Origin of the sequence: Chryseobacterium geocarposphaerae (assembly GCF_002797535.1) — a bacterium.
Taxonomy (GTDB): Bacteria; Bacteroidota; Bacteroidia; order Flavobacteriales; family Weeksellaceae; genus Chryseobacterium; species Chryseobacterium geocarposphaerae.
Map to the genome: position 1 here is coordinate 863373 of NZ_PGFD01000002.1, position 57671 is coordinate 921043.

Annotated in this window: 54 protein-coding genes and 1 pseudogene (2 of these 55 cut by a window edge); 22 read left to right on the forward strand and 33 right to left on the reverse strand. The window is 34.8% G+C overall.

Features of this window, described 5'->3' with window-relative positions:
• Both CLV73_RS15640 and CLV73_RS15645 read left to right on the forward strand, forming a co-directional pair.
• On the forward strand, window positions 1-318 hold the 3' portion of the coding sequence (locus CLV73_RS15640) for an RNA polymerase sigma factor (protein ID WP_100377788.1). 273 nt of this gene lie to the left of the window's left edge; the window shows 318 of its 591 coding nt (coding positions 274-591); its start codon lies beyond the left edge, outside the window; its stop codon occupies window positions 316-318.
• A gap of 198 nt (window positions 319-516) precedes the next feature.
• Entirely contained in the window at window positions 517-1212 is a 696-nt protein-coding gene (locus tag CLV73_RS15645; protein ID WP_100377789.1) for a YjjG family noncanonical pyrimidine nucleotidase, read from the forward strand.
• A gap of 56 nt (window positions 1213-1268) precedes the next feature.
• On the opposite strand, the gene trpS is transcribed toward CLV73_RS15645, so the two are convergent.
• From trpS to ileS, 8 genes and pseudogenes are all read right to left on the reverse strand, one after another.
• Window positions 1269-2237, reverse strand: coding sequence for a tryptophan--tRNA ligase (gene trpS, locus CLV73_RS15650; RefSeq protein WP_100377790.1), 969 nt, complete (start codon window positions 2235-2237; stop codon window positions 1269-1271).
• A 49-nt stretch (window positions 2238-2286) separates the two neighbouring features.
• Window positions 2287-3282, reverse strand: coding sequence for a hypothetical protein (locus CLV73_RS15655; RefSeq protein WP_100377791.1), 996 nt, complete (start codon window positions 3280-3282; stop codon window positions 2287-2289).
• A 6-nt stretch (window positions 3283-3288) separates the two neighbouring features.
• Window positions 3289-3932 (reverse strand): annotated as a pseudogene (locus CLV73_RS15660) (SanA/YdcF family protein).
• Window positions 3933-3946: 14 nt separating this feature from the next.
• Window positions 3947-4585, reverse strand: a complete 639-nt coding sequence (locus CLV73_RS15665) for a lipoprotein signal peptidase (RefSeq protein WP_100377793.1) — start codon at window positions 4583-4585, stop codon at window positions 3947-3949.
• On the reverse strand, window positions 4585-4776 hold the full coding sequence (locus CLV73_RS15670) for a DUF2683 family protein (protein ID WP_100377794.1): 192 nt from the start codon (window positions 4774-4776) through the stop codon (window positions 4585-4587). Before CLV73_RS15670 ends, CLV73_RS15665 begins: the two co-directional genes overlap by 1 nt.
• Window positions 4777-4795: 19 nt before the next feature.
• The gene (locus tag CLV73_RS15675) at window positions 4796-5041 is read right to left on the reverse strand and encodes a DUF6576 domain-containing protein (protein ID WP_100377795.1); all 246 of its coding nucleotides are present in this window, start codon (window positions 5039-5041) and stop codon (window positions 4796-4798) included.
• 80 nt (window positions 5042-5121) lie between these two features.
• Window positions 5122-5502, reverse strand: a complete 381-nt coding sequence (locus CLV73_RS15680) for a TraR/DksA family transcriptional regulator (RefSeq protein ID WP_039369928.1) — start codon at window positions 5500-5502, stop codon at window positions 5122-5124.
• A gap of 59 nt (window positions 5503-5561) precedes the next feature.
• Window positions 5562-9017: an isoleucine--tRNA ligase gene (ileS, locus tag CLV73_RS15685; RefSeq protein ID WP_100377796.1), complete on the reverse strand. Its 3456-nt coding sequence runs from the start codon at window positions 9015-9017 to the stop codon at window positions 5562-5564.
• 258 nt (window positions 9018-9275) lie between these two features.
• Here ileS and CLV73_RS15690 point away from each other — a divergent pair, with 258 nt between their 5' ends.
• Complete coding sequence (locus tag CLV73_RS15690; RefSeq protein ID WP_100377797.1) at window positions 9276-10568, forward strand: phenylacetate--CoA ligase family protein; 1293 nt, start codon at window positions 9276-9278, stop codon at window positions 10566-10568.
• 95 nt (window positions 10569-10663) lie between these two features.
• On the forward strand, window positions 10664-11269 hold the full coding sequence (locus CLV73_RS15695) for a hypothetical protein (RefSeq protein ID WP_100377798.1): 606 nt from the start codon (window positions 10664-10666) through the stop codon (window positions 11267-11269).
• A gap of 32 nt (window positions 11270-11301) precedes the next feature.
• Here CLV73_RS15695 and CLV73_RS15700 read toward each other — a convergent pair whose 3' ends face one another.
• Window positions 11302-12555 (reverse strand): NAD(P)/FAD-dependent oxidoreductase, encoded by a 1254-nt coding sequence (locus CLV73_RS15700; protein WP_100377799.1) that lies wholly within the window; start codon window positions 12553-12555, stop codon window positions 11302-11304.
• A 97-nt stretch (window positions 12556-12652) separates the two neighbouring features.
• Between CLV73_RS15700 and CLV73_RS15705 the strand changes: the two genes are divergently transcribed.
• From CLV73_RS15705 to CLV73_RS15735, 7 genes are all read left to right on the forward strand, one after another.
• Entirely contained in the window at window positions 12653-14173 is a 1521-nt protein-coding gene (locus CLV73_RS15705) for an HAL/PAL/TAL family ammonia-lyase (protein ID WP_100377800.1), read from the forward strand.
• A 52-nt stretch (window positions 14174-14225) separates the two neighbouring features.
• Window positions 14226-14957: a 3-oxoacyl-ACP reductase FabG gene (gene fabG, locus CLV73_RS15710; RefSeq protein ID WP_100377801.1), complete on the forward strand. Its 732-nt coding sequence runs from the start codon at window positions 14226-14228 to the stop codon at window positions 14955-14957.
• A 10-nt stretch (window positions 14958-14967) separates the two neighbouring features.
• A complete protein-coding gene (locus CLV73_RS15715; RefSeq protein ID WP_100377802.1) occupies window positions 14968-16188 on the forward strand; it encodes a beta-ketoacyl-[acyl-carrier-protein] synthase family protein in 1221 nt (406 codons plus the stop codon).
• Between the two features lie 4 nt (window positions 16189-16192).
• Complete coding sequence (locus CLV73_RS15720; protein WP_100377894.1) at window positions 16193-16447, forward strand: phosphopantetheine-binding protein; 255 nt, start codon at window positions 16193-16195, stop codon at window positions 16445-16447.
• Between the two features lie 109 nt (window positions 16448-16556).
• A complete protein-coding gene (locus tag CLV73_RS15725) occupies window positions 16557-17441 on the forward strand; it encodes an LpxL/LpxP family acyltransferase (RefSeq protein WP_100377803.1) in 885 nt (294 codons plus the stop codon).
• A 218-nt stretch (window positions 17442-17659) separates the two neighbouring features.
• Window positions 17660-19186, forward strand: a complete 1527-nt coding sequence (locus tag CLV73_RS15730) for a phytoene desaturase family protein (protein WP_100377804.1) — start codon at window positions 17660-17662, stop codon at window positions 19184-19186.
• Window positions 19187-19293: 107 nt separating this feature from the next.
• A complete protein-coding gene (locus CLV73_RS15735; RefSeq protein WP_169925775.1) occupies window positions 19294-20946 on the forward strand; it encodes a C45 family autoproteolytic acyltransferase/hydolase in 1653 nt (550 codons plus the stop codon).
• Window positions 20947-21007: 61 nt separating this feature from the next.
• Here the strand turns inward: CLV73_RS15735 and CLV73_RS15740 are convergent, their stop codons facing one another.
• The 23 genes from CLV73_RS15740 to CLV73_RS15850 all read right to left on the reverse strand — a co-directional run bounded on the left by CLV73_RS15740 (window position 21008) and on the right by CLV73_RS15850 (window position 41422).
• Entirely contained in the window at window positions 21008-22180 is a 1173-nt protein-coding gene (locus CLV73_RS15740; protein ID WP_100377805.1) for a DUF2062 domain-containing protein, read from the reverse strand.
• Between the two features lie 4 nt (window positions 22181-22184).
• Window positions 22185-22661 (reverse strand): hypothetical protein, encoded by a 477-nt coding sequence (locus CLV73_RS15745; RefSeq protein ID WP_100377806.1) that lies wholly within the window; start codon window positions 22659-22661, stop codon window positions 22185-22187.
• Window positions 22658-23038, reverse strand: coding sequence for a 3-hydroxyacyl-ACP dehydratase (locus CLV73_RS15750; RefSeq protein ID WP_100377807.1), 381 nt, complete (start codon window positions 23036-23038; stop codon window positions 22658-22660). The genes CLV73_RS15745 and CLV73_RS15750 overlap by 4 nt, the downstream gene beginning before the upstream one ends.
• 2 nt (window positions 23039-23040) lie before the next feature.
• On the reverse strand, window positions 23041-23649 hold the full coding sequence (locus CLV73_RS15755; RefSeq protein ID WP_100377808.1) for an outer membrane beta-barrel protein: 609 nt from the start codon (window positions 23647-23649) through the stop codon (window positions 23041-23043).
• A gap of 4 nt (window positions 23650-23653) precedes the next feature.
• A complete protein-coding gene (locus CLV73_RS15760; RefSeq protein ID WP_100377809.1) occupies window positions 23654-24289 on the reverse strand; it encodes a hypothetical protein in 636 nt (211 codons plus the stop codon).
• Window positions 24255-24881: a LolA family protein gene (locus tag CLV73_RS15765; protein WP_100377810.1), complete on the reverse strand. Its 627-nt coding sequence runs from the start codon at window positions 24879-24881 to the stop codon at window positions 24255-24257. Before CLV73_RS15765 ends, CLV73_RS15760 begins: the two co-directional genes overlap by 35 nt.
• Window positions 24874-25629 carry a polysaccharide deacetylase family protein gene (locus CLV73_RS15770; protein ID WP_100377811.1) on the reverse strand — a complete coding sequence of 252 codons (756 nt, stop codon included), beginning with the start codon at window positions 25627-25629 and terminating at the stop codon, window positions 24874-24876. Before CLV73_RS15770 ends, CLV73_RS15765 begins: the two co-directional genes overlap by 8 nt.
• Before the next feature lie 64 nt (window positions 25630-25693).
• Window positions 25694-26755, reverse strand: coding sequence for a beta-ketoacyl synthase N-terminal-like domain-containing protein (locus CLV73_RS15775; RefSeq protein WP_100377812.1), 1062 nt, complete (start codon window positions 26753-26755; stop codon window positions 25694-25696).
• Complete coding sequence (locus CLV73_RS15780; RefSeq protein WP_100377813.1) at window positions 26752-27951, reverse strand: beta-ketoacyl-[acyl-carrier-protein] synthase family protein; 1200 nt, start codon at window positions 27949-27951, stop codon at window positions 26752-26754. Before CLV73_RS15780 ends, CLV73_RS15775 begins: the two co-directional genes overlap by 4 nt.
• Before the next feature lie 83 nt (window positions 27952-28034).
• A complete protein-coding gene (locus CLV73_RS15785; protein ID WP_034672593.1) occupies window positions 28035-28292 on the reverse strand; it encodes a phosphopantetheine-binding protein in 258 nt (85 codons plus the stop codon).
• A gap of 150 nt (window positions 28293-28442) precedes the next feature.
• A complete protein-coding gene (locus CLV73_RS15790; RefSeq protein ID WP_100377896.1) occupies window positions 28443-28982 on the reverse strand; it encodes a 3-oxoacyl-ACP synthase in 540 nt (179 codons plus the stop codon).
• Window positions 28983-28991: 9 nt separating this feature from the next.
• Window positions 28992-30161, reverse strand: coding sequence for a beta-ketoacyl synthase N-terminal-like domain-containing protein (locus tag CLV73_RS15795; RefSeq protein WP_100377814.1), 1170 nt, complete (start codon window positions 30159-30161; stop codon window positions 28992-28994).
• Window positions 30158-30583, reverse strand: a complete 426-nt coding sequence (locus CLV73_RS15800; protein WP_100377815.1) for an acyl-CoA thioesterase — start codon at window positions 30581-30583, stop codon at window positions 30158-30160. Before CLV73_RS15800 ends, CLV73_RS15795 begins: the two co-directional genes overlap by 4 nt.
• 173 nt (window positions 30584-30756) lie before the next feature.
• A complete protein-coding gene (locus CLV73_RS15805; protein ID WP_100377816.1) occupies window positions 30757-31137 on the reverse strand; it encodes a GxxExxY protein in 381 nt (126 codons plus the stop codon).
• 116 nt (window positions 31138-31253) lie between these two features.
• Window positions 31254-32522 (reverse strand): ABC transporter permease, encoded by a 1269-nt coding sequence (locus tag CLV73_RS15810; protein ID WP_100377817.1) that lies wholly within the window; start codon window positions 32520-32522, stop codon window positions 31254-31256.
• Window positions 32509-33264, reverse strand: coding sequence for an ABC transporter ATP-binding protein (locus tag CLV73_RS15815; protein WP_100377818.1), 756 nt, complete (start codon window positions 33262-33264; stop codon window positions 32509-32511). The genes CLV73_RS15810 and CLV73_RS15815 overlap by 14 nt, the downstream gene beginning before the upstream one ends.
• Window positions 33265-34260, reverse strand: coding sequence for a BtrH N-terminal domain-containing protein (locus tag CLV73_RS15820; RefSeq protein ID WP_100377819.1), 996 nt, complete (start codon window positions 34258-34260; stop codon window positions 33265-33267).
• A gap of 56 nt (window positions 34261-34316) precedes the next feature.
• On the reverse strand, window positions 34317-34721 hold the full coding sequence (locus tag CLV73_RS15825) for a hypothetical protein (RefSeq protein ID WP_100377820.1): 405 nt from the start codon (window positions 34719-34721) through the stop codon (window positions 34317-34319).
• A gap of 4 nt (window positions 34722-34725) precedes the next feature.
• A complete protein-coding gene (locus CLV73_RS15830) occupies window positions 34726-35169 on the reverse strand; it encodes an ABC transporter permease (protein WP_100377821.1) in 444 nt (147 codons plus the stop codon).
• Between the two features lie 69 nt (window positions 35170-35238).
• Window positions 35239-35670 carry a hypothetical protein gene (locus CLV73_RS15835; protein ID WP_100377822.1) on the reverse strand — a complete coding sequence of 144 codons (432 nt, stop codon included), beginning with the start codon at window positions 35668-35670 and terminating at the stop codon, window positions 35239-35241.
• Entirely contained in the window at window positions 35670-36809 is a 1140-nt protein-coding gene (locus CLV73_RS15840) for a beta-ketoacyl-ACP synthase III (RefSeq protein WP_100377823.1), read from the reverse strand. Before CLV73_RS15840 ends, CLV73_RS15835 begins: the two co-directional genes overlap by 1 nt.
• A gap of 1 nt (window position 36810) precedes the next feature.
• Window positions 36811-37725 (reverse strand): hypothetical protein, encoded by a 915-nt coding sequence (locus CLV73_RS15845; RefSeq protein WP_100377824.1) that lies wholly within the window; start codon window positions 37723-37725, stop codon window positions 36811-36813.
• Window positions 37726-37768: 43 nt separating this feature from the next.
• Window positions 37769-41422: an MMPL family transporter gene (locus CLV73_RS15850; protein WP_100377825.1), complete on the reverse strand. Its 3654-nt coding sequence runs from the start codon at window positions 41420-41422 to the stop codon at window positions 37769-37771.
• A 188-nt stretch (window positions 41423-41610) separates the two neighbouring features.
• Here CLV73_RS15850 and CLV73_RS15855 point away from each other — a divergent pair, with 188 nt between their 5' ends.
• The 5 genes from CLV73_RS15855 to topA all read left to right on the forward strand — a co-directional run bounded on the left by CLV73_RS15855 (window position 41611) and on the right by topA (window position 51345).
• Window positions 41611-42603, forward strand: coding sequence for a hypothetical protein (locus CLV73_RS15855; RefSeq protein WP_100377826.1), 993 nt, complete (start codon window positions 41611-41613; stop codon window positions 42601-42603).
• Entirely contained in the window at window positions 42600-43739 is a 1140-nt protein-coding gene (locus tag CLV73_RS15860) for an EpsG family protein (RefSeq protein WP_100377827.1), read from the forward strand. The genes CLV73_RS15855 and CLV73_RS15860 overlap by 4 nt, the downstream gene beginning before the upstream one ends.
• A 365-nt stretch (window positions 43740-44104) precedes the next feature.
• The gene (locus CLV73_RS15865) at window positions 44105-47431 is read left to right on the forward strand and encodes a T9SS type A sorting domain-containing protein (protein ID WP_157798811.1); all 3327 of its coding nucleotides are present in this window, start codon (window positions 44105-44107) and stop codon (window positions 47429-47431) included.
• Window positions 47432-47565: 134 nt separating this feature from the next.
• Window positions 47566-48720, forward strand: coding sequence for a hypothetical protein (locus CLV73_RS15870; RefSeq protein WP_100377829.1), 1155 nt, complete (start codon window positions 47566-47568; stop codon window positions 48718-48720).
• A 48-nt stretch (window positions 48721-48768) separates the two neighbouring features.
• The gene (gene topA / locus CLV73_RS15875; protein WP_100377830.1) at window positions 48769-51345 is read left to right on the forward strand and encodes a type I DNA topoisomerase; all 2577 of its coding nucleotides are present in this window, start codon (window positions 48769-48771) and stop codon (window positions 51343-51345) included.
• Window positions 51346-51400: 55 nt separating this feature from the next.
• On the opposite strand, the gene CLV73_RS15880 is transcribed toward topA, so the two are convergent.
• The gene (locus CLV73_RS15880; protein WP_100377831.1) at window positions 51401-51868 is read right to left on the reverse strand and encodes an SH2 domain-containing protein; all 468 of its coding nucleotides are present in this window, start codon (window positions 51866-51868) and stop codon (window positions 51401-51403) included.
• Between the two features lie 114 nt (window positions 51869-51982).
• Between CLV73_RS15880 and CLV73_RS15885 the strand changes: the two genes are divergently transcribed.
• The 6 genes from CLV73_RS15885 to CLV73_RS15910 form a co-directional block, all read left to right on the forward strand.
• Window positions 51983-53071, forward strand: a complete 1089-nt coding sequence (locus CLV73_RS15885; protein WP_100377832.1) for a glycoside hydrolase family protein — start codon at window positions 51983-51985, stop codon at window positions 53069-53071.
• 113 nt (window positions 53072-53184) lie between these two features.
• Window positions 53185-54255 (forward strand): formimidoylglutamase, encoded by a 1071-nt coding sequence (locus CLV73_RS15890; protein ID WP_100377833.1) that lies wholly within the window; start codon window positions 53185-53187, stop codon window positions 54253-54255.
• A gap of 3 nt (window positions 54256-54258) precedes the next feature.
• Window positions 54259-55260: a glycosyltransferase family 2 protein gene (locus tag CLV73_RS15895; protein WP_100377834.1), complete on the forward strand. Its 1002-nt coding sequence runs from the start codon at window positions 54259-54261 to the stop codon at window positions 55258-55260.
• Between the two features lie 91 nt (window positions 55261-55351).
• Complete coding sequence (locus CLV73_RS15900; protein ID WP_100377835.1) at window positions 55352-56473, forward strand: glycosyltransferase family 4 protein; 1122 nt, start codon at window positions 55352-55354, stop codon at window positions 56471-56473.
• A 35-nt stretch (window positions 56474-56508) separates the two neighbouring features.
• Complete coding sequence (locus tag CLV73_RS15905; protein ID WP_100377836.1) at window positions 56509-57369, forward strand: polysaccharide biosynthesis/export family protein; 861 nt, start codon at window positions 56509-56511, stop codon at window positions 57367-57369.
• 2 nt (window positions 57370-57371) lie between these two features.
• Window positions 57372-57671, forward strand: the start of a protein-coding gene (locus CLV73_RS15910) for an exopolysaccharide transport family protein (RefSeq protein WP_100377837.1). Its footprint extends 2196 nt past the window's final position; the window shows 300 of its 2496 coding nt (coding positions 1-300); it begins with the start codon at window positions 57372-57374; its stop codon lies off the right edge, out of view.

Consider the following 57671-nt stretch of genomic DNA (forward strand, 5'->3'; position numbering starts at 1 on the left):
TCTAAAAATATTAAAGTTTCTGAAACTACTTTTGAAACTGATGAATATTCTATTTTTGACTTATTAAGAGAACCTTCGGAAAATATTGAAGATCAGTTGGTAACCAATCAGATTCAGGAAGATCTTCTGAAAATGCTTCAGTTCTTACCTCAAAATCAGCAGGAAGTCATTAAATTAAGATTTTTTGACGGATTAAGCTTCAAAGAGATTGCAGATCATACAGATATGAGCATCAATACAACGTTGGGAAGAGTAAGATATGCGCTGATTAATCTTAGAAAAATAATGGAAGAAAATAATATTATTCTTACAAGATAATAAATTTAACTATTTCACGTTTTAAAGAAAACATTTTTCGCCTATGAAAAAAAATGATTCTTTAAAAGTGAAAGCTTTGAAGCCAAAAAAAGAAACAATTGAGTTTTTGCTTAGCTATTCGAAAAGTCTTGAAATTGTTAAGACAAAGGCTAAGAATTATCCGATTTCCAAAAATTAAAATTATTATTTTTGTGCTGTATGAAAATTCAGCACATTTTTTTTGATCTTGATAATACACTTTGGGATCATCGCAAGAACGCCTATCTAACAATCAAAGATCTTTTTGCAAAAGAGGAAATAGATTTAAAATACAATATTGATTTTGAAGAATTCCATTCTGTTTATCATGAAATTAATGAAAAACTTTGGGAAGATATCCGAGATGGAATCATCGATAAAGAATACCTGAGAAAGCATCGTTTTTATGATACATTCAGCCATTTCAATGTAGAAGATGAAGAATTGTCGATGTATTTCGAGGAACACTTCTTAGATAAAATCTTAAATCATAATGAGCTGGTAGAAGGGGCGGAGTATATTTTAAATTATCTTAAGGCCAAAAATTACATGCTTCACATCATTTCCAACGGATTTAAGGAGGTAACAGAAAGAAAGTGCATTTTATCCGGAATCGATAAATATTTTCAGACGATTACCAGTGCAGATACAGTAGGAGTAAGAAAACCCCGTCCGGAAATTTTTGAATATTCCTTAAATCTTTCGGGAGCTACAAAAGAAAACAGTATTCTGATCGGCGATGACTGGATTGCAGATGTTGTAGGGGCGCAAAACTTCGGAATGGATGTTATTTTCTTTGATGTTTTGAATGAAAATAAAGAAGAGGAGGGATTGAAGGTAATTAAACATCTTTTACAGATTAAAGACTATTTATAATAAGTATCGGCGGCACCTTTGGTGCCGCCGATACTTATTGTTTATGAATAATAAAATTAAAGTCCTAAGCTTTCTCTTACTCTTTTAATTGTATTGGTGGCGATCACTCTTGTTTTTTCTGCTCCTTCCTGAAGTTTGGCTTCCAGCTCATCAAGATTGTTCATATAATAAGAGAAAAGTTCTCTTTCTTTTTCAAATCTTGTCAAAATTAAATCCAATAGTTCTTTTTTAGCGTGTCCATACCCGAAGTTTCCTGCTAAATACTTAGCTCTTAATTCTTCAGTCTGTTCTGGGGTTGCAATCAGCTGATAAATGGCAAAAACCTTATCTGTTTCAGGATCTTTAGGTTCTTCCAAAGATTTTGAATCGGTTTCAATACTCATTACCTGTTTCTTCAATTCCTTTTCAGGTAAGAAAATATTGATGATGTTTCCTCTTGATTTTGACATTTTGTGTCCGTCGATTCCGGGAACATATTTAGTGTTTTCCTGAAGTTCAGACTGTGGTAAAACAAAAACTTCACCCATCTGATTGTTGAATCTTGAAGCTACATCTCGGGCAATTTCCAAATGCTGAAGCTGATCTTTTCCTACAGGTACAATTTCTGCATCATACAGCAGAATATCTGCAGCCATTAGAATCGGATAGGTAAATAATCCTGCATTTACATCCTGTAGTCTGTCCGCTTTATCTTTGAATGAATGTGCTAACGTTAATCTCTGATAAGGAAAAAAACATGATAAATGCCAAGAAAGTTCACAGGTTTCAGGAATGTCACTCTGTCTGTAAAAAAATGTTTTTTCGGTATCTAATCCACAAGCAAGCCAAGCCGCAGCAATCTCGTAGGTATTTTGTTTAAGTTCTTTCGCGTCTTTAATCTGCGTTAAGGAATGCAGGTTGGCGATAAATAAAAATGATTCATTTCCTTCCTGTTTTGAGAGTTCAATTGCAGGAATAATAGCACCGAGTAAATTACCAAGGTGCGGTGTTCCGGTGGCTTGAATGCCGGTAAGAATTCTTGACATTGTTTAAAAATTTATTTTAAAAATTAATGAATTGCAAATTTAAGTAAAATTACTTTCTAATTGCTTTATAGTATTTGATTTCAACTTGCCTAAATATGTTTGGAAGAATTGATCTGGACTCTTTTTTCTCAAGATTTGTAATAACGGCTCCAAAAATATAGATTAAATAAGTGTATTTTCCATCATTGATCATCATGTAATGGTCTTGATTTGATCCAAAGTATATAAGATTTTCTACGTTTTCAATTTGATTTTTAGACGCCTCAGAAGAATTTTTTCTGGAATATGACAGAAGATTTTTAATTTTTTCTAATGAATTATTAGTGAAAATTTTATTGGATTGATCTTTATGGGCATAAATTATTTCATCTCCATCTAAAATCTTTTCTACAATAAAAGGTTTTCTGATTAAACCATTATTATATGATTGAAATAATTTAATTGCATCTAAGTAAGAAATATAATTATAAAAATAACTTTCCATATTAAAATTATTAATGCTGAATTTTGATAAGAAATGAATTTCTTCTTTAGTTATTTTTAATTCTTTTACAGGTATTATCAGAGAAGGATAGTTAAACAGATAATTTTCTGGGATTTCAAAACTAGGATTTTGATGAAGTATATTTCCTAATCTGATTATTTTTCTTAATCCCAAAAGAGGAACATCTTTCCTGTCATATTTTTTATTTCTGAAAGAACTATAAAAATTGACAATCTTTCCGCTTTTATTGTCTACGACAATTATTTTTTCTCTGAACCAATTATTAAATGCCTGTCTATCCTTCGGCTTAAGATTGTATTCTAAAGACTTGAGAAAGATTGTATTTCTGATAGAATCTAGATTGTTTTTATAGGAAGTTGAATCTAAGGTAGTGTAAATCTTTAAATTCTTTTCTTTTGTATTGATTTTCTCAAGCTCTTCATCAATAAATCGAATTACGGTGCTATCTTTGATCTGTTTATTATCAGAATAATAGTAAATATTCTCCTTTTTACAGGAAACGAGGATGATTAATAATATGACTAACTGTAAAAATTTCATCAGGATTTATGGAATCAAAATTTTATCCCCACCGAATTTAGGTTCAACTCCAAAGATCGATCCCAATAGGCTTTAGCTTTAGCAAAATACTCTCTTACATTGGTTTTTAAACCTGTATACTTATTAACATCTGCAGCGTTATATCCAAAAGCGTCCATTCCGTTTTGTTTGGCTAAAAATACGGCTCTTTCATTATGGAATTTCTGTGAAATAATAACCAGCTTGGTCTGGCTGAATATCTCTTTAGCTCTTACAACAGAATCTAAGGTTCTGAAGCCGGCATGATCCAGAAAAATTCTGTTTTGCGGAACTCCGTTTTTAATCAATTCCGTTTGCATATCTTCCGGTTCGTTGTAGTCTTTTCTGCTGTTGTCGCCACTTACGATGGTGTACCGTATTTTCCCGCTTTTGTATAAATCAACAGCAGCTTTAATTCTGTTGTAGAAATAGGCATTCGGCATTCCGTTGCTTAAAGTTTTTCCTGTGCCTAAGAGAAGGGCTGTTTTTGTTTGCGGGACGTCTGCAATAGAGTAGGAAACAAAAGCACTACTGTTTTTCTTAATGCTGTAATTCGCCCATGTTATAAAAATAATTCCTGCAACAATAAGAAGCAGGAAAAATTTAAATATTGTTTTAATATTTTTTTTCATTCAGTGTATTGGGCTTAAAATTCTAAACCATTCGGGAATGCTTTTTTTCTGAAAATTAATAGCAAAATTGCTCCCACTGTAATCGCCGAATCTGCAACATTGAAAATATATTTAAAAAACTCAATATGTTTTCCTCCAATCAAAGGCCAGCTTTCAGGTACATTCCAGTCCACTAATGGGAAATGCAGCATGTCCACTACACACCCGCGCATAAAAGTTGAATAACCGTGGCCAAAAGACGTTATTTTTGAAATGCCTCCATAACCAATCCATCGGTCTATACTTGGGTCGTATACGGTTCCGCTGTCGAAAATGAGTCCATAAAACATTCCATCTATTAAATTTCCGATGGCGCCTGCAAAGATCATGGCCATTGGGATCAGAAGATAATTTGATTCCCCTTTTTGTAGCCATTTCTTAAATAGATAGATCATTCCACCGATTAAACAAACTCTTACAATCACAAGGAAATATTTACCGATTACTCCACCAAAATGAAGACCATAAGCCATCCCTGGATTTTCAACAAATGTTAATTTGAATCCCGGAAGAACAGAAACGCTGTCATCCAGATTGAAATGAGTTTTAATATAAATTTTTGAAGCCTGATCAATTAATAAAATAAGAAAGGTTACAAATAATATCTTTTTCATTACAATCCTTTTGGTTTATAAGGTTTTCCTATTTTTTCGTTTTTCCTATCAACGATATTTTTGATCGTCTTGTTATTGTGATGGGTGTTTTTGGTATGGAATTTTTCGAATTTTATATTCATTTCTTTTAAGACACTTTTCAGCGCACTCAGTTCCATTGCATTCTTGGTGTGTACAATAATTGATTCCACGTTGTATTAATTTAAAATTTTATTTTTTGGATAATTCATCAAGTCGTTTTCTGTCTTTTTCAGATAAATCGTTGATTCCATTTTTACCCATTTTACTCAAAAGCCTGTCAATTTCTTTCTCACGATCACGTTTGTCGGAGTTGAATTGATCATCAATCGTATAATTCCGTTTTTCATCAGGAAAAAATTTGTTTTTAATCCATTCCCTATTGAAAAAGGCAAGAATGGCAATGATAATAATTCCTAAAATTAATAATTGGCTCATGAGGACATATTAAAAATTAGGTTTATAAAGTATCCGATGAATACGATATAAACCCAAATTTATTTTACAAACCGATATGGTTATTTCTGCATATTTTTCGCTTCAATGCTCAAGGTAGCGTGAGGAACAGCCAAAAGTCTTTCTTTAGGAATTAACTTCCCTGTTACCCTGCAGATACCATACGTCTTATTTTCAATTCTTATTAAAGCATTTTTAAGATCACGCACGAATTTTTCCTGTCTTCCTGCTAAAATAGAATTCTGTTCTTTACTCAGTGTTTCAGCTCCTTCTTCAAAGGCTTTGAATGTAGGAGAGGTGTCATCTGTCCCGTTATTCTGGTCGTTGATGAAACTTTCTCTGATGAGCTTCAAATCGTTTTCTGCTTTTTCTATTTTTTCTTTAATGACCGCTTTAAATTCTTGTAAATCAGCATCACTGTATCTTACTCTTTCGTCTGACATATTCGTTTCTCTTTTTTAATAAAATTATGAAATGGAATTTGAAAAACAATAACTATATGTTAAATTTTTTCAACATTTACTTTAAAATTAACTTCATCTATTTCGATTTCGTTAAAATTTGAAAGTGAAGATACAATTTCTATTTTATTTGACAAGACTTCTGCAGAAATATATTCTTCATTTTTCTTAATATCCTCCAGGAATGGTGAATTTTCTTCCAATGAAATATGTATTCTGTCAGTAAGATCAAAGTCTTTATCTTTTCTCAAGTTCTGAACCCTGTTAATGAATTCCCTTGCGATACCTTCAGATTTTAACTCGTCTGTTAACGTCAAATCTAATGCCACAGTTGTTTTTCCATCAGAAGTTACGGTCCATCCCGGGATGTCTTTTGTAGAAATCTCTACATCATCAAGTGTGATTTCGTAACCCTGGATGTCTAATTTCCCTTCTTTTTCCAATTTTGAGATGTGTTCCGCATCAAGATTTGCAATTTCTCCTCCAACCGTTTTCATGTCTTTTCCTAATTTAGGACCAAGAGCTTTGAAATTTGGTTTTATCTGTTTTACAATTAAATGTGCTGCTTCTTCAGTATTAATTAATTGAATTTCTTTAACGTTTACTTCCTGTTTGATCAATTCCGAAACCGCAGAAATCTGCTCTTCCGTTTTTGAGTCTAAAACAGGAATCAATACTTTCTGTAGTGGCTGACGTACTTTTACATTTTCCTTCTTTCTCAAAGAGAAAACCATACTTGTAATGTTCTGTGCTAAATGCGTTTTTTCAACCAAATCTGCATCGATCAAGCTTTCATCAGGAACAGGGAAATCCGTTAAGTGAATAGATTCCGCAGTTTCTTTTCCTGTTACCTTATTTAAATCCTGGTATAACTGATCCATAAAGAACGGTGCAATTGGGGCAGATAATTTAGCCACCACTTCAAGACAGGTATATAAAGTCTGGTAAGCCGAAATCTTATCTTCCGAATAATCTCCTTTCCAGAAACGTCTTCTGCACAATCTTACGTACCAGTTCGATAAATTATCATTCACAAAAGTGTTGATTGCTCTTGCTACTTTTGTTGGTTCGTAATCTTCGTAGAATGACTTAACTTCTTTGATCAATAAGTTTAATTCAGACAAGATCCATCGGTCGATTTCCGGTCTGTTTTGAACTTCTTTTTCAGAATAATTGAAACCGTCAACATTTGCATATAAAGCAAAGAATGAATAGGTATTGTAAAGCGTTCCAAAGAATTTTCTTCTTATTTCATCGATTCCTGCAATATCAAATTTCAGGTTTTCCCAAGGATTTGCATTCGAAATCATATACCAACGCGTTGCATCCGGCCCGTAAATAGAAAGCGTTTCAAACGGATCAACTGCATTTCCTAAACGTTTTGACATTTTTTGGCCTTCCTTATCCAAAACAAGCCCGTTACTCATTACATTTTTATATGCAACGGAGTCAAAAACTGCCGTTCCGATCGCATGAAGAGTGTAGAACCACCCACGGGTCTGGTCAACTCCTTCCGCTATGAAATCTGCAGGAAAAGCTTTGTTATTGTCAATTAATTCTTTATTCTCGAAAGGATAGTGCAGCTGCGCATAAGGCATTGCACCCGAATCGAACCAAACATCGATCAGGTCGCTTTCACGCTTCATGGCTCTTCCTGAATCCGAAACTAAAATTACTTTATCAACTACATTTTTGTGCAGATCAACCAAAGCATAATTCTGTTCAGACATATTTCCGATGATAAAACCTTTGAAAGGATTTTCTTTCATAAATCCTGCTGCAATAGATTTTTCAATCTCGTTGTATAATTCTTCAACAGAACCGATAATTTTTTCTTCCTTCAAATCATCTGTTCTCCAGATTGGCAATGGAATTCCCCAATATCTTGAACGGGAAAGGTTCCAGTCGTTTACGTTTTCAAGCCAGTTCGCGAAACGTCCTTCTCCGGTTGCTTTTGGCTTCCAGTTGATTTCTTTGTTTAAATTAACCAAACTGTCTTTTACAGCTGTCATTTTCACAAACCAGGAATCCAATGGATAGTATAATAAAGGCTCATCTGTTCTCCAGCTGTGTGGATAAGAGTGAACGTATTTTTCTACTTTGAAAGCTTTGTTTTCTTTTCTTAATTTTAAGGCAATTCTTTCGTCTACAGAGAGATAAGCCTTCAAGTCTGAAATAATAGCTTTTAATTTATCCTTCTGAATATTGAATTCTATATTTTTTTCTTCTTCGCTAAGGTATTCTCCTTTTACATATTCATTGGCAAAACCATAGATTTCATCGCTTACGACAGATAGAAATCTTCCCTGTAAATCCACTAAAGGCACAGGATTTCCGTTTTCATCCAAAACAAGCATTGGCGGAACTTCAGGAGTTGCTTCTTTAGCTACTTTCGCATCATCAGCACCGAAAGTCGGAGCCGTGTGAACGATACCTGTTCCGTCTTCCGTCGTTACGAAGTTTCCTGAAATTACTCTGAATGCATTTTCCGGATTTTGATGAGGTTTAGCGTAATCTAAAAGTTGCTCATATTTAATTCCAACCAAATCAGCCCCTTTGAATTCTGCCAAAATCTGATAAGGAATTACTTTACTTTCTGAAGTGTAATTGGCAAAGTCTTCTTCTGTACCTTCAGCATATTTTTTTGCAAACTGTTTTCCAACCAAAGCTTTAGCCAAAACAACATTAACAGGCTCAAAAGTATATTGATTGAAGGTTTTAATTAAAACATAATCGATTTTCGGACCTACTGTTAAAGCTGTGTTTGAAGGCAACGTCCAGGGAGTTGTCGTCCAGGCTAAGAAATGTACGTCTCCAAAACCTTGTAAAAATGAAGGTAATGTTTCTGGTAATGTCTTGAATTGCGCAACAACTGTTGTGTCAGAAACATCACGGTAAGCCCCCGGCTGGTTTACTTCGTGGGAAGAAAGCCCGGTTCCTGCTTTCGGAGAATAAGGCTGAATGGTGTATCCTTTGTACAATAATCCTTTATCATACAATTGTTTCAAAAGCCACCAAACCGTCTCCATGTATTTCGATTTATACGTGATGTAAGGATCTTCAAGGTCTACCCAATATCCGATTTTTTCGGTAAGGTTGTTCCAAACATCTGTATAACGCATTACCGCTTCACGACACGCTTTATTATAATCTTCAATTGAAATTTTTTTGCCAATATCTTCTTTAGTGATTCCTAATTCTTTTTCCACACCAAGCTCTACTGGAAGTCCATGTGTATCCCAACCCGCTTTACGGAAAACCTGCTTTCCGTTCTGGGTCTGATAACGACAGAAAATATCCTTCAACGCTCTGGCCATTACGTGGTGAATTCCGGGCATACCGTTTGCTGAAGGCGGACCTTCATAAAAAACAAACTCAGGCTGCCCCTCACGAATCTCAACACTTTTATTGAAAGTTTTGTTCTGTTTCCAGAATTCCGCTACATTCTCTGCTACGTCAATAAGGTTGAGGTTTTTGTATTCTTTAAATTGGCTCATTGTAATATCTCAATATCGTTGATTAATTAAGTTGGCAAATTTACTAAAATTTACCGGTTTATAATATATGTTTCATTTTGATATTTCCTATTAAAAAGTTCTGTTTCAGAAATATAAATGCAAAGATTGTTTTTTAGTGAATTGTGAATTTCGAATTGTCTGTTTTTTGAAGCTTTTTACTCGGTTAAAGTTTACATTTTTTAATGCTTTACTCTTTTAATTTAATTAAATACATTTGTTGTTTAAAAAATAAAACAATTGGAATTCAACCCACCAATCGAAAGATCGACGAGTAAGGAAATTAAAGCGTTTCAGGAGCAAAAACTTCAGGAGCTGTTAAATTATCTGGAAACTCATTCTCCTTTTTATCAGAAGCTTTTTAAGGAAAATAATATCAATATTGCTGACATTCAAACCTTAGAAGATCTGCAGAAAATTCCGACAACGGTTAAGAATGATATTCAGCAGAATAATGATGATTTTTTCTGTGTTACTCCTGATAAGATTGTTGATTATAGTACAACTTCAGGTACATTAGGTGATCCTGTGACTTTCGGTTTGTCGGATAATGATCTTGAAAGACTGGCGTACAATGAAGCTGTTTCTTTTGCCTGTGCTGGTATTCAGAAGGGGGATGTCGTACAGATGATTACGACTATCGACAAGAGGTTTATGGCCGGACTTGCTTATTTTCTTGGCTTAAGAAAAATGGGAGCCAGTGTTGTTAGAATGGGACCGGGAATTCCTGAACTGCAATGGGATTCTATTTTCAGATATAAACCGAAATATTTAATTACTGTTCCGTCATTTTTGTTAAAAATGATTGATTATGCTGAAAAGCATGGGATTGACTATAAAAATTCCAGTGTTTATGGAGCGGTTTGTATTGGAGAAAGTATCAAAAATCAGGATTTTACAGATAATATTCTTTCACAGAAAATTAAAGAAAAGTGGGATATTAAATTATTTTCAACTTATGCTTCCACGGAAATGAGTACTGCTTTTACAGAATGTGAGTTCCAGAATGGAGGACATCACCATCCTGAGCTGATTATTACCGAGATTCTTGATGATGAAGGAAAGCCTGTTAAGGAAGGAGAAAGTGGTGAATTGACTATTACAACATTAGGAGTCGAGGCAATTCCTTTGTTGAGATTTAAAACAGGGGATATTGTTAAAGCACATTATGAACCTTGTCAGTGCGGAAGAAACACAATGCGTTTAGGACCTGTAATCGGAAGAAAACAACAGATGATAAAATATAAAGGAACAACTTTATATCCACCTGCAATGAATGATATTTTGAATGATTTTAATGGGATTTCATGTTATCAGATTGTTATTCAAACCAATGAAATTGGGCTGGATGAGATCATCATCAGACTGAGTACGGGAAATACCGATGAAAATTTTGTAAATGAAGTGAGGGATCATTTTCGTGCAAAACTCAGAGTGAGTCCGAAAATTGAAATAATTGACTTTGATATCTTATCTAAAACTGTTTTTCATCCTAACAGTCGTAAGCCGATTACTTTTGTTGACTTGAGGTAAATTAAAATTATTCAATCAGATAGGAAATATTGTTGTTGAATTAATTCTTTATTGATAAGGGAATATTATATTTGCGCAAAATTTTAAAATAAATCATGAAAAAATTATTTGTGTTAATTTTGATGGCGATTACAACAGTAGTTTTTGCCCAAAATGAAATTAATTTGCAGCAAGGGAATTTTGATTTTCTAAAAGATCAAACAGAAGTAAATGTTCAACTGAAATTTGAAAATGCTGTTTATCAGGAGAAAAATCTTACTGAAGCCCAATATATCGAAAACAGGAAGTTGGATATTACCAATAAAAAGAGTGAAGCGGTTTGGAAAAACTGGATATATCAGTGGGATAGATTCAAAGAAACCGAATATTTACAGTACTTTTTTAAGGGCATAAACGCAAAGTCAAAAAAAGTAACTTTTAGAAATGATGTTAAAGCAAAATATACTTTAATTATTGATGCTAAATGGATTTACGCAGGATGGTACGGTGGAATGATCGGTTCTCAAGAGGGAAAATTAACTGCTGATCTTACATTCGTAGAAACAGATAACCCGTCAAATGTGATAATGAAATTGCACGCAGAAAAAATTCAAGGCAAACAAATGAATAAGGATTTTAGCTGGGAATACGGTCGAATTGCTGCAACATATGAAGTTTTGGGAAAGAAATTAGGAAAAGAAATCAAAAATACTTTGAAATAAAAAAACGGTCTGAAATTTCAGACCGTTTTTTATTATTGATTTTGCTGTTCAAGTTTTTCCAGCTTAATAAGATTCGCTAAATTTTTGATAACGGTATCGTGTTTTTTCACGAAAGGATTGTCTTTATTCCAGACATATCCCGCTAAAACAGCACATATTTTTTTCTTTACATCCGGATTTTCGGGTTGGTGGAAGAATAACTCCTGAAGATTTCCGGTGTACCATTCCTTCACATAGGTAGTGAAAACATCTACACCATATAAAATGTAGTCCGTATATTCTTTCTGCCAGTCGATTTTTTCTCCATTAAGTTGTCTCAAAGCCAGTTTTGCAGCCAGCATTCCCGATTCTGTTGCAAAAGCCATTCCTGAAGAGAAAACAGGATCTAAAAATTCTGAAGCATTTCCCGTTAAAGCAAATCCTTCTCCGAAAAGGCTTTTTACCGAACATGAATAGTCTTTTAAATGTCTCGGCTCAAAAAGGAAGTCTACATTTCCAAAACGCTTTACATAATAATCGGAAAGCGAAATCGCTTTTCTTAGAGCTTCTGTTGTATCTCCGTTTTCAATGAGTTTTTCAATATATTCTGTAGGTCCTACAATTCCTAAACTGGTATTTCCATTTGAAAAAGGGATAACCCAAAGCCAGACTTCGGTTTCAATAATATCAAAAGAAATCAATGTTCCTTCTACCCCATCTTCTCTGTTAATGTCTTCTACATGAGTAAAAATAGCAGAGTGCGGAGATAATTTTGAAGGTTTTTCCAAATCTAACAATCTGGGAAGAACTCTTCCGTAGCCACTGGAATCAATCACGAATTTTGCATGGATTTCTTTTGTTTCTCCGTCTTTATTTCTCACAGTTGTTACAGAATCTGTTCCGTTAAACTGGATATCGATTACTTCCGCTTCAAATTCCAGGTCAATTCCTTTATTGATGACTTCTTGAGCTAATGTATTATCAAAATCAGCTCTCGGAACCTGCCAAGTCCAGTCCCATCCTTCACCGAACTTATCACTAAAATCAAAAATACAGACTTCGTCTCCTCTCAAGAATCTTGCTCCAAGCTTTTTTTCAAAACCCATTTTATCTAAAGCGGGGAAAAGCCCGGCTTCATCAAAATGATCCATTACTCTCGGAATTAAACTTTCGCCTACAACCAGTCTTGGAAATTTTGTTTTTTCAACAACTTTCACGCTGACATTGTTCTTCTTTAAGTATGAAGAAGATACGCATCCGGAAGGTCCAGCTCCGATTACGAGAACGTCAACAAATTCTTTGTTCATCTTTGATTTTTTATTTTGATAATTACTTCTATCTTTGCCGCAAAATTAGTGACAATTAATTACATATTACAAAATTATATATTATTACTTTTAATTGATGAAAATAAATAACTTTTTAGAACTGAGGGATTTTCAGAAGATTATTATCGAAAGTGAGGCGATAGAGCTAAATGAGACTGTTTTGCAAAGGGTTGAAGCAAGCTTTCAGTTTCTGAAAGATTTTTCTAAAAATAAAGTAATATATGGTGTGAATACCGGATTCGGGCCGATGGCTCAATTCAAGATTAATGATGATGATACGCACCAGTTACAGTATAATTTGATTAGAAGTCACTCTTCAGGAATTGGGAACTCTTTGCCGGAAGATGAGGTGAAAGCTGCCATGTTGGCAAGATTGAACACCTTATCACTGGGTAATTCAGGAGTGCATGTTTCTGTTGTTAATTTGCTTAAAGAACTTATTAATAGAAATATTACCCCACTTATTTTCGAGCACGGAGGAGTAGGAGCGAGTGGAGATTTAGTTCAACTAGCTCACTTAGCTTTAGTGCTGATAGGTGAAGGTGAAGTTTTTTATAAAGGAGAAAGAAAATTAACAAAAGAAGTCTTTGCTGTTGAAGGATTAGAGCCTATTCATGTAGAAATCCGTGAAGGGCTGGCTTTAATGAACGGAACTTCTGTAATGTCCGGGATTGGTGCAGTGAATGCTTATAAAGCGAATCAATTGACTGAAATTTCCATTAAACTTTCTTGTGCTATTAATGAAATTGTTCTGGCTTATGATGATCACTTATCAGAAGCGCTAAACGGAACAAAAAGGCATGCCGGTCAGCAAAAAATTGCTGAGAAAATGAGAAATCATTTGGCAGACAGTAAATTGGTAAGAAAAAGAGAAGAACATCTTTATACTCACTTTGAAGAGCAGGATAAAGTGTTTAAAGATAAGGTTCAGGAATATTATTCAATCCGATGTGTTCCACAGATCTTAGGACCAGTTTTGGATACGCTGGAATTTACGGAGAAAGTTCTTGAAGACGAGATCAATTCAGCCAATGATAATCCGATTATTAATGTTGAAGATCAGCATGTCTATCACGGCGGGAATTTCCATGGAGACTATATATCCTTGGAAATGGATAAGCTGAAGATTGTGGTTACGAAGCTGACTATGTTAGCCGAAAGACAGCTTAACTATCTTTTGAATGCTAAGATCAATGAAATTTTGCCGCCTTTTGTAAATTTAGGTAAATTAGGTTTTAATTTCGGGATGCAGGGAGTTCAGTTTACGGCAACTTCTACTACGGCAGAAAGCCAGATGCTGTCAAATTCAATGTATGTGCATAGTATTCCTAATAATAATGACAATCAGGATATTGTGAGTATGGGAACGAATGCGGCGGTAATTTGCAGAAAAGTAATTGAAAATGCATTTGAAGTTCTTGCAATTGAAGCCATCACAATTGTTCAGGCAATAGAATATTTGGGATATCAGGATCAGGTTTCTTCGGCAACGAAAGCGTTGTATGATGATATCAGAAAGATCATTCCTGCTTTTTCAGAAGATATGATCATGTATCCGTATCTTGAAGAAGTAAAAAAATATTTTAAGAACATGTAATTATTGACGGAGTTTACTTGTCAATACTATAGAAATAAAGAAATAAAACACCATGAAATGTGCTATTGTAACAGGTGGTTCCAGAGGAATCGGGAGAGCGATCTGTTTGAAACTCGCAGAAGAAAAAAATTATCACATCCTTATCAACTACACTTCCAATGAAGCTGCAGCAAAAGAAACTTTGGCTGCCATTGAGGGATTGGGAGCTGCCGGAGAAATTCTGAGATTTGATGTCGGAAACGCTGAAGAAACTCAAAAAGTTTTAACAGCATGGCAGGAAAACAATCCAAACGCTGTAGTTGAGGTTATTGTAAATAATGCAGGAATCACAAGAGACGGGTTATTTATGTGGATGCCGAGTGAAGACTGGAATTCTGTGATCAATACAAGTTTAAATGGGTTTTATAATGTGACCAATTTCTTTATTCAGAAATTGTTGCGTAACAAATATGGCAGAATTATCAATATGGTTTCAGTTTCCGGAGTGAAAGGAACAGCAGGACAAACCAATTATTCTGCAGCTAAAGGAGCTTTGGTAGGCGCTACAAAAGCGTTGGCCCAGGAAGTGGCAAAGAGAAATATTACGGTAAATGCAGTGGCACCTGGATTTATCAGAACAGATATGACGCAGGATTTTAATGAAGATGAATTGAAAGCTATGATTCCTGCAAACAGATTTGGGGAAGCTGAAGAAGTAGCAGATTTAGTAGCATTTCTGGCGTCAAGAAAAGCTTCTTACATTACAGGAGAAGTAATTAATATTAATGGTGGAATTTATTCATAATCATCAGTAAATGGAAAATAGGGTTGTAATTACCGGAATGGGAATTTATTCTTGCATCGGAACCTCTCTGGAAGAAGTAAGAGAATCCCTATATCAAGGTAAATCCGGAATTGTTTTAGATGAAGGAAGAAAAGAATTCGGGTTCAGATCAGGGCTTACAGGAGTTGTTCCGAAACCGGATCTGAAAAATCTTTTGAGCCGTAGACAGCGTGTAAGTATGGGCGAGGAAAGCGAATATGCTTATCTTGCGACCATTGATGCACTTAAACAGGCAAATTTGGATCAGGATTTTCTGGATGCCTATGAAGTTGGGATCTTATACGGAAACGACAGTGTTTCTCAGGCTGTTGTAGAATCTATTGACATTGCAAGAGAAAAAAAAGATACAACCTTGATGGGTTCAGGTGCGATTTTCAAATCGATGAATTCAACAGTAACGATGAATCTTTCCACGATTTTTAAACTAAGAGGAATCAATTTAACCATCAGTGCAGCTTGTGCAAGCGGTTCCCATTCTTTGGGATTGGCTTATATGATGATCAAAAATGGTTTCCAGGACATGATAGTTTGCGGAGGAGCGCAGGAAACCAATAAATATTCAATGGCAAGCTTTGACGGATTGGGTGTTTTTTCTGTAAGAGAAAATGAACCTTCAAAAGCATCAAGGCCTTTTGATAAAGACAGAGACGGCTTAATTCCGAGTGGTGGAGCGGCTTCTTTAATTGTTGAAAGTTTAGAATTGGCACAGAAAAGAGGTGCCAATATCATCGCTGAAATCGTTGGATACGGTTTTTCTTCAAACGGAGGTCATATCTCAACACCAAATGTTGACGGACCGGCTTTAGCAATGAATAGAGCCCTTAAACAATCAGGATTAAACGCAAAAGATATTGATTATATTAATGCTCATGCGACTTCTACGCCTATTGGAGACGCTAATGAAGCACGGGCTATTCACGAAATTTTCGGAAATGAAGTTCCTGTGAGTTCTACCAAATCAATGACGGGGCATGAATGCTGGATGGCGGGTGCAAGTGAAGTGATTTACTCTATTCTGATGATGCAGAATGATTTCATCGCTCCTAACATCAATCTGGAAACGCCTGATGAAGACGCTCAAAAGATAAATCTGATCTCCAAAACAAAAAGTCAAAAAATTGATGTATTTTTGTCGAATTCTTTCGGATTTGGGGGAACCAATTCCGCATTAATAGTTAAAAAATTTGATTAAAAACATGGAAAGAGAAAAAATTATTGCTATAGCAAATGATTTTTTGATTAATGAATTTGAAGTCGACGGAGATGAGATCAGCAACGAGGCTAATCTTAAGAAAACTCTTGGTTTAGACAGTTTGGATTATATAGATCTTGTAGTGGTTATAGAATCTAATTTCGGGGTGAAATTAGGCGAGGCAGACTTTAAGCAAATGGTAACATTTGATGATTTCTACACAACCATCGAAAATAAAATCGCTGAAAAAAACGCATAATTATCGATTAAAAATCTACACTAACAATGTAACAATATAGCAATCGGACAGTTTTCAATGTTTAAAATATTGTTACATGGTTAGACTGTTATATTGCTAAATTTGAACTATGAACAAATGGAAAGGTAAATCTAAAGGCACTATTTTAGGATATAAAATATTCGTCTGGTGCATTAGAAATATCGGGATCCGGAATTCATATGTTGTTTTATATTTTGTTGCTGCCTATTATTTTTTATTTCTTAAAAAAAGCAATAGATATATTTCTTACTATTTTCATAAAAGATTACATTATAGTTCTTTAAAAACGAAACTGTCTGTTTTCAGGAGTTACTTCACATTCGGTCAGGTTCTGATTGATAAAACGGCAATTTCTGCTGGTCTTAGAGAAAAATATACATACGAATTTGATGGCGTTGAAAATCTTAAAAATCTCTTAGCAGAAAAAAAAGGAGGAGTTCTTATCAGTGCTCACATTGGGAATTTTGAAATTGCTGAACATTTTTTTGCAGATATTGATTTTGATTGTCAGATCAATTTGGTGACTACAGATCAGGAAGTTACGGTGATCAAAGAATACCTTGAAAGTGTAGCCGTTAATAAAAGTTCCATTAAGTTCATTTATGTGAAAGAAGATATGTCTCATATTTTCGATATTAATGAAGCTTTGTCTAAGAATGAACTGATTTGCTTCACCGGGGATCGTTACTTTGAAGGCTCAAAATATCTGGAGGGAGAGTTGCTTGGTAAAACAGCTAAATTTCCGGCAGGTCCGTTCCTTATTGCTTCCAGACTGGGAGTTCCGGTTGTTTATGTCTATGTAATGAAAGAAAAGAATCTTCATTATCATTTATATGCAAGAGTAGCTCAGAATATCAGAAAGCGCGATGCACAGGGACTTTTAAATTCCTATACCCAAAATCTTGAATCGATGTTGAAAAAATATCCTTTACAATGGTTCAATTACTTTGATTTTTGGGATGATATTGATTAATTCCATACTTTTACCGTAGAAAAAGCTAATATTTAAACTCAAAACATTAAGGTTCTTTTAGGAATTATTCCATTTTTGCTTTGGTTTTCTTAGACTAAGTTTTACTTTGCTGAGTGTTAACACCTTTGCGTTTTTAAAAACAGTCGGTTGGTAAAAAAACTTTGCAGACTTTGCGTTAAATAGAATTATTTCTAAATTTCTTAACAATTAATTTTCTCTTGAAAAAAGAATTTGACATACTTGTGATCGGAAGCGGATTGGGAGGTCTTGTTTCGGCTCTTATTCTGGCTAAAGAAGGGCAGAAAGTGTGTGTGTTGGAAAAAAATAATCAGTTTGGAGGAAATTTGCAAACCTTTTCGAGGGACAAACTAATCTTTGATACCGGTGTTCATTATATCGGTGGACTTTCAGAAGGTCAGAATCTTAACCGCTTTTTCTCGTATCTGGAAATTATGGATGAACTCCAGCTTCATAAAATGAATGAAGATGGATATGATAAAATTACCTTTGGAGAAGATGGAACGGAATATCCTCATGCACAGGGCTACGAAAATTTTGTCAACCAATTGGCTCATTTTTTTCCTGAAGAAAGACAGAATTTGGAGACGTATTGTCAGGAAATCCAGGAAATCTGTAATTATTTTCCAAGATATAATGTCGTAGGAAAAGACAATTACAACGAGGAAATTCTCCACTTAAATACAAGAAGGTTTATAGAATCTATAACTTCGAATAAAAAGTTGCAGTCGGTATTCCTCGGATCTAATTTTCTTTATGCCGGAGATTCCGAAAATACTCCTTTTTATGTACATGCATTGACGGTGAATTCCTATATCCAAAGCGCTTATAAATGTATTAAAGGAGGCAGCCAGATTTCAAAGCTTTTGGTGAAAAAACTCCGTGAATACGGTGCCGAAATTCATCGGCATTCTGAAGTTTCTGAAATGATTTTTAATGAAGGCAATATTTTAACTTCAGTGAAGATAAAATCAGGAAAAGAATATTTTGCTAAAAAATTTATTTCGAATATTGAAATCCGGTCACTGATTGCATTAATTGGAAAAGAACGGCTGAAAAAATCTTTTTTAAACCGTGTTCTGAGTTGGGAACCGGTTTCTTCTTGTTTCAGCGTGTATTTGGTACTTAAGCCTAATTCAGTTCCAAACTATGATTATAATATTTACCACTATTCATCAGAAGAACTGGTTTGGAATGCCCATCGATATGAGAAAAATTCATGGCCGGAAACCTATATGCTTTCCACAACACCATCTAAACATCATCCTGAATTTGCAGAAAGTTTAACTGCAATTTCCTATATGGATTTTGATGAGGTAAAAGATTGGGAAAAAACTTTCAATACAGTTGCGGACGAACATGAAAGAGGACAATTGTATGAACAATTTAAGTTTGAAAAGGCAGAAAAGATGATTGCAGCTCTCGAAAAAAAGATCCCTGACTTAAAGCAATCCATAAAAAAAGTGTATACTTCTTCTCCTTTATCTTATCGGGATTACATCGGAAGTTTTAACGGTAATATGTACGGATATGCAAAGACCTCAGAAAATCCTTTAAAGACAATGGTGTCTCCAAGGACGAAGATCAACAACCTCTTTCTTACTGGACAATCTGTCAATATGCACGGAATTTTGGGCTGTACAATCGGTGCTTTCAATACCTGCGCTGAGATTTTAGGGAAAGAGGTAGTTGATGAAAGATTAACACAAATGACTAATAAAAAGTGAAAAAGAAAAATAATATGCAGCCTCCTGTCATTCTGAATGAAGCGAAGCGAAATGAAGAATCTAAAATGTTAAGATCAGATTTCCTTCGTCGAAATGACAGAGTTTTGATGTTAATTTTTCTAGCCCTAAACTTTAGCCTTATCCTCACATCTTGTGGAATAAGAAAATCCATCAAACATGTTCCCGATGTAAAACAATATTCGATTGAAATTCCGAAAGTCAACAGAATCAATGATTCTACTTTTAGTTTTAATCAGAATTATTTAACTAAAAATAAACAGCAGCTTTGGGAATTGTATATTAAAGGAAATCCGTTACAACTGGGTTATAATAACGGAGCTTTGACACAGAGTCTGATGCAGAAGCAGGAAGAAATTTTCTTTTCAAAAGTGGAAGGTTTTGTACCGTCAAAGTTTAAGCAAAATTTATTGCGCGGTTTTCTAAAATGGTATAACCGGAAAATGTATTTGAATGTCCGTGAAGATTATCAGGCAGAATTGTACGGTCTATCTCAGTATTCGTCGGATAAATATGATTTTATTGCTCCGAAATTTTTGAGAAGTATGTATTTGCACGGAGCTCATGATATTGGTCACGCGATGCAAGATCTGATGGTAGTTGGCTGTACTTCTCTCGCGGTTTGGAATGAAAATACAGAGGATGGAGATCTGCTGATCGGTAGAAATTTTGACTTTTACGTAGGCGATGATTTTGCTAAAAATAAATTGATTGAATTTGTAGAGCCGGAAGAAGGATTTCCTTTTATGTCCGTAAGCTGGCCGGGAATGATCGGTGTTGTTTCGGGAATGAATAAGGAAGGAATTACGGTGACGATCAATGCCGGAAAATCTAAAATTCCGTTGACGGCAAAAACGCCGATTTCTCTGGTAACAAGAGAGATTTTACAATACGCCAAAAACATTGATGAAGCGATTGCCATTGCCAAAAAGCGGAAAGTTTTCGTTTCAGAATCGATTTTGGTGGGAAGCGCGAATGATAAGAATGCGGTAATTATTGAAGTCTCTCCGGATAATTTTGGAGTGTACAAAGTGGAAAATACAAGCCGTGTTTTTTGTACGAATCATTTCCAGTCGGATGCTTACAAAAATGACAAGAGAAATCAGAAGCATATTACAGAAAGCCATTCTAAATATCGTTATGAAAAATTACAGGAGCTTTTGCAGGAGAATAAACTTAATCCTGAGAAAATGGCTGCGATTTTAAGAAATAAATCAGGCTTGAAAGGAGAAAAGATCGGTTATGGAAACGAAAAGGCGATCAACCAACTTTTAGCGCATCACGCGGTGATTTTTTCGCCTCAGAAAAAGCTGGTTTGGGTGTCTTCAAATCCGTATCAGTTGGGAGAGTTTGTCTGTTATGACCTTAATGAGATTTTTTCCGACAAAAGATTGAAGAGCGGAGAGTTTGCAAATTCAAACTTAAACATAGCAAAAGATCCTTTCGTAGATTCTAAGGAATTTGAAAACTATGAAGAGTATAAATTTGCCAGCTCTGAAGTGAATCATGCAACTGATGATAAAGATGTAATGCTTACGGATGATTTTCTGCCTTATTACCAGTCTTTAAATCCTGATTTTTGGCTGGTGTATTATCAATCCGGAAAATATTATTTTAATAAAAAAGAATATTCCAAAGCAAAAACAGAATTTGAAAAAGCTTTGAATAAAGAGATTACAACCATTCCAGATAAAGAAAATGTGGAAAGATATTTGAAGAAAACGTTAAGGAAATTGAGGTAGTTTTTTTGTTTCGGCGGCGGCAAAGCCGCCGCCGAAACCTTGAATCCAATAACGAGAAAAATCAGCTAATCTCCGGACTTACCCGGTTCAAAAACAAAAACGTTGCAATACCAGAAATAACCGAAGCTGTACTTGCTAAGATCATACTTCCGATCACATATTGAAGAAGATTGTTTTTCACCAGATCGAAATTCAGTTCCTGACTAAAAATATCGCTGTTTCCACTCACAAACGGAGCTCCTAAAAACAATGAAGCCGCAATAATAAAAGGAATAAACGGAGGTAAGCTCACATTGGAAGCCACAAAAGCCAATACTTTATTCAGTTTAAAAAGAACGGCTAAAGAAATTACCAGTAAGGTCTGAAATCCCCAGAAAGGAGATAGTCCTATAAAAACACCCAGAGCAATTGAAAAAGCCTTTGTACGGTTGCTTCCGTCGCTTTCTAAAACATCTTCTTTGATGAATCTTTTAAAGCTTTTTTTTTTGAAATTATTCACGAAATTTCGCGGAATAATGTAAAGCAAAGTGATCGTTACCAAGATGGTATTAAGAATGCTGATCCTCGTAAAATCTTTAAAAGGCCTGAAATGAGAAACCCTTTCCGCAGGATCGTACAGAACTTTTACGGGAACATTTTTCACTTGAACGTGTCGCCACGCTGTCCGTACAATAATTTCAATCTCGAATTCGAATTTCGGGGTAAAATATTTTTTAGGAATTCTGTGTAAAGGATACAGTCGGTAACCGGATTGCGTATCTTCAAGCTTAATTCCTGTCTCAAACCAGAACCAAAAGTTAGAAAAACGGTTTCCAAAGTTGCTTTTCTTTGGAATTCCGTCCTGAGACATGTTTCGGTTTCCAATTAATAAAACATCTTCCCTTTCATTATGCAAAGCTTCTACAAAAACAGGAATATCATCGGGATAATGCTGTCCGTCGGAATCAATCGTTATCGCATAGTTATAACCTGATTTCTTAGCCTTTCTGAAGCCGGTTTTCAAGCCGTTTCCTTTTCCTCTGTTCTCAGGCAAGTTGATGACGTCAATTTGAGGATATTGGCTTAAAATCTCCTTTGTGGAATCGGTAGAGCCGTCGTTGACAATAATGATATTTTCTGTGTATTCTAAAACACCGTCGATCACTCTTTTCAGAGTTTTTTCATTATTGTAAGTAGGAATTAAAACGCAGATCTTTTTTTCAGCGATTGCATTTTGTACTTCAGGCAGGGTCATTCGATTATTTTAATGAATTTTTTTCTGCTGCGGTCATCGTTTTAGACTGCATAGCAAATTTTCTGATGTATGTTTTCAGTGCAGAATTTTGCTTTGAATAATTATTTAGAATAAAAGTTTTATCTTCTTTCAGATTTTTATTATATCCTACGATTTTGGGAATATTTTCCTGGACACTCATTCGGATCACTCTCAGTTCGGCGTTGTTCGGATTACTTTTAATAATGGCTTCAAGACTTGTTGCTCCGGATTTTACCAAAGCTTTTCTGTTGTTCTTGGTAATTTTGGCTTCCATAATCTGGGCTGCAGCTTTATAGCCCTGAATTATAACGTCTGATCCGGATGCTTTTTCCGCAATATTGATAAATGCCTCCGTATTTGCATTGGACGAATTTGCCTTTGCATAGCTTTCTCTCAAAGATTCAAGATCCGATTGGAAAAAAAGAATAAAAGTCGTTAAGAATGAAAAAATTAGCTTCATTTTGCTGTTTTTTGGTAGTTTACTGACATTTTTAATGCAATAGTCTCGCCAAAAGATGTCGTATTTTTCACTTTCACTTCTTCTTCGGTCTGAGTGATATCGAGTTGCAGTTTCAGGTCCGGTGTTTCAAACGGGTTAATGATCGCCATAAATTTCACGTTGGATGCTGTTTTTAAAAATAAAGGCGACCCGGTGAATTCTTCAGAAAGTTCTTTTACGATCTGCATCATGCAAACTCCCGGTGTCACAGGATTTCCCGGGAAATGTCCCTTGAAAATATCATGATCTTTATTAAGGGAAATGTTGGCAATATAACTTCCGTTTTCCGCCTGTTCGTATGATTGTAAAGTATAAAAGTCTGCGAGGATAGTCTGCATAATTATTTTTTCGTGTTAAAAGTATAGTAAATTCCTGTCTGGAAAAGTAAATTGGTATGATCTTCACTCGTTGTTTTTATCTGGGAAATCAGTCCTTTTTTAAATCTGGCTTCAATACCAAAATTTTTGGTAATATCGTATCCCAGACCTACCAGAACTCCAAGATCTGTATTCTTTTTATTGTAAGGATCAAAATTTTTATCACTGATCAAAATATCTATACTGAGACCAGCATGCAAGTTAAAATTATGAAAATAAAATTTGTTAACTGCCTGAAGTGAAAGATAGGAAAGCTCAGACTTCACTTCCTGAGTACTCGTTTTCATAATGCTTCCTTGTCTGGAGTAATTGATTTCCGGCTGCAAAGCATACAGTTTAGAAATGCGAATGTTGCCGAATACTCCCACATAAAAATCTGCAATATAGCTTGTTTTTACTTTTTCTTCATTGGCCCAATACTCATCACTTGCTTCAAACCAGTTGTAAAGTCCACCATCATTTTCTGTAAACTTAGCGAAATTAGCTCCTCCTCTTATTCCCGGAGTGAAAGTAACCTGCGCAAATGATAAACTTGAAATCAGTATAATGAATAAAAATATTATTTTTTTCATGAAATTATTCTGTTTCGGTTATTTGGAATAGTTTTATATTGATCTTGAAATCTTTGTGTTGAAGATCGATACTATCCGCGAAGATATGTTTTTTTGCATCAAAAGTAAAGTCGATTTTTTCCTTATTATTTTTCGTGTAAATGATTTGTTTCAATAAACCATTTTCTTTGTTAAAGAATAAATAATAGATTTTTTTATCAACTTTAGAAAGATAAATTTTCGAATTCTCATTTTCAAAGCTTTCAGTCACAGGATATTCTTTTTTTAAAAGCTGTTGAAAGTCGTTCTTTAAAAAGTTGATGACGATTTTTTTGTCTAAATCAGGAAGAACATAATTCAGCTTAAAATCATCATCCGAAATTTCAAAATCGATTAATTTATTTCCGAAATCTGAAGTGAGGACAACACGATGCGTCGTTTCGTTAATTTTCTTTAATATTAAAATTCCGCTGACATGATTTTTATAAATATCCATCTGACATTTATAAACATAATCTTCGTTGGAAGAAAAATATAAATTTTCAACCGTTTTTTCAGAATTGGAAACAGGTTTTACATCCGTTAATTTGTATGTCTTACACGAAACGAACAGTAAGAAAATCAGGCTATAAACTGAATTCTGAAGCAGCAATCGGCGCATTGATCTTGGTGTTTTTGAAAACAATATTCGTTGTATCTCCCGAAGCTTCCGTCATGTTAACCTGCGAAACCGTTGATTGTCCTTTCGGAAAACTCAATTCGATCTGCTTAATATATTTCAGCAATTGAGATGATTTCGGAGTAAATTTTGCAATATTAAAATTGGCATTTTTCAGATACGTTACAGAAAATTCAGGATCATTAAACATTTGTCCGTTTGAACTTCCAACAATCAGTTTATTGATTTTCTCAAATGTTTTACTTTTCGCATCAACGGAAGATTTTTTCCCCTGATCATTGATGAAAATTTTATTGTCCTTGAAAACAATGCTATACTGATAAGGCTTTGTATACTTCCAGCTCAATATATTAGGTGATTTTAAAGACATTTTTCCGTAGGTTACGATGTTTTTATCCAAAAAGTCCATTTTTTTGGTTTGGGTAAAATCGCTTTGTAGTGTTTTGATCTGTTTGGTTTCCGACGAAATTTTAGTGACAAATGTCTTTGCTTCTGCTCCCGACATTGCTGTATTTTGTGCAAAAAAGAAGCTGGAAACTAATAAATAGGCGAGGAAAGCAATATTTTTAATCATTTTTTTGATTTTTTATCATTGAATCAACCGTAAAAGTTGAATAATTTTTATCTTTCAAAAATACTAATAAATCCACCAAAACATTATACGTTTTTTTTGAAGTATCATGAAGAAGAATAATGCTTCCTTTTTTTAACCCCTTAGTAACTTTTCGGTAAATTTTTTTCTCATCTTCTGTAATTGTGTCTAAGGAACGAACATTCCATCCGATACTTTTTTTGTGAGTTTTTTTGATGGCTTTTGCAATATTCGGATTGGTAACTCCGAAAGGCGGACGATATAAACTGGTTTTTAAATTTCCAATTTTCAACATGATGTCATCACATTTTTCAATCTCTTCAACCATTTTTGAAGTCGATAAAAAACCTGTCGCGTTCGAATGTGAAAAAGTGTGATTTCCGATCGTATGACCTTCTGCAACAATTCTTTGAAAGATTTCCGGATATTTTTCAATCTGTTTTCCGATGCAGAAAAATGTTGCTTTTACATTATTTTCTTTTAGAATATCCAAAAACTTTGGGGTAAATTCAGTAGGACCATCATCAAAAGTTAATGCTATTTCCTTGATTTTCGTTCTTTTATGCGTAATGCTGTTGACAAAATATCCTAATTCAATATCAAAAGAACCCCAAACAACAACTGCGGAAAACATCAAAAAACAAAATAAATACACCCAAAAACCTCCGTGAAACGCATAAATAAAAACGTTGCAGAAAAGATAAAATAGAATAAATGGATAATGTTTCATCTTTTTATTATTTTGGATTTACGTATTTGCGTCCAAGCCTGTTAGGTTTTATCTCAGTTCATTATTATACTCTCCCCAACAAAACCAAACTATGATCATTTCCGCCAAGATGATTATAAAGCAAAATATTTTTCACTTTCTCCTTCTTCACTGAATTAATCATCATCACTTCCGGAATCTCCTGATTTTTCAAAATATGACAAGCCATAAACGTTGAAAAACCACTTGCTGTATTGAATTCTCCACTCAAATGTTTGTAATACAACAACGCTGAGTTTTCAAATAAATTCATTGATTTTGTATAATAAACATCAGATTTTGCATCTCCGCTGAAACCTAAAATTACAGCATCAATATCATTTGAAGTTAATCTGTTTTTAACTAAAAAATCTTCAATAAATTGCTGAGTTTCATCTAAATCTAATCTGCTGCTTATTTGAATATCTTTCAACTGAGCATAAGAACTTTCTGTTTTATCTTTTCCTAAAACAAAAAAACTTGCGCCTTCTCCCCAAATGACACCATCTGTTGTTGAGTTCAGATAATCAACAGGAAGATTTTCTTCTTTTTTAATGGTTTTGTTTAATTTGTACAATTCCATTGTTCGGTCGGTTTGTTCATCTGTAGAACCTGCCAAAATGTTTTCTGCTTCACCGTCATTAATCTGTAATTTTGCATCTAAAAATGAAAATTCAAGTGATGAGGAAGTATTCACATACGTGAAATTATACGCATGGCATTGCAAGCCTAAAGCAATTTGCCCCGCAACCGTATTGTGTGTAGATTGAATAAAATAGGTCGGAGTCAGAAACTCTTCATGATTATCAATTACATTTTTTAAAAATTTTTCAGAATCCTGAGAACAGCCCATTCCGGTTCCGACGATAATCGCATCGGGATTTTCAATTCCGGCTTCCTTTAAAGCATATTGTGAAGCTACAGAACTCATTTTTACGGTTTTAGACATTCTTCTGCTTGCTGCAGGCGGAATGAACTCTTTGTAATTAGGTTCAATAGTTTTTAGAACCTGAGATGAATTTTCAGGCTTAAGATTATGGAAAAAATTTTCATTTAAAGTGTCCTGAACCGAGATGCAGGCTGCACTGTTGATGTAAACTGCACTCATGATTTTGAGAAAATTAAAGTTGAACAATTTCCTCCAAAACCAAACGAATTGGAAAGAACATGGTTAATATTTTTCTCTTTGAGTTCCGTCACAGGCGTTAAATCAAATTCTTCCATTTTAGTTTTAAAATTCAGATTTGGAAAAATCAAATTATTTTGAATGGCCAATAAAGAATACACCGCTTCAATCCCCGCCGCTGCGGCCAAAGTATGGCCTGTAAAAGCTTTCGTAGAACTAAATTCAGGAACATTGTTTTCTCCAAAAATTCTGATCATCGCAATTCCTTCGGACAAATCATTATTCGGAGTTGCCGTTCCGTGAACATTGATATAATCAATATTTTCTTTATCTAAACCGGAAACTTTCAAGGCTTTTTCCATTGCTAAATAAGCTCCCTGCCCGTTTTCCGAAGATGCAGTCTGGTGATGTGCATCGTTCGCGTTTCCATATCCGGAAAGATAACCGATGACTTTTTTATTTTCTTTTTTCACGATTTCATCAGATTCTAAAACGATGAAAGCGGCAGCTTCACCAAGATTTAGCCCTTTTCTATTGTTGTCGAAAGGGGTATTGTAAGAATCCGTTAAAATCATTAACGTATTAAAACCATTTAACGTAAATTTTGAAAGGGAATCGGTTCCACCAACAATCACTCGGTCTAAAACACCGTTTTTAATGAGTTTTGCACCCATCATAATGGCATTGGCTGCAGACGAACAAGCCGTACTGATTGTTGAAACCATGCCTTTTAGGCCTAAATAATCTGCAATCAGTAATGATGAGTTTCCTGCATCGTGAGCATCAATATATTTTTGCTTTTCAGGGAAGTCTTCGTAGGTGTAGAAATATTTTTCGGTGATGTCCATTCCGCCAACGCTTGTTGAAGAAATCAGGCCGGTTTTATATTCATTAATGTCGGAAATCCCAGCACTTTCTACGGCTTCTTTTGCGGCAACCATTCCTAATAAAGCAGTTCTTGTAGCGTTATTATCTTCTTTTAGCTGAAGTTTTTTCACAAGTTCTTCATTAGACAATTTGATTTCGCCCGTTTTAATATTTCCAACATGACGAGTCTCAAACAAGCTAATGTCTGAAATCCCATGTTTTCCGGATTTTAACGAATTCAAATTTTCCTCCACATTGTTTCCAATAGCGGAAATGATGCCCATTCCTGTTATGGCAATTTTTTGACCCATCTTATTTTATAATGTAACAATGTAACAATTTACCGATGTACAAATATTGTTACACTGGTAAATTGTTACATTGCCAGATTGAATTATTTCGTTCTGTTTTCTTCAATGAATTTCGCCATGGTGTCGATCGAAGAGAAAATTTCTTTCCCTTTTTTCGGATCGGCTAATTTGATTCCGTATTCTTTATCCAAAAGCACGATCAATTCCAGCGCATCGATAGAATCCAATCCAAGACCTCCTCCAAATAACGGATCCGTATCTTTGATTTCTTCTACTGCAACGTCTTCTAAATTAAGAACTTCGATGATTTTGTGCTTTAATTCTTCTCTTAAGTTTTCCATAAAATTAATTTGAAAATATGTTAATGAGACAATTTGAAAATATATTAATCAGATATTGAATTTAAACTAAAAATATTCTGATAAATAATTGTTGTGCTTTATTGACATGATTTTACATTCTCAAATCAGCACATTTTCAAATTCTCAAATTTATAATGTCAGCAAATATACGAAAGCATTATAACTTTCTTGATAGAGTTCTACCCAGCCACACAATACTTTATCAGCCTTGCCTGACTGTAAAATCTGTTCTGAGTAATCGTTTAAAAATTGTTCATCAAATTCATCCAAAACAAAAAAAGCATTCTCTGTCTGCATTTTATGTTTAATACTGATTTCCCCAACGCAAATATTAGGTAACGTATACACAAAAACGGCAGGGCTCGGGAAATAATTTTCCTGAGAATTGATGCTTTCCTGATATTTAAAATCGGTATCTAAACTTGATGATTTGTTAGCAAAAACCAAAGCTGTCCTGCTGTGTTCTTCATTTTTTAAAATCATTTCAGAAGCTAAAAAAGCGAGTTTACTCAAATTATCCATTTTATGAAATTTCGGATAATTCAATTCTAAACTTTTGTAAGCTTCTTTTACAAAATCTGAAAAATTTTCAGTTTTAGTTTCAAAGATAATTTCGTTGTTGAGAATTATTTTTGAATTTTCTACGGTGCAGATGTCTGTTTTCTTCATCGTTTCCATTTAGCATTTTTCTAAAACAATTGCAGCATTACAACCACCAAAACCTGAGGCCGTTTTCAAAATATATTTAATTTCCGCAGGTTGGTTTTCTTTAATAATATTCAAAGGTTGGGAAGTCCCCGTTTCTTCGAAATTTTTAGATGGTATTAAAGTATTGTTCAAGGCAGATTCCATTGAAATGATGCTTTCCAATAACCCGGAAGCTCCTAAACAGTGTCCGTAATAGCCTTTCATACTATTTAATGGAACATTCTGCAAGTTCATTCTATTGAAAGCGATGGCTTCCATTTCGTCGTTATATATTGTTGCTGTTCCGTGTGCAGAAATAAAATCAATTTTTTCTGTCGGGATATTGGCTTCTGTCATTGCATTTTTAATGCTTGCAAACAATCCTTCACCGGTTCTTGATGGTCCCGAAATATGGTTCGCATCGTTAATTGCTGAATCTCCTAAAACTTTAAAACTAAATTTTTCGTTTGAGATTGCTTCGTCACTTCGTTCCTCGCATTGACTAGTAATATAAACCGCTGCAGTTGCTTCACCGATGTTAATTCCGTCACGATTTTTGTCGTAGGGTTTACAAATTTCTGTTCCGATCGCCTGAAAAGAATTGAAACCAGAAATCACAAATTCCGAAATTTCATCTCCGGCAATGACAAAAGCATCTTTATATTTTCCTGCCTGGATCATATTTTTCGCAACAGCAATCGCCATAACTCCTGAAACACAGGCATTAGAAACCACAATCGGTTTTGTTTTAAATCCGAAAAAGTCAGCAATTTTTTGAGCCAAGTTTGAAAGGAAAACGCCTTCCGGTAAAGTTTCCTGATTTTTTAATAAGCTGATATTTCCTTTTGTAGTTGATAAAATAAAAACCGTTTCTTCTGAAATCTGATGTTTTTCAACCAAAGGTTTTAAACTTAATAAAAACATTTTTTCAAGTCGTGTGAATTCCAAATTGTCATTTTGAGCTCTGTCGAAGAATTCATTAAACTCTTCATTCAATTTTTCCGAATCAATCATAGAAGCATAAAAAGGCTCCTGATTTTCTATGATCTTATGTAAAGCTACTCCAGATTTTCCTTCCAAAAGAGCATTCCAATTTGAAGAAACATCAAAACCTAAAGGCGTGACGCAGTTGTAATCTGTAATGTAAACTTCCTTCTTCATGATAATCCCATTTTATCTTTCCAGGCCTGAAAAAAATCAGGATTATACAAACATAAATTATTGTCAGAATCTAGGAAAACCTGAATGGTTTCTCCTGAGCAGACCAATTTATTGTCTTCGTTAAAAAGCTCGTATCTGTAAATCAATTTTGCAGAATTTGAATTAACAAAAGTGGTTACAATTTTAAAGGTTTCCCCGTATTTTAAAGGAAGAAAATGTTCACAGGTGCTTTTTACGATCGGTGTAACGTAACCTGCTTTCTGAATATCAAGATACGTCAAACCGTGCTGTCTTCCGAAAGCTTCTCTTCCGTCTTCAAAATACACGATGTAATGTCCATGCCAGACAATTCCCAACGGATCTGTTTCGTTGAATCTTACGCGGACTTCTTCTGTACAAATTAAATTTTCTTTAGACTGCATTTTGTTTTCTTTTTTTTACCACAAAGGGCACAAAGGTTTTCACAAGGTTCACGAAATAAATTTTTACATTTTCTTTTTGCGCTCTTTGTTTTAAAACCTTTGTGTTCTTTGTGGTTAATAAACCCCGAAGTTTACAAAGTTATACACAATGTTCACAATGGTTATTCTAAATTTTATATCGTTCCGTTGATTAATCTTTTAACACCATTTTTAAATAAAACTGAGTTAAAATTAATCAATAAACCCAACTTGCAATTGCTTAATTTTAAATACGTTAAAACTTGAGCAATATGAATTTCATTTAATGATTCTACGGATTTTATTTCAACAACAACTTTTCTCTCAACCAATAAATCAATCCTATAGCCAATGTTAAGTTTTATATCATCATAAATTAATGGCATTGGTTTCTGTTTTTCGATTAGCAATCCGGATTTCTGTAACTCATAGTACAGACATTCTTCGTATGCGCTTTCTAAAAGTCCAGCTCCAAGTTGGCGATGAACTTTTAATCCGGAATCAAATATAACTTTTGAAATCTCATTTTCATTCATCTCATTTTGTGTTTTATAATTATTTTTACCACAAAGGTCACAATAGGTTCCACAAGGGACACAAAATAAATGCTTGAGCTCTTTGTGAAAAATCTTAGTGACCTTTGTGGTTAAATTTAAACTGCATTTTGTTTTCTTTCGTAAAATAATGAAATAGCGACCATGGCTACATAAAATAAAAATAAGAAAGTGATTTCTTTAGCAATTCCGCCGATTCCGCTGTTTCTTAAAATGATATCGTAATACGCATTCAAGCCCCAGTTCATAGGAGAGAATTTGGCGATCGTCTGCATAAATTCAGGCATTAAAAATACCGGAACCCAAATTCCTCCGACAGCCGCCAAAACGACAACCGAAGTTGCCCCAAAAGGCGCAGACTGTTCCTGTGTATCGGCAACAGTTCCCAATAAAACACCAAAACCAATGGCTGCCAAACCTGAAAATAAGGTCACAACAATAAGTTGCAACATTTTTCCTGTCACGTCAAACTGTGGTAAATCCATATAAGGAAAAAGGTAAATTCCTACCGCCACCATCAGTAAAAACTGAATAACACAAATGATAAGATACGTAAACGTTTTTCCTAAAATATGGATAAAGTAAGGAGTCGGACTGATTCTCGCTCTCACGCTCGTTCCCTGGCTTTTTTCTTTCACTAAATTAATAGACAATGGTACAACAATAAAGAAAATCGCAAACAAAGCCCAAGCCGGGACGTTGTGCTGAACGGAATTCGGCATGACATCCATGTTGCCTTTTTTCGGGGTGATTTCTTTAAAGCTGATCAAATTTTTATTTTCTTCCAGGTTTTCCGTCGTCCCCAGCTGATCCTGGAAAGCTTTGTAAATCTTTTTATTTTCGATCTCAAAAACCATTTTGTTTACGGCATTCATGACATTGTTTTTGAAGCCGATATTCGTAGCCGGATCAAAATACAGATGAATATCTTTCGCTTTTGAAACCGTTTTCTTCACGGCGGAAGAATCCGTTTCCAGACCGAATGAACTCACGATGGTCTGAACTTTAGAATCAATATTTGAATTGATATCTTTCGTTAAATTCTTAGGAATAACAATCGCCATTTGATAATCGCCACCAAAAACAGCATTCTGAGCGGATTGTTCCGTAAAATTGGTTAGTAACTCAAATGTTTTGCTGCTTTCGAGCTCCTGTTTTATATTTTTTGAAACTTCTGACTTGTCATTATCAATAAAAATAATCGGGATTTTTGAACCTTCCAGATTTTTAAACGTAGAATCCTGAATCAAAGTAATCGTGATAATCAACAGTAAAGGCATGACGAAAATAATGACGATTCCTCCAATATCTCTTTTCAGCAAAAGGATTTCCTTAACGAAACTTCTCCACAGTTTATACAACAACATCCCTTAATTCTTTTCCGGTTAATGAAATGAAAACATCTTCTAAGTTTTCGGCATTTGTTACTCTGTTCACCAATTCTTCAGGGGTTCCTACCGCATGAATTTTTCCGTGATCGATGATGGCAATTTTCGTACAGAATTCCTCCGCTTCTGAAAGGTGATGCGAGGTATAAATGATACAGGTTCCTTTTTTATTCAGATCCAAAAGGTGGTCGATGATGGCTTTTTTTGACTGAACATCAACGCCAACGGTTGGTTCGTCCAGAAAAAGAACCTTCGGATTGTGAAGTGTTCCCGCAATCAGATTGCAGCGACGCTTCATTCCGCCTGAAAACTGTTCTACTTTTTTATCGTCGAATTTTGACAAACCCATGATTTCCAAAGATTCATCAATAGCATTTCTTAATTTTTTGTGACTTAAGCCATACAGACTTCCAAAAAACATTAAGTTTTCTTTAGCGGTCAAAGTTGGATACAAAGCATATTCCTGAGGAACGATTCCAATGATCTGTCTTAATTTAAAACCATCTTTTTGAGGAGTTAATCCATTGATTTTAAAGCTTCCTGATGTTGGTTTTATTAAACCTGAAAGCATGGAAATCAATGTTGTTTTTCCCGCTCCGTTGGGCCCGAGAATTCCGTAGATTTCGTCTTTATCAATATTCAACGAAATATCATTTACAGAAAACTCTTCTGCATTTTTATATTTTTTATATAAATTTTTAATCTCAATAAAATTCTCCATTTAGATCGCTTTTCTCAGTTTTTTATAGAAAGCTTCTTCCAGATCTGCAATATGAAGCATCGTTTTTGATAGCTGGTTGTAAATATCGCTTTTCGAGTTTCTGTTTTTGTAAACTCGTGCAATATCCACCGCGAAATCTCTCCAAAGATCACCAATTGCTGTAATTTCTTTAGAAAGCTCTCTCAATTTATCATTTTTAAGGATCACCGCAGCTTCCTGTAAGAAAGCTCCGTAAATAAATCTGAAACCACCTCCTCCGGTTCCGATTTCTTCCTGCATTCTGATCAGTTGTCCCAAATAATGATTGGTTGTTTTTGTTCCTTTTTTTGCCGCCCATTTCGGGATGCTTTTGGCCACCCATCGCATCGCTTTTACTCCAATGATCGGAACGGGAGCCAACATATTTTTACAGGTATCTTTAATCCCTTTTTTGATCGCTTCTTCCAGATTTACATTTTCGGGAATGTAAGTAGGGTAGTACATATGACCTTTCGGCGGAAGAGCGCCTTTTGCATATCTTACTTTCTCCAGTTCGGCTTCGGTAAGCGTAGTGGTGTAATCCATCACAGGATCACTGATCAGGAATTTTCCGTCTTCTTTTCCGTAAACAACAAGGTTATGGGCATTGAAGTGGAATTTATATTCTTCAGGAAAATAGGTGAGGTTGAAAACGCCAACCTGAAGTCCTGTCGGGATATTATTTTCTAAATTTTTTTCCAGCGCTTTTTGGGCTTCTGCCGGATTTGAGAATTTGATTCTTTTAATTTTTATTCCCAGTCTTTTTGCCGCTTTGCTGAAAATCGCACCTGGCATCGGGCGATAACTGAAACCGGGAGCGAAATTCACTTTTAAAAAAGGAAGATACACAAAGAACAATCCGGAACCGATTCCGAAGATCATGGGTTCGCTGAGTTTTAACCCTTTGTTTAATAGTAAATTAGAGGCGACACCGTTTTCGCAATGTGCGGTCTGATGGTGTTCAAAATTAAGTTTCATTTTTTCTTATCTCTTTTTATCGCGGATAACTTTGCTAAACCTATGAGGTTTGTATTTTATTTTCCGTCGAAGTTTTTTAGTTCATCTACTGAAATTCCGAAAGCATCGGCATATTTTTTCAGTACGGATTCACTTAGTGTTTTAAAAATTTTTGGTTTTGCATGTCTTTTTACCCGCCATTGCCACATTCCAACATAGGCTGCCAAAACCTGTAAATCCATCTTATTCAGCTCCATGAAATAAATAATTGGACTTACTTTATTATTGGCAACGTTTTGTTTTGCTTCTTCAATACGCTCATGAATCAGCTCCATCGATTCTTCCAGTGCTGCTTTTTTGGCGTCCCAGCCAATGCTGTTGGCGGTGGTGTAATTGTCATTTTCATCCGTCACATATAACACTTCGGTCATGTTGGCTGACTTCAGATTGCTTTCGTCTTGAGGAAGGTCTTGTTTTTTCATTGGTTTAGTGTTTTACTTCTTGAATAAACAAATTAATTTCAGCCCGTATCAACAATTCATCATTGTTAAATGTCTCACAGAAGATATGGCATATATTTTCAAACTGAGAAATCAAAGAGGCTTTTGAAATGATCTTATCACCCACTTTCGGTAAGGCAAAGACTTCAATTTTCTTAATATTGGTAATGAAACCGATTACCTTTGTGTCTGCATCAGGATTTTCGAAGAAGCTTTGTCCGAGAATGGATGAACAGGTCTGTGCTAGATTTTCGATCAAACCAGCCTCAACGAATTCATTGTTGTGAACAAAAACATTGTCTTCTTTTATTTCAAAGGAAGTGATCACTTTTTCCTGGGTTAATTCCAAAATATAATCCGCCATTAGCATCGGTTCGCGATGCGGCAAAAAGTTGTGGATATTGATGATATTTTCTTCCTTGATTTCCATTCAATTATATATTATTTTGAATTAAATTTTAACGCAAAGTTCGCAAGTTTTTAATTCAAATATTTAATATTACATTATAACAGTTTTCATTTGGGATTTGGCAATTATTTCACCATTAAGTTTTGTAATAATATCTACCAATGTTACGCCCATCATTTCATTAAGAATGGTGACTTCAGATTTCAACTGATCACCGATTTTTGGCAATACATCTGTTTCAAAAGATTTGATAGCACCAATATAACCTGTAGGAGCTTCTTTCCCTAACAGATAAAATTTGTAGCCGGTGTGTAAAGCCACACTCTGCGCCTGATGTTCCACCAAACCCGAAGCCTGAAAAATTCCGTCCTGAACAAAAATATTTCCCTCTTTTATTTCAAATCCTGAAATCAGATGATTTTCAGAGTATTCTGTAATGCTGTTTACCATTACAAAAGGAAACCGTTGCGGAATTAAGCTTTCTACAAAGTTTTGGTCAGATGTTGGTAATTTGTTTTCCATTAGCAAACCGTTAACAAAGCACATGAATATGCGAATCTCCCACTCTCAGGAACACAAAGAAGCACTTTTTCTCCTTTTTTCAGCTTTCCTGAATTCATTAATTCTTCCACAGCGATGAAGATTGATCCAGCTCCGATATTTCCAACTTCAGAAAGATTGTAGAACCATTTTTCCCAAGGGAAATCTAAACCTACATTGGCAAATTCTTCTTTTAGTCCTTCTTTAAAATATCCAGAGGAAATATGCGCCAAAACATGGTCTACAGTTTCAGGATCTAAATTATGCTTATCAAAAGATGATCTTAAACTTTCAGCACCTTTTACCAGAATATATTTATCTAAAATTTTTGTGTCCTGCTTTAATGCAAAAATCGACTGCTTCAACCATTCGTCTGATGGGTAATCTGCCCAGGATTTCAGGCTTCCGTCTTCCTGCTTTTCGCAACCAGCGTACATACAAGCTTCGATCTCGTGAGCGTAAGAATAGAAATCGATCCATTCTACTTTTAAATTCGTTGCGTTTTCTCTTGGTTTATTTTCCAGCAAGAAAGCTCCTGCTCCGTCGGAAAGCATCCATCTCAGGAATTCTCTTTTGAAAGCAATGATGGGTCTTTCTTCCAGTAAGATTAAATTTTCTGCTTCATGGTTGAATTTATCTGCCGTCATCCAGGCCGACATTCTTTCAGAACCTGCACAAACAGCTTTTTCCTGAACTCCTGCTTTCACGGAAAGGAATCCGTAGTTCAGAGCATTCATCCCAGAGTTGCAAAGTCCTGTTGCGGTATTAATTTCAATAGATCTTCCGATGTTGAGCTCACCATGAACCATTGAAGCGTGGGAAGGCTGAATCTGATCGGGTGATGTTGTTCCGACAGACAATAATTTCATGTCTTCCTTTTTGAAATTTTCATCAAAAAGTCCCTCAATCGCTTTTGCTGTGATCTGAGCATTCGTATGAGTAGGGTTTCCTTCTTTGTCTAAAGCATAATATCTTGTCGTAATTTTATTATTTCTTAAAATAAGTGCTTTTGCTTTAGATTTTGCGCCATTTATATAACCAAGATACGTTTCCATTTCGTCATTAGAAACCGGCTCATTGGGTAAGTATTTTGATGCTTTTGTTATAAATACGTCGTACATTCTATTTTAAATTAATTCCTTGTAAATATTCTCTTTGTTTTTTTCTTTTCAACCAAAAAATTGGTGTTGTCAACAGGTGTAAAACCAATACGATAGGTGAAATGATCCATATCGCAGCCATCAAATATACCTTAAAGAATTTGATAAGCAATGGTCGTTTTTCTTTTTTCTTGATAATCAGGTTGGACCAGATGGTGAAGATTTTGTTTCCTACTTTTTCCACTCTTACTAAAAATGCACGGATCTCTATTGCTCCGTTTTTTACCAAATCGGGCTGTAAACCTTCAAAATCATTATTCTTAAAGTGGGATTCAATAATCTTTCCATATTTCACAGCGCCATTAATCTCTTCATCCGAAACTCCAGCTGCGGGAAGTAATCCTGATTTTTCTTTTTGTCCGCCAATCATCCAACGAATCACCGTCAGAACACTTGTATAGTTGTCATGTCTGTCTACTAAAGCAATGTTTCCTATTAGTTTAGCTTGCAGGTCTTTTAAATACACTTTCAGTTTTTCCTGAGAGAGCATCCACATATTTCTTGTTCCGGAAACGGTAACAACAGGGGTGTCTTTCAGGATTTTTTCTGCATAGCCGCTTTTTAAAAATGAAATAATGGGGATGGAAGGAGTTAAATACCAAACCTGATATCCGAAAATAATAAGGTCGTATTTTGTATTCAATACCTCATCAGGTGGAGGAAGGATTTCACTTGGGATCTGTAAATATGACTCAGGAAATGTATTAAAGAATATGTCATTCGGCCACGGAAAAGGAAAGTCCTTTTTCATTTTAATATTATAATACGTAACATGATACTCGTCTTTTTTGTCTTCGAAAGGACGGGCTATGTTCTTTACAATATCTTCGAGCTGACCTGTCTGAGTATAATATAGTACAAGAATATTCTTCTTCATGTGTTTTGTTATTATTTACAAAAATATGTTTTTCAGTGGTATATTATGTATGTCTATATATTTTTATTGATGCTGAACCGAATTCCAAGGTATAATTTTCATGTTCTAAAGAAAAATTTTCTTCGCAAATAAATATAATTTTCTTAGGAAGTTCTTTTAAATGCCCAAGATCAAAAGAATCAGCAGAGATCAGAACCGTATCAATTTCTTTGTTAATTTCTGAGAAATTGTTGATGTACTTGATTTTTCTCTGCTTTACTATATAGCTATGTCTTGCAACTTCGCGTTTTTCCGGATCAACAATAAAACCGAATATCCTTCTGCTTGCCTGTTGGAGTGTCAGTAAAATATCTTTTTGACCGTAATCATTGGCAATGTGCAGAATATTTCCGTCTTTTGGAAGGTGTTTGTTCAGTTCAAAGTATACCGATTTGTTTTTATTAAAATCGTCCTTTATTTCTTTTACAACTTCAGTATCCTTATATAAAAAGCTTAGAAATAGTTTCTTTTTAAAATAGTTTTCATCTTCCAGTTCATTTCTGAGTTTTGAAAACTCCTCTCTGAAATAAGCATTTATCTTTTTTGTCCTTTCCGAATATGTTTTTCCGAAATTAAGGTCATCTTTATGAATTCGCTCACCGATTTTTACGGTAATAGCTCCGTCGTAGATAATGAAATCTCCTTTTGGTAATACCTCGGAATTTCCATGAATGTAGACAGGAACAACATCTAACCCAAATTCTTCTGCAATATAAAATGCTCCTTTATGAAATCTTTTTACATCATTGGTGTAAGAACGCTCTGCTTCCGGGAATACAACTAAAGAATAGCCGTGTGCTACTTTTTCTTTCAGCTGGTTCATACCGTTTTCGATGCCTTGAGAAACAGGATAGAATCCGAGAGCTCTTACCATCCTTCCAAAAATTGGAGAGTTATACACCCAGTCATTGACTAAGTAAATAATTTTATGGTTAGCCATTGCCAAAGCAAGGGTGTCAAGAAAAGAGGTGTGATTGGCTATGATGACGGCGGGTTTGCTGAAATCTTCATTTGGGTTTCTGATCAGTCTCTTTTTTACAAACGGATTCGTATGTAAAACGGAAACTAAAAATTTAGCCATGATCAATTTGATGAGCTCTAACGTTTTTCCTTTAGAATTTTTTGCAAAAATGCTTCCGAATGCAGAGAAAATTAGTCCCCCCAATCCGTAATATAAAAAGGAGAGAACAGAATTGACGAATAATCTGAAAGTAATCGGTGAAAGTCCTTTTTTGGCTCTGTTTGTAATCAATAACCTAAACCAGAACGGATATAATGTTGAGGTAATAATAATTACAGAAAACATCCCAATTAATGCTACCAAAGCTAAAGAGTGTAATGCAGGATGTTTGGCAAAAATCAAAGAACCGATAGAAAGTACTGTGGTGAAAACGGCTAAGATAATAGAAGTTCTGTACGTCGGAAGTTCATTTTTCCCGGTGGTATGCTCTTTCTGCATGGCCTGAGTAAGGAAAATGCTGAAATCATCTCCTACTCCGAAAACCAGAGTACAAACAACGGTACTGAAAATATTAAGTTCTAATCCTAAAAAGTAAAGAATTCCTGCGGTGACAACTCCTGTCAAAACAATGGGAAACATTGTGAGGAGTGTCAATTCAAAATTTCGGAAGAAAACAATGATGGTTAAAATGATGGCTAACAAAGAATAATTGATCAGGGTATTAAAATCTCTTTTCAATAACCCTAAAAAGTTTTCATTCATCTGTTGGCGGTCGATTGCTAACGCATCATGATTTTTTTCAACATCTTTGATGAAAGCATCTCTTTTTTTATCATCTACCTTTACAACATTTGAAACGGTGTAAAAGCCGTTTTCGTTACTTAAAAACTCAGAAATCTGTAGAGCTTTTACTTTTTCGTAGTCTTTTAAGGTTAGAGGAATATAGTTTTTGTTTAAATTCTCATTGAACTGATCAAATGCCGAACTGTTGAATCCAAATTGATTTCCGTTTTTTATTAATTCGGAAATCGTCTGGTTTTTCTTTTGAGTATTCCAGAACCTTTTCCACTCCTCAATCTTTCGTTGCTGATCTTTTTCCGATAAAACAACATTTCCCAGTGAATTATAGCTTAAAATTTTTCCCTCTTTCTTTTCTTTTTCTAAAAATTGACTCAGTTGAGAGTTTCTGGCTAAAGCTTCATTTTCCGAATTTCCGTAAGAAATTGTATAAATGGATTTTGAAGTAATATCTGAAAGTTTCTGAAGTTTTGCTTCACTTATTTTTAAATCTTTCGGAATATAATTTAAGTCTCCGATATCTTCATTAAAGCCAACATGCCTGAAACCGAAAAGACAGATTAAAATAATCGCGGAGCAGCCGATAATCAAAGGTTTGTTTTTTTCATAAGGATAAGAACCTATTTTATCGATGAAATTTGAGTTAACCGCTTTTTCTTTTGTCTTCGGCTTGTATAATTGAGGGACAATGATCAGCGCCGTAATGGATGATAAAATAACTGTGATGGCAGCAAAAAGGCCCAAATCCTTTAAAGCTTCTGAGCGTACAAAAACGAGACACAGAAACGAAACTGCTGTCGTGGCGCTACTTAAAATAATAGGCTGTGTAATTTCTTTGTATAGCTCTTCAATATTGTTATTGTGCTTATAGTGTGTTAAAATATGAAGTGCATAATCGATGGTGATTCCTATCAATATGGCTCCAACACTTAAAGAAATAGCTGAGATTTTATCTTTAATAAAGTATAAAATCAGTAATGCGAGTAAAACAGAGAAAACGGTGGGCAGGAAAACAATGATTGGCGTAAATACATTTCTGAAGTAATAAATCAGCAAAAGTAAAAGTACCGTCATAGAAATAATGACTGTATTCTGAATGTCTTTTTTGATTTGCTGGGCATTGGCAACGGCAATAACCGGTGATCCGAAATAACTGATTTCCGTTTTTCCTTTGAATTGTTTGTTGAGGTTATCTTTTATTTCATTCAGTTGATTAATAAACGCTTCATTATTTTTGGTGTCATTGCTTTTATTTTTCGGATCGATGAAAAGAAGAAGGTTTTTTCCGTCTTTGGTAATGATGTAATTATCTTCAAGCTTAAAATCTTTACTGATATTAAGGGCGTTCAGTTTTTTGATCCCTAAAAAAGTAATCCCTAGCGGATCTTTTTTAATGAAGTCTTTGGTGACAAGGCTTGTTGGGGAAACAAGAGAAATATAATTGTTTTCAACCTGTTTTGCTATACTGTCTTTTTGAAGCTTTCTTTCAATTTCTTTATAATCGTTTTCGTTTAAGAATAAGGGAAGGTTCTGATTCACAAAATCAAAGGTTTCCGAAATCTCATTGTCGTTCACTTTTCCCTGGACCGAACCAATGTATTTTTGCAAAGGCTCAATTTTAGTTAAAAAAGAATCGGCAGTCTCCGAAAGCTGAAATTGATCTTCTTTGGACTTATTTTCAATAATGACAATGATTTTATCTGAAAAATTAAGTTGTTGAAGAACTTTTGCAGTAAGATCTGATTTTTCATTTTTAGGAATTATCTGGTTGATATCTTCTTCAAAATTGATTTTTGAAGCGAAAAAAACGCATAAAGCAGCTATTCCTGCTGCAACAACTACAGAAAGAATCTTATTTTTTGATATGAGATAATATAAAAATATGAAGAAACGATGCATTACATTATAAAATCAAGTTTGCAAATTTAAATTTTTAAGAGGGAGTTCAAAATTTTTATAAAGAAAGTTTGATTTGAAAATCAATAAAATATTTATAGCCCGAATGAAAAAAACTTATACTTTTGCAAATAATGTCTTTGCAGAGAGACTTTGAAACAAAATCATTCTAATTCGAGGAACTGTTTTGTATGCATAAACTGTTTGATGAAAAAATAAATGACTTTTTATTTGTCATAATTTTCCCGTTCCTTCTTTTATTCATGGCATATTATGGCTTTGAATCTTCTTATGTGAATATGAAGATGTGGGAGAAAGCGCCGGATTTTATGTTCTCTTCAGTGTATGCTTATCGTGTTATCCCTAATTACTTAAGTATTCATGCGTCCGAAATTTTTACTGAATTGGTAAACGGATTTCCGGGGCTGAAATTTTTTCTTCTCAAACATGGAAGCTTGTTTTATCATAGCGTTTTTGTTGTAAACAGCTTATTTTTTGTTTTGTCCTCTGTGCTTTTATCTTTTATTTTTAAATTTAATCCTTCTGTTTTTTTTCAGGATATCAGAATAAAAAGGATTGCACATTTGCTGGCTGTTTTTTTTATTGTAATCACGCAGTATGTGCCGACAAATTGTGATATCATAGCGATTTTCTTTTATCTTCTCGGAATTTTATTGAGTTTAAAATACTTTAAACACAAAAAGGGCATTGATTTTTTATTACTGCTTGCCTTGATTTTTGTCTCAACCTTTGTAAGGGAAACGGCTTGTCTGAATATTGCTTTCTTTGCAGCTCTTTTTGTGAATATGAATAAGCTGGATTTTACCTGTCTAAAAGAAATTGCTTTTCTTGTTATTGCTTTTTTGCTGCCTTACTTTGGGTTAAAATTTTTTATTTCCCAGCATGTTTCCTTTGCGGAAGGTGTTTATTTGGTTAAAAATTTTACAAGTCCTTTTAACTTGGCAGGTTTATGTTTTGGGATTTTGGGTTTGTATTTCGTGCTTCAGCTTTGTACTTTGGACCAACAAATTATATTAAAAAAATATCTTCTTTTTTCCTCTCCTTATATCGTAATGATTGCTTTTGTAGGGCTTTTCTGGGAAACGAGACTTTTTATACCTTTACTCCTGACCGGCTTTGTAGTAGCTTCTCATGAGTTGAAAAAATATCCTGCCGCTTCATGAGTATCCTGCATCCATATTATCTTATTGCCATTATTTATATGATGATTTTCAGCTTTCAGGAAGTGTTTTCCAAAAGAGTTGATAAAAAGTGGCTTTGGTTTTTGGGAATATATCTTATGATTATAGCCGGACTTAGGGACCAGGTAGGGCCGGATTATGGAAGTTACCGTGGAATTTATATCTATTCGGGCACAAAAGATTATGTAAGCATTTTTATGAAGGCTCTTAATATGGAGGGACCGCAACCTATGGAGCTGGAATGGCTTTTTGTGTTGATCAATAAGATCATGCTGAATGTTTTCAATGCACCTTTTTACATGCTTACGTTTGTAATAGCTATATTCACAATCATTTTTAAAATAGACTACATTGAGGATAATACTTTTTATCCGTTTACTTTTATGTTGTTTATGTTTATCCCTGGCTTTTTTATTGGAGAGAGCGGACAGATCAGGCAGTGTTTGGGGTCTTTCATCGTCTACTTTGCTATCAAGTTTATAAAACAGCGGAAATTATTTTATTACCTTCTGTTTATTTATATAGGAGCCGGAATTCACAATGTTTGCTACGTGTTTCTACCAATGTATTGGCTGGTTCGCGTTCCTTTGAATAAGACCTGGATGCTGATTCTTATAGTTACTTCTATAATTCTTTCTCCTTTTGAGGTCTATCGTGTTTTCGGGGATTTCTTGACGAGTATTGCTTCTCAAAGTGAGCTGGTGGAAGGTTTTAACGGATATATTGATGAAACGGTACAACGACTGAACGGAGGATTTGGAATTCCTGAGGTAATGATGGCTATTCTTACCTTTTTCCTTTTCTTTTTCGATACAAAAATGAAAGAGAAGTTTCCTTACTATGAATATCACCGTAATTATGCGGTTGTAGGCATCTGTTTTTATTTTATTTTTAGAAATAACCCAATTTTCTCTTCTCGTCTTGCGGGTGCATTTATTGGCTTTTCTTATATTATTATTCCAAATGCAATGTATGTTGCTTCTGAAAACACCAAAAAAACAATTTATACTTTCATTATAGCTTTGGTGATGTTCAACTTTATTGTTTTCTCGAGTTTTAAAAATATTGTAAATGGTAGATTTACCATTGAGCAGTATAAAAATCATCTCTTACCATAAATTTCCGCTTTTGGCTTTAAATAGGGCGATACGTAATGTATCGCTTTTTTTATTTTGTTTATTTGGATTAAAATTAATCTTGAATTGCTTGTTTCTGTGTAATATTATTATATTTTTGCATTCGAACATGGATGGTGAATAATTTATTAGTAAACGTATATTTTTATTTTTTGTTTAAATTAAATATGCTAATTTTTAATTATTAATAATTTTTACCATTTATGATTTTGAAACTTGTAAAATTCACTTTATTGAGAATAATAAGTTTGGAAAATATAAAGCTTATTCGGCTGATAGCTTTATTTGCAATATTTTTGATTCCTATTCCGGGGTTTTCCTCTATAAAAAATGACTCTTTAAAATTGATGATTTCAAAAGAGTATGAGCATGGAGCAGGAATTTCAGTAAAACAAAAAAATCAATATTCTAAGACTTTATTGAAAGATTGGACAAAAGCACCCAATAGTTATGTTTTTGATCCCAATTCTTCCTATGGAGGTATTTATATCCCAGTGAAAAAGGCGTATGCGATCTGGCAGACGAATTCTTTTTTGGGAACATCCGGAGTACCTTCAGGTAATGTTACGGCAGATGTTTTGTGGGAAGATGTTCACGGTTTGATAAAAGCCAATACAAATTATAGTCTGGAAATAATTGGGGCCGGAGAAGATGCGAAGATCAAAATTCCTATTAATAAGTCGAAAGAAGGTAATGCTGTGATTGCGTTTAGGGTAAATGGAGTTATTTTCTGGTCTTGGCATGTCTGGGTTACGGAAGATCCTAGTAACGGATCAACCTATAAAAGCTTTCCGGGAGTTAAAAGAAAAAGAAATGACGGAACTGTGGAGGTAATTCCGGATTCAGAATGGAAGTGGATGGACCGGAATTTAGGAGCTGTCAGCAATTCTATCACGGGAACGGAATGGAATAGGAATGGAGGATTACTGTATCAGTGGGGAAGAAAAGATCCTATTCCTCCTTTGGTAATGAAAGGCGGGGATTTTTATGAAGTTTCCGGGACGATAGGCAGAATTCGTCACAGGGCAGCCAAAAACTTTGATAATGCAACGAATTTCGATAACCTCCGACAATTTGTTCTGCTTTCAAATGCTACCGTAAACAATAATATCCAGCTTTCTGTAAAAAATCCGTTAAGCTTAATTTATGTAAACAAGGACGATAATTCGGGACCTGCATATTACAATAATAACACAAACCTGATGGTAAACTGGTTTGGGAAATCTTCTACGTTAACTGATAATAAATTGTCTGAACTCAATTTATGGTCAGATAATTCCGAAGGTAAAATCATAACTGATTACAATAATCCTGATAATGCAGCGGTATACAAAGACAAGTCATCTTTTGATCCTTGTCCGAATGGATGGAGAATTCCTTCTATGTTAACCGCGAATTTAGGTTCGGCATCTTATGTAGATGATATTCGTATAGATTTTTCTCCTTTTGGGGTGCAAACCAGTTTAGGAAAAGATGTTTTTGAATCTAACGGATATCATATCATCAAGCCAAGCAATACAAATGTTCCTTCGTTTTTGCAAGGTGTAAAAGTATATCCCAATGTAGGTTTTGATTTTTCTAACGTAGGAGGGATGAATATGGGTGTTTTTCCGGGAACCGGCCAGTTAGCAATAGATTCTCAGGGAGGTCAATATACGGATCAGCATCATATGGGATTGTGGACGGCTACCATGGCGAGACATTTTGATGCTACTCCTGCTGTAGGTGCAAGGTCGATGTTTATGATCTCGGACCAGTATCAGGCTGATGTACCGGATCCTTCCAAGCCTAATATTAAAGGAAGATACTGGTATATGCCCACATCTGCGGTGAAAACATCGGATGCAAATGCTTGCAGATGTATAAAAGATCCATTGTATGTAATCGACGATTATGACTTTCCAACTGAGTATTTCAATGCAACTGTAGAATATGTAGAGGGTTTAAATAATCCTAATACTTATCAGGTCGTAAAATCTGCTACTATGGCTACCGTTGAAATTCCTGTAAGTAAAGCATTTTCTGTACAAAGTCAGTTGTTGGGAAATGAATCAATTTTGAATACAACAAGCTTTAATAATTTAAAAGCCAATGTTCTTTGGACAACCAATACATCTTTGATAAATACCGTCACTGTAACAAATCCGTCTCCGGGATCAATTGCGGGATTAAGCAATTCAAAAATTGTTGTCAATATTAATCCTAACCAGAGCGGTAATGCGGTTGTAACATTACATAACGGAAGTATCACCAATCCGGTGTATTGGTCATGGCATATCTGGGTAACAGATACTGTGCTTAATAGCTATGTTTATACTACGGAACTTCCGGATGCTACAGCAACTAATTATGTAAACTATATTCCTAAAGGGGATATTTTGAAAACGGAATTCATGGACAGAAACCTTGGAGCTACCGATGCTTTTCCTCTGGTTGTTGATCCTTTGACTCCAACAGCAACTGAACTTGCAAAAATTCGGGCATCAACAGGGCTGCAGTATCAATGGGGAAGAAAAGATCCTATTCCATCATTTCAAAATGCTGATAACAGATCAAGTTATAATGTATTTTTAGGAAGTGTTTCAACCAATGGAACTGTTGCTTATACTACGCTTACTCCGGCGGTTTATAATGATCTGGCCGGTAATTATATTGTTCCATATAATACCTATTCAAATGCATCAAATGCAAACGTTTTATCTACCGACAGGCCTTCGCAAAAAATTGCAAAAGTAATTTCTTATGCTGTAGGACATCCTTTAGTGTATATGATCCCGAGTAGCTTTGCTCCTTATAATTCTTCTGTTCCAAATTATACCAACGGTACCGACTGGCTTTCAACAGAGCCTAATCTTGCCGCGGACAGATGGGGAAGGGGTGGTGAAAAATCTCCTTTTGACCCTTGTCCTGCAGGATGGAGAATTCCTGATCTGACAGGGGTTGCCATAGTGAGTAATAAAGATTTTGGGATCTCTCCCTGGTATAAAAAAGATAAGAATGTAGCAACAAGTTATAGTGTGATTAATGATTATTTGGGAACCAGGGTCCGAAACAGTACTTCTACCACGATAGGCTATATGTATAATAATACCAGTTATCAGGTTGGGAACTATTCAAACTCGGGATCTAGAGGTTTTAGAAGTGTAACGGCCAATCAGTCTGCTCAGGGAACATTTAATGTAAATAATTTCCAATATCCTGGAGTCTGGACAGATGCGCTGAATTCCAATTATATCGGAAGAGCAGTGAATATACTTTTTGATGCTGCATCAACTGCAAACCGGATGATTGCTTTTCATGATAATAATGATTCTTATTTTGGAATGAACTGTAGATGTGTGAAAATGAAATTTGATCAGAACGGTGAGGAGTTAGGAGTGATACCTAAAAATCAGGTCTCTGCAGGATTAGGCAGTTCTCCGGGTTTGGCAACGACTAATGTGGAAAAGAAAGAGGATGAGCTTGTTTTGTATCCCACCCCTGTTCATAATACTTTATTTATAAAAGGAGGTACAGACAAACTGTATCAGTTTCAGGTATATAATGCTGCCGGACAGCTTGTTTTGGCGGGGCAGTTTAAAAATAATCAGGCGGATCTGTCAGGGCTTTCTCTTGGGGTGTATTTGGTGAAAATTAATAATGGGGAAATGATAACAAAGATTATTAAAAGATAGTTTAGCATCTTAATATATTTAGGAGAAACATATAGTATAAAATATTTTTAAATTCATACTTTTGATTGAAAGGAATGTATAATTAAAAATAAAATGCTGTATGTTTCTTTTTTTTTGTGGAAATTTCCTAAGTAATGACAGTGCTAGAAAAATTGATCTCTCGTTTCAATAGTAAGATTTTTATTTATTTTCTCGTTGCAATAACAGCAATCTATACGCTGGTTTTTACTTTTTTGCATAATCTCCGGTCAGATGGCTATATTTTAGGAGACTGGCTGGTAAATTATCAGGACGGAGGTTTTAAAAGAAGAGGACTTTCCGGAAGTTTCTTTTTCATTTTGCAGGACTTTACAGGAATAAAACTGAATATTTTGGTGTATTGTTTTCAGTTTACGGTTATTTCTCTGTTCTTTTACTATTATTTTAAACTTATACAATATAAAGAAGCAACCTTCCTATATCTTTCCCTGCTGCTTTCTTCAATAGGTTTTGTTGGTTTGTTAAATTGTGTCGATTACGTCGGAAAAAAAGAATTCATTGTCTTCTTTTTATTTGCATTCTTTGTCTATTTAACAGATCATAACAAGCTTACCAGGATCCGGGAATGGGGATTTTCTATTGCTCTTTTTGTATCCGCCTTACTTCATGAAGTTACCTTGTTTTTTATCCCGTATTTTCTGATAACACTATATCTGAAATCTGGAAAGCTAGAAATTGCAAGATATTTAAAATATATTCTCGCGGTTTTTATTCCGGCTGTTTTGCTTTTGCTTTTTGGAAAGGAGATTAATGAGGGGCAATCTTTGAATATTTTAAAAGAAAGAGGAGTCGTATTCACCAGAGGAATATTTTTTTGGGATATAGATGAAAGACAGTATATCTTACATCATTTTAATGAATATAAACTGTATTTTTTAAGTTTAGGAATAAGCATTTTTCATATTGCATTTTATTTAAAATATTTAGCGGAACGAAAAATAATATCCATCCTCCTGATAGGAGCTTTTTTATTTTCCCTGCCTCTTTTTTATCTGGCAATCGATTGGGGAAGATGGATGTATATTCATATGATGTTTATCATCATTCTTTTTGGTCTGTTACTGAAAAAAACGAACTCAGCATATAGTTCAGAAACAATAATTATTAATAAAAAATTTTATGTAACGCTGCTTATTATAGTTATCTCACTCATTTATCGTGTAGAGATGTCGGGAAGAGGTTTTACATTCGAAGGGTTGTTCTACAGGATATGTATAGCGCCACTGGATTTATTAAATAAAATGCTCTAAGCAGACCTATATAATAAAAAAGCTTTACTTTTGCAAAAAATTTTTAGAATGTCGAAAAATTTAGTAATCGTCGAATCACCGGCAAAAGCAAAAACTATTCAGAAGTATTTAGGTAAGGATTTTGAAGTGAAATCCAGTTTCGGACATATCCGGGATTTGCCTAAAAAAGGAATGGGGATTGACTTAGCTACCTTCAGTCCCGATTACGAAGTTTCTGCTGACAAGAAAAAATTGGTAACAGAATTGAAAGCCGCGGTGAAAAAAGCCGAAATGGTTTGGCTGGCTTCCGATGAAGACCGCGAAGGAGAGGCTATTGCATGGCACTTGGCGGAAGAACTGAAACTGAAGCCGGAAAACAGGAAAAGAATTGTCTTCCATGAAATTACTAAAAATGCCATTCTAAAATCGATTGAAAATCCGAGAGATATAGACCAGAACCTGGTAAATGCACAACAAGCGAGAAGGGTTTTGGATAGAATCGTAGGTTTCGAAATGTCTCCGGTGCTTTGGAAAAAAGTAAAACCGGGATTATCTGCAGGAAGAGTACAATCGGTTGCGGTAAGATTAATTGTTGAAAGAGAAAAAGAAATCCGTGAATTCGTGCCTAAAGCAAGCTTTAAACTGGACGGAATTTTCTTAAATAAAGCTGCACAGGAAATTTCAGCAAAGCTTAAAAAAGATTTTGATAAAGAAGAAGATGCGGAAAAATTCCTGGAACAAGCGAGAACTACTGAATTTAAAGTTCTAAACGTTGAAACCAAGCCAGGAACACGTTCTGCTTCTGCGCCATTTACGACTTCTACTTTGCAGCAGGAAGCTTCTTCAAGATTAGGATATAATGTGACCAACACCATGCGTCTTGCACAAAGACTGTATGAAGAAGGATATATTACCTATATGAGGACGGACTCGGTAAACCTTTCCCAGGAAGCTATCGAAGGTGCAAAAAAACAAATCATCTCAGAATACGGAGCAGCATATTCTTCACCAAGAAACTATACCACTAAATCTGCTTCAGCTCAGGAAGCTCACGAAGCGATTCGTCCGACAGATTTTGCCGTGACGAGTATCGGAGATGCTCAGTTAAACAGATTATACCAGTTAATTTATAGAAGAACACTGGCTTCTCAAATGGCCAATGCTAAAATTGAGAAAACAGTAATTGAAATCGGAAATGCAAAACTTCCCCAGCATTTTGAAGCACAGGGTGAAGTGATCATTTTTGATGGTTTCTTAAAAGCTTACGGAATTGTAAAAACGGAAGATGATGATGAAGAAAACAACGAAAAATTACTTCCGAAAGTAAGCGTTGGAGAAATTTTAGACTATAAAAAAATTACCGCAACAGAAAAATTCACAAGGCCAAGCGCAAGATATACAGAAGCAGGACTGGTAAGAAAATTAGAAGAATTGGGAATCGGCCGTCCGTCTACTTATGCACCGACCATTCAGACCATTCAAAACCGTGAATATGTTGATAAAAGAGAAATTGAGCCGCAAACGAGAGAAGTGGTAAAAATTTCTTTGGCAAAAGATAAAATTAAAAAAGAAGTCCTTGAAGAGAAATTCGGCGGGGATAAAAATAAGTTCGTTCCAACGGACACCGGAGAAGTGGTAAGTGATTTCTTAACAGATAACTTTAAAGAAATCTTAGATTACGGATTCACGGCAAGAGTAGAAGAAAGTTTCGATGAAATTGCCAACGGTGATCAGAAATGGAAAGAAATGATGACTGATTTCTACTCAAAATTCCATCCTAGAATTGAAGATGTAGAAGAACATGCAGAAAGAGCAACTGGAGACCGACTTTTGGGTGTTGATCCTAAAACCGGTAAAAATGTTCACGCAAGAATCGGAAGATTCGGGGCGATGATCCAGATCGGAGAAACGGATGATGAAGAAAAACCAATTTTCGCATCATTAATGGCGGGACAGAATATTGCAACCATCACTTTTGAAGAAGCTCTGGAACTATTCAAGCTTCCATTCGATTTAAATGAAGTTGACGGACAGCCTGTTTCGGTGGGGGTTGGAAGATTCGGACCTTATGTGAAGTGGGGTGAAACGTTCATCAGCATTCCAAAAGGAGAAGATCCGCTTTCAGTAGATCAGAAACGTGCGGAAGAGATCATCAATGAAAAGAAAGTTGCGGATGCTCCAATTGCTACCTACAAAGGGGAGCCTGTAACGAAAGGAACGGGAAGATTCGGACCTTTTATCAAATATCAAAGCATTTTCGTAAACGTTCCGAAGAGATATGATTTTGAAAATCTTTCTCAAAGTGATATCAATGAATTGATCGATGCTAAATTAGAAAAAGAAGCTAACAGATATATCCAACAGTGGGAAAAAGAAAAAATCTCCATTGAAAACGGAAGATGGGGACCTTTCATCAAGTTCGGAAAAGCAATGTTCAAGATTCCGAAAAAAGCAGATGATACCAAATATGAGAGTGAAGAATTGAAAGGCATTTCTCTTGATGAGGTTAAAAAATGGATTACTGATCAGGATCCGAAAGCTTTTGCCGAGAAAAAGAAGCCTGCTGCGAAGAAAGCTACAACAACTAAGAAAGCTGCGACAACAGCAAAAAAACCTGCGGTTAAGAAACCTGCAGCTAAAAAATAAAGAATTTTAGTTTTAAACTTGAAATATGAAAGCACAGATCAAAATCTGTGCTTTTTTATTCATTGTTTTTCTGTTTTCTTGTTTGTGAATAGAAAGAAAAAATTCCAGCTAAAGAAACAATAAACATAAATATTCTATCAAATAGTTTTTCAGAAGAAAGGTCTTTCAATATAAAGGATTGGGAATTGTTTATCGTAAATATAGAACTATTTGAATCTTTATTAATGACAGAATCTACTGTAATTTTTCCTATTTCTTCTTTGTTCTCAATTAAAACAGGATATTGGTTATTATCTTTTAATTTTATCCCTAAATATTTACTTAAATAATTTCCTGGCTTATAATGTATCTCATTGATTCCGACTATAATTTGGTTGTTGATTTTTGTAGATTTAAATGCGTCTAATTTCTTTTCTATCTCCCAGTAAGCATAGATTGGTTCTAATTGACAAATAAGAATTATAATTAGTGATGTAATTATTAAAGTTGTATTTCTTTTTAAATAAAATATAATTGATTCCATACTATCCAAATATAATAATTCTGTTTAATAGAATCCAGTTTTAGTTTAACGACCCGCAAACCGCAGGACACTGCTTATATCCGTTTCTTCTAAATTAGCTTTCAAATAAATGCAATGGAAAAACCTTTCACCCGCAAAGAATTTCTGCAAACTTCAGCTTTAGGAATGGCGGCCGTATTTTTCGGATCATCATTTACAGGTTTATTATCCTCAGAAGATAAACCTTATTTCAATTTGAAACCAATCGGGCGTTCATTACAGCTTGAAGGATATTATATCTGGTGCAGTTCTCCGATTTGGGGTGAAGACGGAAAAGTTCATCTTTTTTATTCCCGATGGAAAAAAGAAAAAGGAATGGGAGGCTGGCTCAACGGTTCTGAAATTTGTCGTGCAGAAGCCAATTCTCCATTTGATAAATTTGAACATAAACAAGTCATTCTGGCGCCAAGAGGTGAAGGTTTTTGGGATGCAACGACCTGTCATAATCCATTAATTAAAAAAGTCGGAGATCAGTATTTACTGTTTTTTATGGGGAATTCCAATGGGAAAACGAATACCAAGAGAATTGGATTGGCAACCTCAAAAAGTCTTGACGGAGACTGGACAAGACCTGATCAACCGTTACTTCTTCCTGGAAAAGAAGGTTCGTGGGACGATCATTGTACGACAAACCCGGCTTTTGTAAAAGGAAATGACGGAAAATATTGGCTGTTTTACAAATCCTGGAACACTCATGAATACGAGACGCAGAAAGGCCCAATCCGTGGGAATAGAAAATACGGACTGGCAAAATCGGATTCTCCATTGGGGCCTTATAAAAAAGTATCAGAAAACCCTGTGATAGATTTTTCATCATTACCGAATAATGTTCAGCTGGAAGATGCATTTGTCTGGAAACAGAAAGGGAAATATCACATGGTTGCCCGTGATATGGGATTTTTCAACCATGAGTTTGGGTTGCATTTAACCACAAAAGACGGAATCCACTGGACAAAACCTGAAATTGCTTATCTGAATATGAAAAGCTATGTCAACGAACCAACGCCTCCGAAAAATTTAAACCGATTCGGAAGATTAGAACGGCCAATGATTTTGCTGGATAAAGATGGAGAAACGCCGAGGTTTTTATTCGGGGCAACGCAAGGTGGCGAATTTGAAACATCTACAACTTTTGTTTTTGAAATAATGAGTTCTAAAAATTAGAATGGATTATACAAATTGCTGAAAATTTGTTGCTGTTTTTTAGAATAAAAATGTGACAGGATTTTAAGTTGATGAGGTTTTTTGTAAGTTTGTGGAACTAATGCGGATTATACATGAACTTCGAAGATTTTATCATTTCACCAAGAAATTTCAAAACGGAAAGCTGGCAAATAGGAAATAAGATTACCAAAGACATCAAGGAAGACAGTATTGTTCTTCTTTTTGTTTCGGATTACAGGGGAGCGAATGGGGATGCCGAAGTGCAGGATTTTACAGGAATCAGAAAAGAATTTTATAAGCTTTCGCAACTGGATTTTGAAATTCCGGTTGTGGATCTTGGGGATTTGGTTTCGGGAAAATCCGTTCAGGATTCTCATTATATCTTACAGGAAGTGTTATCGGCTTGTCATTATAAAAGAGCGATTCCCGTAATTGTAGGGGGCTCGAATGATTTTGCATTTTCTCTTTTTTCTGCATTAAACTTTCATACAAAAAATATTAATTATACTCAGATCAGTAATATTATTTCGCTGAAGCAAGGGGAGATGATCAACGAACATACTTTTTTGAGTAAAATTTTCGGTGCCAAGAATTTTTCCATTAAAAATTATCATCATTTAGGGTATCAAAAACATTTAAATGAGGTAGATTCTGTAAGATTAATTAAAGAAGTGGAGTTTGATATTATCCGTCTTGCTGAAATGATGAATTCCACAGAAAAAACAGAACCTTTCTTCAGAAAAGCGGACTTAGTGACGGTGAATTGTGATGCAATAGAAAGTTTCAGTGAGCCTTTTTCAATGAATCCACAGGTGAATGGCCTGAACAGAAGAGAAATCTGTGCTTATATGAAGGAGATCGGCTTGAGTGAAAACCTGAAATCCGTAGGAATCTTTAATTACAATATTTATTCTGAAAATCAGCTGAATCACCAGCTTTTGGCACAAATGATCTGGTATCTGATTGAAGGAATTAATATTCAAAAGTCTCATCCCAAAGAAAGGCATTACGAAGTGTTTTATGTATTGGTGGATGACAGGCAATATGCTTTCAAGCGTGATACTTTCAGTAACCTTTGGTATTTTGGAGAGGATGAAAATATAGAAAACTGTATTCCTTGTTCAAGAAAAGATTTTGATGAAGCCAAAAGAGGCTGGCTGAATACTCGGCTTACGAAAATTTAATCTATGAAAAACGTTCCCTCAAAAATTTCCATCATTGTTCCTGTTTATAATGTCGAAAATTATTTGGCAAAATGTCTGGACTCTTTGGTGAATCAAACCTATCAGAATATTGAGATTTTGGTAGTGAATGATGGAAGTACGGATGATTCAGGGAAAATTATTAACGATTTTTCGGTAAAATTTCCGGAAAAGATTAAATCTTTTTATAAAAAAAACGGTGGACTAAGTGACGCCCGAAATGTTGGGATTGATAAAGCAACCGGAGACTATATAGGCTTTGTGGATAGTGATGACTATGTTCTGGAAACCATGTTTGAAGAAATGCTTAGTCTTGCAGAAAAGCATTCCGCTGAAATGGTAATCTGCAATATTCAGAAAGTGGATGAGAGAGGAAATGTTATTCAAAAGCTGACGCAGATTCCCAATATGCCCGAAAAAATAGATCTTGAAACCCATTTTTCTGTTTTTTCGGATATAAGTTACTTTGCATGCAATAAATTATTTAAAAAAGAACTTTTCGAAACCAAAAGATTTAAACAAGGAATTTCTTTTGAAGATATTCAGCTGATTCCGCAATTGCTTTTGGAGTGTAAAACGATTGCCCAAACCCAACATTTTCATTATCAGTACCTGGAGCGACAGAATTCGATCTCAAAAACCCATACTGAAAAAGGACTGGATATTCTTCAGGCTGTTGAGGACGTAGAAGTTGCTTTTGAAAAATCCATATATTCTCATAAGAGAAAAGAGCTTAAAAACTTTCATATTTTGGAAGGTATTTATACCTTTCTGGCTTACCTGGCTTTTGTAAAAGATGAGAACTCATTTTATGAAATGAGTGATAAGCTTGATGTTTTCAGGAAAAAAAAGGGAGTTAAAATTAAAGATATATTGAGTTATAGTCGTTTTGATAGAAATTATATTTTATCTTTGTCTGTAAAGAAGAAAATTTTTTATCTGTTGTTTTTTGCTGGGCAGAAAAAGCTGATAAGGAAATTAGTATAAACACAAATGCAGGCGAAGTAATAATTAGATTGCGAATCAAGATTAAATCTTATTTGATTCTTTAACACTGTAAATGCCTGAACAATAAAGAATGCAGAGTTTTGAGCTGTTCTTAGTGGGAAAAGGAATTTCTATTTTTTACGTAAAAATAGGGTTAGGTTTCTTGTTTTCTTTTTTAATTACTTTTTTTTCCATTCCTACCATCATAAAAATTTCCAGAAGAAAAAATTTAATGGACGAACCGGGAATCAGGAGTTCTCACCTGAGAAAGATTCCGAACCTTGGAGGAGCTGCTATATTTTATTCTATCGGAGTCTGTGCCTCTATTTTTGCTTATGAGCTTTTCGAGCTTTATAAGTTTTTATTTGCATCACTGGTTATACTGCTTTATGTTGGGATTATGGATGATATTGTAGTAATGAGGGCTTATAAGAAACTCATTGCACAAATTGTGGTGTCATCATTGATTGTGATCGGGTCGGATATAAGAATCAGAAGCCTTTTCGGGATTTGTGGTATTTATGAAATTAACTACTATGTGAGTGTAGTTTTCAGTATACTTACATTTATTGTGCTCATTAATGCATTCAACCTGATTGACGGAATTGATGGGCTGGCCGGAGGCTATTCCCTGATATGCAGTGCTCTATTCGGAATCAGTTATTATCGGCTGGGAGAATATAATTATCCTTTGGTTGTTTTTTCTGCTGTCATTGTGGGGTCAGTTTTGGCATTTTTATATTATAATCTATCCAATTACAGGGCTACCAAGATATTTATGGGAGATACAGGATCTATGCTGTTAGGATTTCTGCTTGCATTTACCAGTATTTGCTTTATAGATATTTTTATTGATAAGACAGATCCTGCTGTACCTCGTTATCATCTGCCTGCAGCTCCTGCTGTGGCTGTTGCAATTCTTATTTTACCCATTGTAGATACTCTAAACGTTATGATTGTAAGGCTGATTAATGGGAAATCTCTGTTTAAGGCTGATAAAAACCATATCCACCATAAGCTTTTAAGACTTGGTCTTACCCACAGAAGATCTACTTTTTATATTATTTCTTACTATCTTTTCATAATAATTATTGCAAATTACCTAAGACATATCAATGTAGGCCTGTTGTTGATTATTGTTTTGTGTTTAGGGTTTATTGGTGCATATTTACCAAATTTTGTATACTATTTAAGAAATAATGTAAAGAAATAGTTTTAATTTTTATTTTTGCAAACAACTTAAATCTGATGAAGAATTATAAAAATTTATTCCTTTTGTTACTGGCTTTTGTTATGACATCTTGTATCACTACAAAAGAAGTACGATATATGCAGCCCAATGAAAGTTTGGTTATTAATGAAGAAGGGCTTGTTCCATACAATATACCGGTATATCGAATTACCAAAAACGATATCCTTAATTTGAACATTATTACAACTCCCAAAGGAGATGCTGCTCAGTTTTACTCAACGTATAATACATCGGGAGGAGTGAATTCCGGGCAGGTTGCAAATAATGCAATGACAAGCATCAATAACACTAATGGAAGAAATGGAGGTAACCTGAATTTCTATTTTAATGGTCTTAAAGTAGATTCAAAGGGCGACATCAATGTGTTTGGAATAGGTTATATTAAAGCTGAAGGAAGAACTATTGAAGAAGTAACTCAGGAAATCCAGCTGAAGGTAAATGAAAACTTCCAGGATGGAAAATCTGAAGTGCGTTTAAATACGGACGGTATTACCTATTATATTCTTGGAGATGTAGAAACTACAGGAATTACAGGAGAAAAAGTGGCCCATAAAAATACACTTACCATTACAGAAGCTCTGGCGATGAATGGTGGTCTTAACAGAACGGTTGACAGAAAAACTATTGTGATTCATAGAAAACTTCCGGAGGGAATCAAGATTGCTAAAATAGATCTTACCCGTGAAGATGTCATGAATTCACCTTATTATTACGTTCAGAATGGTGATGAAATTTATCTGAATACAAGAGCGAAAAGCCTGAATGGTTTTGGAAAAGACCCTATACAGACTATAACAACAGGGGTTTCTCTTCTTACGACAGCTTTGTCTATCTACTTACTTATAAAAACACTGTAATCATGATTCCTGAAAAATATGTGAGTCTTGCGAAAAATGATTCCTCAAAAGATAGAAGTGGAGCTTTTTCCTTATTTGATATAGAAAATTTCATAAGAAGAATCATAAAAAACTGGTATTGGTTTGTACTGATGTTTTTTCTTGGATACAGCCTTTCCTGGGTGTATAGTAAATATTATGCACAAAATATTTATGCTTCCAATCTGTCCTTAAGTGTTTCCAACAATACGGCAAGTTATTTTACGCCTAATCAGTCTATTAACTTTATCTGGGGACAAGGAGGTAATCAGGACGGGATTTAT

What these genes read in the sequence shown, in the direction of transcription:
- CLV73_RS15790 (WP_100377896.1), bottom strand. Translation starts at nt 28,982, where the DNA reads ATGAAGAAAACAGACATCTGCACCGTAGAAAATTCAAAAATAATTCTC.
- CLV73_RS15725 (WP_100377803.1), top strand. Translation starts at nt 16,557, where the DNA reads ATGAACAAATGGAAAGGTAAATCTAAAGGCACTATTTTAGGATATAAA.
- CLV73_RS15770 (WP_100377811.1), bottom strand. Translation starts at nt 25,629, where the DNA reads ATGAAACATTATCCATTTATTCTATTTTATCTTTTCTGCAACGTTTTT.
- CLV73_RS15705 (WP_100377800.1), top strand. Translation starts at nt 12,653, where the DNA reads ATGAAAATAAATAACTTTTTAGAACTGAGGGATTTTCAGAAGATTATT.
- CLV73_RS15905 (WP_100377836.1), top strand. Translation starts at nt 56,509, where the DNA reads ATGAAGAATTATAAAAATTTATTCCTTTTGTTACTGGCTTTTGTTATG.
- CLV73_RS15755 (WP_100377808.1), bottom strand. Translation starts at nt 23,649, where the DNA reads ATGAAAAAAATAATATTTTTATTCATTATACTGATTTCAAGTTTATCA.
- CLV73_RS15765 (WP_100377810.1), bottom strand. Translation starts at nt 24,881, where the DNA reads ATGATTAAAAATATTGCTTTCCTCGCCTATTTATTAGTTTCCAGCTTC.
- CLV73_RS15655 (WP_100377791.1), bottom strand. Translation starts at nt 3,282, where the DNA reads ATGAAATTTTTACAGTTAGTCATATTATTAATCATCCTCGTTTCCTGT.
- CLV73_RS15775 (WP_100377812.1), bottom strand. Translation starts at nt 26,755, where the DNA reads ATGAGTGCAGTTTACATCAACAGTGCAGCCTGCATCTCGGTTCAGGAC.
- CLV73_RS15865 (WP_157798811.1), top strand. Translation starts at nt 44,105, where the DNA reads ATGATTTCAAAAGAGTATGAGCATGGAGCAGGAATTTCAGTAAAACAA.
- CLV73_RS15850 (WP_100377825.1), bottom strand. Translation starts at nt 41,422, where the DNA reads ATGCATCGTTTCTTCATATTTTTATATTATCTCATATCAAAAAATAAG.
- CLV73_RS15835 (WP_100377822.1), bottom strand. Translation starts at nt 35,670, where the DNA reads ATGGAAAACAAATTACCAACATCTGACCAAAACTTTGTAGAAAGCTTA.
- CLV73_RS15745 (WP_100377806.1), bottom strand. Translation starts at nt 22,661, where the DNA reads ATGAAGCTAATTTTTTCATTCTTAACGACTTTTATTCTTTTTTTCCAA.
- CLV73_RS15735 (WP_169925775.1), top strand. Translation starts at nt 19,294, where the DNA reads ATGTTAATTTTTCTAGCCCTAAACTTTAGCCTTATCCTCACATCTTGT.
- CLV73_RS15785 (WP_034672593.1), bottom strand. Translation starts at nt 28,292, where the DNA reads ATGGAAAACTTAAGAGAAGAATTAAAGCACAAAATCATCGAAGTTCTT.
- CLV73_RS15840 (WP_100377823.1), bottom strand. Translation starts at nt 36,809, where the DNA reads ATGTACGACGTATTTATAACAAAAGCATCAAAATACTTACCCAATGAG.
- CLV73_RS15800 (WP_100377815.1), bottom strand. Translation starts at nt 30,583, where the DNA reads ATGCAGTCTAAAGAAAATTTAATTTGTACAGAAGAAGTCCGCGTAAGA.
- CLV73_RS15870 (WP_100377829.1), top strand. Translation starts at nt 47,566, where the DNA reads ATGACAGTGCTAGAAAAATTGATCTCTCGTTTCAATAGTAAGATTTTT.
- CLV73_RS15845 (WP_100377824.1), bottom strand. Translation starts at nt 37,725, where the DNA reads ATGAAGAAGAATATTCTTGTACTATATTATACTCAGACAGGTCAGCTC.
- CLV73_RS15700 (WP_100377799.1), bottom strand. Translation starts at nt 12,555, where the DNA reads ATGAACAAAGAATTTGTTGACGTTCTCGTAATCGGAGCTGGACCTTCC.
- CLV73_RS15805 (WP_100377816.1), bottom strand. Translation starts at nt 31,137, where the DNA reads ATGAATGAAAATGAGATTTCAAAAGTTATATTTGATTCCGGATTAAAA.
- fabG (WP_100377801.1), top strand. Translation starts at nt 14,226, where the DNA reads ATGAAATGTGCTATTGTAACAGGTGGTTCCAGAGGAATCGGGAGAGCG.
- CLV73_RS15780 (WP_100377813.1), bottom strand. Translation starts at nt 27,951, where the DNA reads ATGGGTCAAAAAATTGCCATAACAGGAATGGGCATCATTTCCGCTATT.
- CLV73_RS15825 (WP_100377820.1), bottom strand. Translation starts at nt 34,721, where the DNA reads ATGAAAAAACAAGACCTTCCTCAAGACGAAAGCAATCTGAAGTCAGCC.
- CLV73_RS15880 (WP_100377831.1), bottom strand. Translation starts at nt 51,868, where the DNA reads ATGGAATCAATTATATTTTATTTAAAAAGAAATACAACTTTAATAATT.
- topA (WP_100377830.1), top strand. Translation starts at nt 48,769, where the DNA reads ATGTCGAAAAATTTAGTAATCGTCGAATCACCGGCAAAAGCAAAAACT.
- CLV73_RS15860 (WP_100377827.1), top strand. Translation starts at nt 42,600, where the DNA reads ATGAGTATCCTGCATCCATATTATCTTATTGCCATTATTTATATGATG.
- CLV73_RS15885 (WP_100377832.1), top strand. Translation starts at nt 51,983, where the DNA reads ATGGAAAAACCTTTCACCCGCAAAGAATTTCTGCAAACTTCAGCTTTA.
- CLV73_RS15795 (WP_100377814.1), bottom strand. Translation starts at nt 30,161, where the DNA reads ATGAAGAAGGAAGTTTACATTACAGATTACAACTGCGTCACGCCTTTA.
- CLV73_RS15750 (WP_100377807.1), bottom strand. Translation starts at nt 23,038, where the DNA reads ATGCAGACTATCCTCGCAGACTTTTATACTTTACAATCATACGAACAG.
- CLV73_RS15815 (WP_100377818.1), bottom strand. Translation starts at nt 33,264, where the DNA reads ATGGAGAATTTTATTGAGATTAAAAATTTATATAAAAAATATAAAAAT.
- CLV73_RS15890 (WP_100377833.1), top strand. Translation starts at nt 53,185, where the DNA reads ATGAACTTCGAAGATTTTATCATTTCACCAAGAAATTTCAAAACGGAA.
- CLV73_RS15830 (WP_100377821.1), bottom strand. Translation starts at nt 35,169, where the DNA reads ATGGAAATCAAGGAAGAAAATATCATCAATATCCACAACTTTTTGCCG.
- CLV73_RS15760 (WP_100377809.1), bottom strand. Translation starts at nt 24,289, where the DNA reads ATGCGCCGATTGCTGCTTCAGAATTCAGTTTATAGCCTGATTTTCTTA.
- ileS (WP_100377796.1), bottom strand. Translation starts at nt 9,017, where the DNA reads ATGAGCCAATTTAAAGAATACAAAAACCTCAACCTTATTGACGTAGCA.
- CLV73_RS15810 (WP_100377817.1), bottom strand. Translation starts at nt 32,522, where the DNA reads ATGTTGTTGTATAAACTGTGGAGAAGTTTCGTTAAGGAAATCCTTTTG.
- CLV73_RS15895 (WP_100377834.1), top strand. Translation starts at nt 54,259, where the DNA reads ATGAAAAACGTTCCCTCAAAAATTTCCATCATTGTTCCTGTTTATAAT.
- CLV73_RS15645 (WP_100377789.1), top strand. Translation starts at nt 517, where the DNA reads ATGAAAATTCAGCACATTTTTTTTGATCTTGATAATACACTTTGGGAT.
- CLV73_RS15855 (WP_100377826.1), top strand. Translation starts at nt 41,611, where the DNA reads ATGCATAAACTGTTTGATGAAAAAATAAATGACTTTTTATTTGTCATA.
- CLV73_RS15900 (WP_100377835.1), top strand. Translation starts at nt 55,352, where the DNA reads ATGCAGAGTTTTGAGCTGTTCTTAGTGGGAAAAGGAATTTCTATTTTT.
- CLV73_RS15715 (WP_100377802.1), top strand. Translation starts at nt 14,968, where the DNA reads ATGGAAAATAGGGTTGTAATTACCGGAATGGGAATTTATTCTTGCATC.
- CLV73_RS15665 (WP_100377793.1), bottom strand. Translation starts at nt 4,585, where the DNA reads ATGAAAAAGATATTATTTGTAACCTTTCTTATTTTATTAATTGATCAG.
- CLV73_RS15820 (WP_100377819.1), bottom strand. Translation starts at nt 34,260, where the DNA reads ATGAAACTTAATTTTGAACACCATCAGACCGCACATTGCGAAAACGGT.
- CLV73_RS15680 (WP_039369928.1), bottom strand. Translation starts at nt 5,502, where the DNA reads ATGTCAGACGAAAGAGTAAGATACAGTGATGCTGATTTACAAGAATTT.
- CLV73_RS15720 (WP_100377894.1), top strand. Translation starts at nt 16,193, where the DNA reads ATGGAAAGAGAAAAAATTATTGCTATAGCAAATGATTTTTTGATTAAT.
- trpS (WP_100377790.1), bottom strand. Translation starts at nt 2,237, where the DNA reads ATGTCAAGAATTCTTACCGGCATTCAAGCCACCGGAACACCGCACCTT.
- CLV73_RS15740 (WP_100377805.1), bottom strand. Translation starts at nt 22,180, where the DNA reads ATGACCCTGCCTGAAGTACAAAATGCAATCGCTGAAAAAAAGATCTGC.
- CLV73_RS15675 (WP_100377795.1), bottom strand. Translation starts at nt 5,041, where the DNA reads ATGAGCCAATTATTAATTTTAGGAATTATTATCATTGCCATTCTTGCC.
- CLV73_RS15695 (WP_100377798.1), top strand. Translation starts at nt 10,664, where the DNA reads ATGAAAAAATTATTTGTGTTAATTTTGATGGCGATTACAACAGTAGTT.